Origin of the sequence: Staphylococcus lugdunensis, from assembly GCF_002901705.1 — a bacterium.
Classification (GTDB): domain Bacteria; phylum Bacillota; class Bacilli; order Staphylococcales; family Staphylococcaceae; genus Staphylococcus; species Staphylococcus lugdunensis.
Genome location: NZ_PPPV01000016.1, coordinates 834,874 through 877,505 on the forward strand (window position 1 = coordinate 834,874; position 42,632 = coordinate 877,505).

The window sequence follows — 42,632 nt, forward strand, 5'->3', positions numbered from 1 at the left end:
GAAATCCTCGAGATTCTTGGTTGGATACAAGCTTAATGTTTGATTAAATGTTTTCTTAATTTGAGCATTTCGACTATTTGTTTTTGTCAAGATGATACAACTTCCAATCAATATAATAAGTAGGATTAAACATATACCGAGCTTTAACTTCCTTGACTGTCGCATCTCTTCACATCCTTATATTTTTCTCAACATATGATATATTTATAAAATTTGATTTTATGATACTAATTTCTCTTTCATGTTAGCAATCAATTCATAAGCAATCAATTTAATTTGTTTTTGTATGATTTATTTATAATTATATTACACAAAAAGCGCATCATTTATGACACGCTTCTAATCAATATTCAGTTTTGATACACTATTTGTTTCTTCAGAATTACTTATTAATTTTCTGTTAATGTTGGATATTCAGTTTTGCTCATGATTCATCACGCTCAGTAGGTTTGAAATTAATACTATCTGTAAAAAAGATATTTTCTTCTTGATTTTCTACAAAAGTGAATTCTAGGTTTTTATGCCCTACAGATGACCCTTTCAAGTCGCCATCACCTTTCAACAGTAGTTTCGGTGCTTGTTTCGTTGGGATATTATATCGTTTTCTTAACTGTTGTACATTATAATCATCATTACTTAACTGATATTTGGCGGAATAACTCGGTACATTTGGATTGTATGAAATATCTCCACCTTTGTAATCATTCAAATCTTTAAATTTGCCATATTGTACAAAAAATTTAAAGTTTTCGATTTCTTTTTTTAACTTGTCGTCATGTATTGGCTTCGTTGGAATAATTTTATTATGTTCCATTTTCACTGGATATTTTTTATCTTTACTATGTGTATAGCCTTTACTGTCCTCTGTTATTTCTCTAACAATAAAATTACCTTTTGTTGTTCTAGTATTTCTATTTACATATAGAGTCATCCCTCTTGACTTCAAACTCTCATCTTTGTGTTGAATAGTCATTTCAGAACTAATAATCCACGTCCCCTTATCGCCTTTATCAAATTCTTGATCTCGAAAACCCTCTTTATCGTAAAAATCATCGAGATTCTTCGTAGGATATAGCTTTAATGTCTTATTAAAGCTTTGTTTGATTTGTGCCTCTCTGCTAAACTCTTTTTTACTACTTTCTGTTTTAGTGTTTTCTTTTTGGCTGCTTCCACATCCACTAATACAAAATATTAACAGTAAAAAAACGATACTCAGACTTAATCTCTTTAAATGTTTCATCCTTCCACCCCTTTTTTACATTAATTTCTCTTTTATAGTACCAAACAATATTTATGTAATCTATTTTAATTTTTATATAATGCGTATTTAACATAAAAGTGCACCTATAACAATACAAATGTAGTCTGAACTACTACGTTTTAAATAAATATGTTTTAATATTCAATTATTAAAAATACGAATACTATCAAACCTTACTGAGATTATCATAATTAATTTTTTAAAAAGCTTTTATTAAGATTTTATAAATTTTTTAATTAGGTAATTGTTTTTATGTAGGTAAATGTATTATGATATAGACTGTCTAGACAAGAAGATGTGAATGCTTAATTATGTTTATTAAAGAATGAATATGAAAGAAGGACTTAAATGAACAAACAACTATTGAATTTTCAAAAGTATTTTTATCTTAAATATTTAAAACAATCATCCTCAACACATCGGATGACATATTGGGTAAAATTGGATACCCGTATTGATTGTCATCAACTGATGTATGCATTATTAAATGTCGTACAACACCAACCTGTATTAAGATCACAATTCAATATTGATGATTCGGATGATTTATGTGTAAGCATTCGAGAATTTTTCCCGTTTATTGAATTAAAAGCTTTCGATGACTATTCCAAAAATATTGATATCGAAAGTTTCTTCCAACAAAAATTGAATTCATACTATTTAAATCAATTACCTCAATTTAACTTTACAATTTATCAATTTCTTGATGAAGCATACTTACTTTTAGATTTCCATTCTATGATTTTTAACGATAACCAATTACAAATATTTTTATCAGAATTAAATAAGGCTTACAAACATTCACTCAATCAGCATGCTGGAATATCTCAATTCTATATGACGGTACAAAAGATAAACGAAAAAGCATGCAATCCAAATGCACCAAAAGACTTTAATCAATTTAAAGTACTTCATGCAGATAATGAAAATTATGCCTATATGCCTGTAAAAAATGTCTCTGATAAAAAAGAGATGCGCTATGTACGTACACAACTCTCATCATTTGATATCCATCGATTAGCAGTTAGCACATATTTGGCACATCACTTTATGAGTCAATCAAATGAAGTGGCATTGAACATCCACTTCCCAGTAGCGAATAAACAATCAGAGTTGTTGATGGTACCGAATTCAAATGTGTCCCCAGTATGTTTATACATTGACCAACACGCATCCGTAGACAGTCTGTTAACAGCTTGGACATCCGCAATTCATTCATTACAAAACCATGGTGCGTCATTCATTACAGAAGCAAATGCTGACGTCATGGAATTAGAAAGTATGTTTCATGTAACACCAGTTGTTGCCGACTTTGAACTTCATCAAGTTTCACATGAGGTACATCGTTTGTACAACAATAAATCTTCATTAGCGAATATTGAAATCTATCCACTCGCAAATGGTGGTTTTGACTTAGTTTACGATGCAAATGCCTATGATGATTTAACGATTCAAACATTACGCCGTTTAATTACAACCATTTATATGCAATCTGTAAATCAACCAACTATGTTAGTACAAGAGATTCATTTAAATGATCAAACTGACTTACAATTATACGAAAGAATAAATAGTCATAGTATGACCCAACTGAATGGTAATGATGCTTATCAAACTGTAATGAGCCGCTTCGAATATCAAGTTAATCAACATCCTGATGCAATCGCCTTACAATTTGAACAGCAATCTATGACATACCGTCAGTTAAATCAACAAGCCAATTACATTGCACACTTATTGAGAACGACTTATGGCATTCAACCAAATGATACGGTCGCTTTAATTATGGAACGCAGTATGGAAATGATTGTAGCTATATTAGGTATTCTAAAATCTGGTGCTGGCTATCTGCCTATTGATCCAGACTATCCACAAGAAAGAACACACTATATCCTTAAAGATGCGATGCCTAAAGCGATAATCACATATCATATAACACTGCAGTCAGACTTACCTCTTATCAAAATGGAGGAAATCAATTGGGATGAATGCACGTATATTGATAATCTGCCACACATTAATACACCAGAAGACACTGCCTATGTCATCTATACTTCTGGAACAACCGGTAAACCTAAGGGAACTGTCATCGCACATAGAGGTATCGATCGCCTAGTTCACCAACCTAACTATGTTGAACTTAACGATGATACGGTGATTTTATTATCAGGAACGATTGCCTTTGATGCTGCAACCTTTGAAATTTACGGAGCTTTATTAAATGGTGGTCGCTTAATTATCACATCAAAAGATACTTTACTTGATTCTAAGCAATTGGGCCAAACCATTGCAGATAAACAGGTCAATACGATGTGGTTAACTTCATCACTTTTCAATCAAATTGCCAGTGAGCGTATCGAAGTGTTAGAATCTCTCAAATATTTACTTATCGGTGGAGAAGTGTTGAATGCTAAATGGGTAAACCTATTGAATTCACGTGCACGACACCCACAAATAATCAATGGTTATGGTCCAACTGAAAATACAACGTTTACGACCACTTATGCTATTCCACCAAAATTGCCTGCACGTATTCCAATTGGTAGTCCGATTAATGGAACGACTGTCTATGTCATCCAAGGTCAACGATTATGTGGTGTAGGTGTGCCTGGGGAATTATGTATTGGTGGTTCAGGTTTAGCAAAAGGTTATTTGAATCAACCTGAGCAAACGCAACAGAGCTTTGTTAAATCTCCATTAAATGGGGAAGCGATTTATAAAAGTGGTGACTTAGTTCGTCTACAAGAAGATGGTAATATCGACTACATTAGTCGTATCGATAAGCAAGTGAAAATTCGTGGTTTCAGAATCGAATTATCAGAAATTGAAAAAGCAATCGAAGCGATACGCGATATTAATAAAGCTGTCGTCGTTGTGCATGAACATGAGCAAGATCGTGATAAACAAATTGTGGCATATTATGAGGCTTCTCAACCACAATCAACAAGCACATTGAAGAAGTTATTAAGTCACACGCTACCTAATTATATGATTCCAGTTCATTTTATGAAAATAGACAAAATTCCTATTACAATCAATGGTAAGTTAGACACACGTGCTTTACCAGATATTGATATGATTGATGAATCCAATTATGTTGCGCCACGTAATGAACTTGAACGCGTCCTTTGCCGCATATTTGAAGAAATTTTACATGTTGATCGCGTAGGTATTAAAGACAATTTCTTTGAACTGGGTGGTCACTCATTGAGAGCGACATTAGTGGTTAATCGTATTGAAGAACAGCTTCAAAAGCGCCTTAAAGTTGGAGATATTATGAAGTCTCCTACTGTTAAAGCCCTTAGTCAACAGCTTAAAGAGACTCAAAATGAACACTATGAAGTGATTCCTAAAGCTTCAGAAGATACGCAATACGAATTAAGTGCTGTTCAAAAAAGTATGTATTTATTATGGAGTGTAAATCCAAAAGATACCGTATATAACATCCCATTTTTATGGCGCCTTACTTCAGAATTAAATGTCAATCAATTGCAACGTAGCTTGTCACAATTAATTCAGCGCCATGAAATATTACGTACTCAATACATCATTGATCATAATGAAGTTAAACAACGCATTGCGAAAGATGTTATTCCGGACTTTGAGGAAGTAACTACAGATTTAACGGATGAACAAGATATCATTCATGCCTATACGCATCCTTTCAACTTGGAAAAACCAAGCCAAATACGCATGAAATATATTCACTCTCCTGAACATCACTATTTATTTATTGATACGCATCACAGTATCAACGATGGCATGAGTAATACAATTTTATTAGCAGATTTGAATGCGCTATATCAAAATAAATCTTTACCTCAATTGTCATTACAATATAGAGACTATAGTGAGTGGATGGCACAACGTGATTTATCAACACAACGTCATTATTGGCTTGAACAATTTGAAGATGGTGTGCCTGTGTTAAATATGCCAACAGATTATCCTAGACCAAGCATTAAAACGACACATGGCCATATGATGACATTTCATTATGACCAAACATTCAAATCACAGCTCAAGTCTTACGTTGAACAACATCAAATTACTGATTTTATGTTCTTTGCGAGCGCAATTATGGTGCTACTTCATAAATATACACGACAAGACGACCTTGTTATTGGTAGCGTGATTAGCTCACGAACACATCGAGATACTGAGAATATGCTAGGAATGTTTGCCAACACACTCGTATATCGTGGACAACCGACAAATGACAAGCCTTGGGAACAATTTATTTCTGAAATGAAAGAGACAAGTTTAGCTGCTTATGAACAGCAAGAATATCCATTCGAAAGCCTAGTCAATGATTTAGTTGGCGACCGAGATCCTTCGCGTAACCCATTATTTGATGTGATGCTTGTGCTTCAAAATAATGAGACAAATCACGCTAACTTTGGTCATAGTCGCTTGACACTTATACCACCTCAATCCACGACAGCAAAGTTTGATCTATCCTTTATTATCGAGGAAGATTATAACGACTATACCGTGAACATTGAGTACAATACTGATTTATATAGTAAAGCAACCATTCAATTGATGGCACAACAACTTGAAAATATTTTCAAATATGTGATTACTACTTCAAATCCAAAAATTAAAGAGATACAAGAAGATCCACATATCTTAGATTGGATAAACACAAACGTTAATTGTTATACACGAGACGATACAACCCATGAAACGGTTCAACAGCGCTTTAACCGTGTTGTGAAGCAACATAGTGAAGATGTAGCACTTAGAATGAATGGCCAATCAATGACCTATCAAACATTAGATGCCTATGCTAATCAACTCGCATATGAATTAACGGTAAACGGCGTTCAATCTGGGGACCGTATCGCATTACTCACTGAACGCAGCTTTGAAATGATTATTAGCATGGTGGCTGCGATCAAGGTTGGTGCCTCATATGTTCCAATTGATGTGGCACATCCAGATAAACGTATCGATTATATGATTAAAGATGCCCAAGCATCTGCCGTTATCACATATGGCAAAGATATACACATGAATATACCAACCATTGCGCTTGAAACTTTAGAGCTGACAAATAATAACAAACGTCCATTTTCTGAGTATGCGGGCAGTCTAGAAGATGAAATATATTGTATCTATACGTCAGGAACCACAGGTATGCCTAAAGGTGTGTCCATTCAACAAAGCAATATACTTAATTTAGTAAACGCATGGACAGATCGACTTGAGCTCTCAGAACATGAAACAATTATTCAATATTCAAATTATGTCTTTGATGCATCTGCCATGGATATTTACTCTAGCTTATTAAATGGGCACACACTTGTTATTGCAAATAAAAATGAACGTACTAATACCGAGCTGTTAGAACAACTGATTACAAAGGAAGCAATAACGGTAGCATCCATACCACTTCAAGTATTAAATGTGATGCATCAATTTTACATTCCTAAAATTATTACTGGTGGCGCTACAAGTACACCTTCATTTGTACAGCACATTGCCAAACATTGCGATACGTATTACAACGCTTATGGTCCTTCTGAATCAACCGTTGTAACAACAACTTGGTCACACGCTAAAGGAGACCCAATACCATCAACCATACCAATCGGGCAGCCTTTAGCTAACATTCAAGTTTATATCGTTTCTGAGATGCAATTATGTGGCATCGGTATTGCAGGGGAATTATGTATTGCAGGAGACAGTCTAGCTGCAGGCTACCTTAATCAACCTGAACTGAACGCTCAAGCATTTATAGACAATCCTTTTGGTACAGGAAAACTATATAGAAGTGGTGATTTAGCACGATTTACTCCTGATGGCAACATTGAATTTTTAGGTCGTATCGATAAACAAGTTAAAGTCAATGGTTATAGAATCGAATTAGAAGAAATCGAAAATGTAATCAATGCGCTAGATGGTGTCGATGATAGTGTAGTAATCATTCGTCAACAAGGCGGCCATGATTTATTACACGCCTACTATGTGGGTAATCATGATATAGCATCGCATCTACTTAAACAATTAACTCAATACTTGCCAAAATACATGATTCCTAATACATTCACTGCCATTGATGAAATTCCATTAACAAGTAACGATAAAGTTGATGAATCTAAGCTACCAAATCCTGAAATGCATCACCATCAATTTGAGCCACCAAGAAATGACACCGAGCAAATTTTCGCCTCAATCATGGCAGAAATACTAGATATTTCTGAAATAGGCATAGATGATGACTTCTTTAAATTAGGAGGCAGTTCCTTAGATACTATGGTCCTTATTTCTAAACTTAAAAGGAAACATATTCATCTTACTATGCAAGATATTTATCAATATAAGACAATCCGTCATTTGTCAGCACACTTAGAACAACAAAGTGACGAATCGTGCGTTACTTTACCGGATCACTTACCTCAATTACAGTCATTAATCAAACAACGCTATCAAATGCGTTCAAAACCAATGATAGTAAGACATCTAGGTCATGTGTTATTAACAGGCGCAACAGGTTTCTTAGGCGCATATTTAATTAATGAATTAACCGGTTATACTGATAAAATTACTTGCGTAGTGAGAGGACAGAATAAGAAAGACGCACGTCAATTAGTAGAAGAAAACTTAAGTTGCTATTTTGATCCTGCACATGTTGCTGACTTAATGATACGTGTTGAAGTCGTATTAGGTGAATTCTCCAACTTAGATGTATTAAACATCACAAGTCATATTGACACCATTATTCATGCAGGTGCACGGACAGATCATTTTGGAGATGATGAGGCATTTATCAACGTAAATGTGAAAAGTACAGAAGATTTATTAACACTTGCTGAAACACATAAAGCGCGATTTATTTACATTTCAACAATTAGTGTAGGAACAGTATTTGACTCCCATGCCGAGGATTATACTTTTTCAGAACAAGATTTATATAAAGGTCAGCTATTCACATCTCCTTACACAAAAAGTAAATTCTATAGCGAAATCAAAGTGTTAGAAGCAATAGAAGCTGGTTTAGATGCTCAAATCATGCGATTAGGCAACTTAACAAGCGCATATACTGGAAAACTAAATATGAAAAATTTAACAACAAATCGTTTCTCAATCGTCATGAATGATTTATTAAAATTACCATTTATCGGTGACAGTTTTTCACAAACAGAAATTGAATTTTCATTTATTGATATCACTGCAAGAGATATCGTGACATTAGCAATCTCAAATGCCACACCTATCATCTATCACGTCTATTCACCACATGTACTCACAATGAAAAACGTGTTAGAAGAAACAAAAGATACCGACTTGCCACTGATCAATGATGAGGAATTTGATAAAGCCTTACATGAATTAAACATGCATGAAGTAATTGGATTAAATAGTCAAGCATCCAACCAAATAACTGGTGTCATCCAGTCATCAATGACTCAAAATTTGCTTAGAGATTTAGACGAAGTATGGCCTAAAGTTACACAACATTGGTTATATCAATGGCGGGAACTACTCAATGAAAAATTTGAATGTAAAGAATACCATAGATGAAATTATTTATTACCAAAATGAACCATACTTATAAAGACATTGCGCACTGGATGTCTCAAAGTCATCGACAATTGAAAAAGCCCGAACGTCTAACATATCGTTTTTCTAAGGATAAATGGATGCATCGTATAGGCGACTTATTGATACAATACAGCATCGAACACACCCATGGACTCATGCCAAGCCAATGGTCATATGATATCCAGCCTAATGGACACGTCAAAATTGCAAGCCCAATCGACATCTATGTGAATCTTTCATACAGTTTCCCTTATATTATCTGCGCAATAGACCATTTGCCTATAGGTGCAGATATTGAAGAAATAAAAGGCATGGATGATTTAATCATCGCCAAACAGTTTTCAACAAACGAATTCAATCAAATACAAACACTTGAAGACTTCTATACAATTTGGACCAAAAAAGAAAGTTATTCAAAAATGATAGGAGAAGGTCTAATACGAGGATTAGCATATTACGATGTGACAAAACCATTATACTATCAGCACCACACCATAAAGTTCAAACAACATCTTATAGACAACTGTATCATTCAACTCTGTCATATAAGTAGCAATCATCCATTCGAAATAGTAGATGTGCCTTTAAAACAATTATTTTAATGAAGGAGCGGGACAGAATTCACAATGAATTCGTAGTCCCGCTCTGGCAAGGTTGACTAGGATTGAAAAAACATGGCCTAAGCGTATTTTCAATCCAGTCAGCTACTGCCAATATATAGTTCAAATCCTAACAAATAATTAGGTTTCACATATTTAATTTATTTTTCTTCATTAAATACAAACAAATTCAATAATAATAAAAATAACGGTGGAAAAATAAAGAACAAAGAAAATACCCCAATGATAAATGGCAATGTAAAACATGCTAAAAAATACCAAAAATCATCAATAAAATTAATTTACTTTTTTTAATCGAAACAACTAGCAGCTTCTCCCATTTCTCCAGACACAACACCTATCGCAGATCCAGTTCCTACACTGACGGGTGTTGCACCAATAGCTCCGTAACCAACACCATTAGCAATTCCACCACCAAGTTCAGCACATTTTTCCCAGTTCGCTCTGAGTGCAGTGCCTTTGTTATTCTCAAGTAATTTAATGTCTCCAAATATATTATTATTCATTAAAAAATTACCCCGATATAAATCACATAAACAATATAATAAAATCATTCACTATCCATAATCTCGTGAATTTACTCATATCTAAGCAGTAGCTCAGTATATTCTTTCACTTGTTGATTAATCCAACTTTCTGTTTTAATAACCGCTTAGACACAGCCAGTTATCTGGTCTCCAAATGAATGTTTGTAATATCTAATGCTACAGTTTTCTTAATGATCCCTTTAACTTTGTTTTTAAAATATGCTTCTTTCCCACTTTTTTCATAATACATTCAATCACCTCAATCTGAGCGTATCAATTATTTTTCATTTTTGCTTATTTTGCCCAAGTATTCATAATTGTCTTTTTTGTGACATTCATATTATTGATATTTTCTTGATTTCTTTTTGATAACTTGAAGTTAAAGGAGGCGCTCATATTGAACAATATAGTGATTAAAGATGTAAATAAAACATATGACGGTAAAACGTATGCACTTAAAAATATTAACCTTGAAATCAATAATGGTATGTTTGGGATTTTAGGGAGAAATGGATCTGGTAAATCGACTTTAATGAATATGCTTTCAACCATTCTTCAACAAAGTAGTGGAACTATAGAAATTAATAATATTTCTTTAACTCAAACGAAACAAATTAGAAAAATGATTGGTTACTTACCTCAAGATTTTGATTTTTATCCGAATATGAAAGTAAAAGAAACATTGCATTACTTAGGAATTTTATCTGGAATTCCTAAAGCCAATTTAAAAATAAACGTTGCTGCATCATTAGAAAAAGTTAATCTTGTAGAACATCAAAATAAAAAAGTTAAAAGTTTATCAGGAGGCATGAAAAAAAGATTAGGTATCGCGCAAGCAATTATTCACAATCCACAGGTGCTTATAGTAGATGAACCTACAGCAGGACTTGATCCTGAAGAAAGGGTACGTTTGCGTCATTTATTATCCAATCTAGCTAAAGATAAAATTGTCATCATTTCCACTCATATAGTGAGTGATATTGAATCAACCTGTGAAAATATCGCTATCCTAGACAAAGGAGTAATCGCTTATAAAGGATCGATTAAGAATTTAATTGAGCTTAGTGACAATAAAGTTTATGAGATTACTATCTCCCCTTCAAAATTAAATCAACTGAAAAAAAATAATATTTTTATTACAAAAATACAAGAATATGAGCATCTACTAAAAGTCAGATTTGTATCAGAATCAAATCTTGAAGGAACTAGAAAAGTTAAACAAGACTTTGAAGATGCTTATATGTATTTTTTAAAAATGAATCAAGGAGGGTAAACGATGAATCTATTCTTGATAGAAATAAAGAAACTACTTTTTAGTAAAATTTTTATTTTTTATTGTATTCTCGTTATTTTTTTCGTATTTGTTAACTGTAACCAAGTGATTGATAAAAATATTAACTCTGATATTTATCAACCAAAATCTATGACTACTTACACTACAAATAATAAAGTAATCATGAAAAATGCGATAGATAACTTAAAAAAAGAGTTACACAGCAATAACTTCAAAGTGTATCAGTTTGGCTTCTTGAAACAAAAGAAATTAAATAAAGATAAATTAGATAAAATCAAAACCTCTATAAAAAACATGGAAAATTCTAAAGATTTTAAGAGATTCAAATACTACTCTAACAAGGTTTCTCATGAAATAGGATGGGGATCTAATTATTCCGAAAAAAATTTATATTTATTTGGGACTAAACAAATGAGTAAAGAAGATTTTTCAATGGAGAAGAAGATGATCAAAAACAAAGACATTTATTTCGGGGCATATAGCAGATATCTTTCTGATATTGCAGGAGTAATAATAGGAATACTCCCATTCTTTTTAGGTGCTCATATTTATCTTTTAGATAGAAAGAATCATGTATTTAAAACAATAAATTCTAGAAACATATCGTCATTTAAATTAATCCTAACACGCGTACTGGCATTAATCATATTGTCATTTTTACCAATACTATTATTCTCTGTTTATTTCCTAATTAGTTTGTCGGTTGTTCACCCTATTTCAATTAAGGCAATTTTTATATTTTATGAAATTTTATTTATGTGGACTACCCCCACTCTATTAGTAGCATCTATTTTAGGACTATTGATTACTATGATTTTTAATTCTTATTTAGGTTCCCTGATTCAAATAATCATTTGGTTTATTAATTTGAATATAGGTTCTAATTATGTTGAAGGTCATTATGGCGGTTTACTCATTCCTAGACATAATTCACTTTTCAATACTTCATTCTTTTATAATCATTTAAATGACATTCTTATTAATAGAATCAGCTATTGTTTCATAGCCATTCTTTTGCTCTTAATTAGTGTTTGGCTATTTGACTTAAAAAGAAAGGGGCTAACTAGAAGTGGGAAAATTACTCTTCTTAGAAATTAAAACTAACCTTTCAAAGCTTTATCTTGGTTGCGTGATATTTTTTATTTGTAGTTTATTTATGTTTGGTGTGGGCAATCTAACCCATGACAGAATAACACAATTCATTGAACTTATTTTTACACTTCTTGGGATTATTTTATTTACCACAATATATGCAATTGATAATACCCGTAATACGATTTTAATCATTAACTCAAAACGATATCATTATAGATTTTTATTGTTATTACGCCTGTTTTTAACAATTGTGTTCACTATATTGCTGATTTTAATAGGTTTAGTAACTTTTAAAATATGTAACTCTAATGTTGTATTTATACAAGATATATTCATAGCACTGACAAATACAATGTTCATTGGTTCGTTAAGTTTGTTCATAAGTATGATTAGTAAAAATGCCTTGATTGGTTATATGTTTGGCTTAGTTTATTTCTTATTATGTCTAGGGTTTAAGAATATGAGTTTTATGTATTTATTTTCTGAGACCTATGGCTTTCCGTTTTATTTCAAATTAATACAATTTTCAATTAGCATACTAGTTTCAATAATAACGATTTATATCACAAAAAAAGTAAAAATTTAATTGTTTTTAGATATGTGATTGTGTTTTATAGTACATTAATTATAGGTAATAATTTCTTTTAATAATCCGATATAAGGTGATAACTTATGTATAATATTATGATTGTAGATGATGAGGAAAATATTGTCTCTTTTATTCAAGAAAGTCTTAAATTAGAGGGGTTTAAGACCACTGTCGCATATAATGGGCGTGAAGCTTTGGAAAAAATAAATGAGCATATTCACTTAATTATATTAGATATTAAAATGCCCTATTCTGATGGCTTTGAAGTAGCTCAATCACTTAGTCAGAGTAATATTCCTATTATTTTTTTGACCGCTAAAGATAACCTTGATACAAGACTTAAGTGTTTTTCTTTAGGTGCCAAAGATTATATTGCCAAACCATTTTACATGGAAGAATTAATAGTAAGGATTGAAAATATTTTAACTCAAAATAATAGCTATTCCAAAAATAAAAATATTAAAAAAACTAAAGATCTCATTATTAATTATGATACCTTTAGCGTATATGCGGGAGACCATTTATTAGATATTACGAGAACAGAATTTGAAATCATAAAACTGCTATCTTTGAATTCTAATTTTTATTTTAGCAAAGATCAAATTTATGACTCTATTAATTTTAATAAAATAGGTAATACCCAGGTTGTCTCAGAACACATTCGAAAAATAAGGAAAAAGTTGCATCAATATAGTGACTTTGAATATATAGATACAAAGTGGGGAGTTGGGTATAAATGGCTAGAATAGAAAGTATCAAAACAAAATTACATCGTCTAAATATATCAGTTGTGATCATCAGTATAGTCGTTATTTTTGTCTTACAATTATTGCTTAATATACTTGAATTTTCAAATATAGGACAGTCTCTATATCATGATTTCTGGCATCAACCGCATTACCTTTTTACGATATCTAGTATTTGTATCAATTTATTTATTCCACTAATAGTTATTTATATGCTCACCCGTTTTTTTTATAAAAAGCATTTATCAAGAAACATTGATTATTTAAATCATATTATTAAAAGTTTAAAAAGCGACGATATCGATTTGAAAGTTACAACCACAAATATTAAAGAATTTAATGATGTGATTAACGAAGTACAGAACATTAATACGTTTCTTAAAAAAAGAATAGCGGATCAGTTAACGATTCAAAACAATTTCAAAAAGAAGCTAGAAATCTTTGAACACGACTTAAAAACACCTTTAACTGTCATGCAGGGTCACATTGAACTTTTAAAAAAGATAAATAATTCAGAACTGCCTAATCAAGAAATTAAATCCAAAATCAATAGTGAAACTAAAGTAATCTTGAACGCTCTTGAACGCATTAATAATCAAATAAAAATTCACATTAATAATGTAAAGTTATTACCTAATCATTCAGACAAAATTAATATTGAAAAGGTTATCTCAACTATCAATGAAAGCTATAATAATAAATATATTTTGAAAGATAAAACGATGGACATACAAGTAGACAATAAATTACTTCATAATCATATATTTTTAAATAATCAAATTCTATATCATGTGATAGATAACTTAATTAATAACGCTTTGAAATATGCTAACAAAGAAATTAGTATAAACTTCAAATGCCTAGATCAATGTTTATTGCAGTTCTCAGTTATTAATGACGGTAAACAATTTACTGAAGATGAACTAAAATTTGCTAAAGAATGGGGCGTTAAAGGTAAAGCATCAAATGGCTCAGGAATAGGCTTGTATTTTGCTAATGAAGTTATTAAACAATATAATAGTGAAATCATTCTAGAAAACATTGAAAATAAAGCTAAAGTTAGTTTTATCGTGGATATATCTAAAATGACGTGACAGAACAAGTTAGTTACAACGACGACGTATTTTATGCTGCTTTATGTTCATTTTTTAACGAAGGTCACTGAAAAATATTAGCTCAAAGGATATTTAACAAACCCTCAATTATATATTTTAGACTTATAACACGAAATCCCCTCACGCTTGAAAGTCATGAGGGGATTTTTTAAGTGTTTATACCTAAGAGACCGCTTATATCAATCCATTCTGGCAAGATGTCATTTTTTAGCGGAGAATCTTCCCTATTACTTTATTATTCTTGAATGATTTAATTTCTTCATTTGGCTACTGAACACTAATATATTAAACATCATATGAATAATAATATTGATAAAAATATCTCTAAAATACAAATAAATCATTGCTTGTATTGTAGCAAAAAAGATTTTTACTATGGAAGACTTTCCTTGATATAGAAAATGAGAGAACACAAAAGTTAGTACTGATAAGATAATGTACTGAATAAAATGATAATGATATATCAAGCTGAAATAATACAAGAAGTATCGGAAATTTAATTCTTCTAGTATTGGGTAAGCAAGTAACACACTTAAAATAAATTTGCTGTTTTTGTTATAAAAGTCGAACAAATTTTTGTTAAACAGTAATGATTTTTCTGTAATATAAACGATTACTGGTGTAATGATAATAACAGATACACATAAGTAAATATTTGTATTACTTAAAAATAAACACGTATCTATTAACAGTACGACAATAAGTACCAAAATGTACTTGTAAAATTCAGTTAGGTATTTAAAATACGCTACTTTTCTAATGAAAATAAGCAATATACCTGGAAAACAAGTTAAAAAAAACATTAAACCAATCAGACTATGCCAAAGGATGAGGAATATCATTTATTATTCCTCCTATTTCTTTATATCTTGGATGTAGATAAGGTGGATATGATGGTATGGCTATCGTCAATAATTCAGGTATAAATGTTCTAACGACAACTAAATTTTTATTATAAAATTCCACAGGTGTGATATCTAAATAACACGCATAATGACTTAAATGTTTTAATTCATTGATGATTTCGTGTAAATTATTGGCATTTTTAGTATTTTGGAAGGTGTTTTTTCTTTTCTGCATATTAAAATTCAAACCATATTTGGCATAATACATAACATTATCATCTAAATTATCAATAGGATGATTTTCAATATTTTCTGTGACATTTTTAAAATGTGTAGTATTATTCCAAACCTCAGTCATTGTATACTCTAACACGGTAACACATTCCAATAAGCTTCTATAGATACACTGCTCTAAGTTCATATCGCCTTGAACCCCAACGACATATTTAGGTAAGCTTAAATCTTTAGCTTTAGATTTAACCTCACAGACAACAACATGAATAGGTTTATCAAAGCTGATATCAGTAAAAGATACATCGAAATTATCAAGAAATTTGTGCACAATGCTCGGCCGTTTAAACCATTCATTTAGTTTTTCAGCAATATTTACAGAAATCGTCTTTCCTTCAATGCCTCCGTACCACCACAAATTATATGAATCTATTTGTAAAATCTCAATAATAGAGTTGGTTAAACTTTTCTCAAATGTTTCATGACTAGCTGTACCGGTTGAAACACCGCTATTCGTAAACTGTTTTTCATCTTTAAATATCGTTTTATTAAATAGAACAAGCATTTGTAAAGGTACTAAAACATCATGATCTGGATGATATAGAGATTTAAGTGGAATCCATTGAATGACGTCATCGTCATAAATATAATGTTTGGCGTCTTTTTCCTCAAAATATATATTAATTAATGCTAGAGGTAGTACTAAGCTATTTGTATTTTTTAGTTGTTCTGAAATTTGTGCATGTGACGCATATATGATTTTGCCTTTTAAATTTTGATACAACAGCGTAAAGGCATATCTTTCTGAACTTTCTCCTAAGAATGACGCTAGTGCTTCATTATAATAAATACCATAACCACTCAAATGATAATTCACTTTGAAATCTTCACTTAAGAAGTTTTTTTCAAAATTATTAAATTGAGCCGTGACATAATGATAATTCATAATTGGATATGAATTTAATCCTAAGAAAAAGCTGTTATCTTTCCATATTCCTGCTACATTTCCACCTAATAAGTTTTGTCTATACAGATTATAATTCAAATTATTTTTAAAGGTTATCATTCTCTAACACCCTTTTTAAAATATTTGCTGACTTCATATTTTGCTCTTTAAACAAAACATTATTTATCGTCGAACATGTAGAACAAGTAGACTGACGCTTATTGAAATTAAAGTTGTATTCATATGTGGGTAAATAAAAATGGAGTACATTCCCTATTAGCGTTGAATCCCCGTAGATTTCTATATTATTAATTTCATTTATCATTATACTTAATATATAACTGTATAATTTGAGATTGTACATGCCTTGATTTTGCGCATCCGGAACAAAATAATTTTCTATCGTACCAGGAAACTTAGAAATTAATTGTCGTTCTAAGCATTCATAACAACCCGTCTCTCCATGATGAATATTTGTGAAAAATACATTTTCATTATCATAAAAAGCAAGTGTATATGTCATATCCAACAAGTTTGTTAAAAAGTTAAACGCTTTAATAAAAGGTTGATTGGCATATGATAAAATAACAAAAACATTCATATCTGCAAACTTTGATTGCTGTTTTTTTACAACTTCATTTATAGATAAATTATTTTTTTGATTATTCAAGATTTCAATTTCATGTCTTTCTAGAACTTCATTAAACTCATATATTTCATCAACTTGATCGAGATGATCTTTAAAAAATGCTTTGGCTGCCTTGTCTGTAATAATACAAATTTTATTAAAAGTATCGATTTTTTGATGTATTAAATTCAATTGCGTTAGTTTATTAAAATCTTCTATAATATCGTCATTTTCATTTAATTCTATTTGATTTTCAGCTATTAACGTTTTGAAATTGTCTATAAAATTTTTGCTGCTTTCTTCTTTATCTATAGCTATTGAGTGTTGATGTAAATATCCCTTTTTTAATATATACTCACTATTGTTTTCTTCGACAAACAAATCTTTAGGTTTAATAAACGTTTTCATTACTTAACTATTCCTTCCCACATATATTCGTAAATAGTATATGTTCATTAACATGATCTAATTCAAGTAATTTTTCTATATTATTTTTCTTAAAGCCTGCTATTGGGCATCCTGTATAGCCTAATGACGTAATGACTAAATCAAAATTATGCGACATACAACCAATCTCTATCAAACTATTTAATAACGCTAATTCCCCGTATTTCAAAAAACTAGAATTAAAATTATAGCCAAAAAAGACTAAAAAACTACAATTTTCGATATCTATATTATTGCCTTCTAATAAATCATCTGTGTTTATGTCCTTTTGAGCCACAATTTTTAATAATGAGTGACTTATCGGTTGGTATAAATAAATGCCTTTATCATAATCTTCTACATTGTTGATATAAAGATATATATCAATCGGATATAACCCACCTGCCGATGCATAAAATCGCGTGCTTGTTTTTATATCCCCATATTCCACTTTTCTAGGCGCTATCCCAAAAGAAAATTTAAGTATTGTTGATAATTCTTTACTAGCCATTTCAAAAGATGTGAATTCCCTTGTACTTTTTCTGTGATTTAAAACATTATAAAAATATTCTTTTATTTTCTTATCACTTTTAGGAAGTGATCTTGTATCTTCATCGTTAATTTCATTCAACATTTGATGTTCATTAACTAAAGCTGCATAATTCGATTCATTATAAGCTAACATGCTTTTGAAATCGCTAAGTCTCTGATGATTTACATTTAATAAGTACTTTAAAGATTCTGATTCTTGATTCCCTAAAATAATTTGAGCAAAGTTATTTCGATTATCATTATTTGCAATATTATCGTCATTTAATTTAAATAACGAATGCTGATTAAACATTCCCTTTAACTGATAATTAATCATTGCTTTTTACCTCTTTTTTTAGTTGCTACAAGCAATTCAATAATGATTACTAATAATATGGACAGGGCCACACCTAAAAACATAATATTCGTTATAATTGGCTCTCCACTATCGCCATGATTGTGTATTTTGTATAAATTTAATCCTAATAAATTTACATCAAAATGCGCATAACCATTTTTATTGATAATAAAATAACCTATTGAAATTGAGATGGCTGTGATGATGGCAGATAAAACAATACCTGCTAAAATTTCAATAATCACTCGCATTTCTTGTCTCTTCAACATCATTATTCTCCTCATTTCTTAAACTTATAAATACATAAACTTAAAACACCCGTCACTACGATATACAATGAATTTAATTTTAAAAATGATACATCCCACATACGTTCATTTGTCCAAATTGAATAAAAATCATTTGTAGCATATTTGATTGGTATCCAATTTCCTATTTCCTTTAAAACATTGGGGAGTTCCCCATACTGTACAAAAACACCAATAATCATATAAGTAAGAAAAAGCAATATCATTCCAAAAGGTAATAAAACCTTACTCTTTCTTATTAACAAAGCTAAAAATGTTCCTATCATTAACAGAGCGATAATGTTATAAAAAATTTGTAAAAAGAAGGCTATAAAATATTGCGTGTTTGGTAGCGTTAATGAGAAAAATACTTTACCAATAATGATATTTAAAATAACACTAAATATCGCTAAGAAGCAGTATGAAATAATATTAGAAACGATTAAAATACTAATATTTACATCAAAATATTTTAATCGTTTCAGTGTGTCGTTCTCGATGCTTTCACTTAACCAAATTGGAAAGCTAATAAAAGTAATCGGTAGCAGTCCAATACTCGTACTAATTAAAAAATATTTATCTATAAAGTGTCTCCCATTTCCTATACTAAAATTTCCATAAGACATAATAATAACTAACATCATGATGATTGGAAAAATTAATGAAAAGAACACTGATATAGGAACTCTAAATTGCATTTTTATGCTTAACAAAATTTTATTTATCATATTTCCTCCAAAGTTGAGATTAAATATGTTGAGTATATATTTTGCATGTTGATTTTAAATTCCATTTTTCGTTCATTTAATATGTTAATAACGTCGTTCATTTGCTCTTTATTGTGGGTAACAATTTTGGCATTAAAATATACATCAGCATTTATTTTTTCAATATCATCTTTAACTAAATGATCTAACTCTTGATTCACTATTTCAATCAGCGCATAGTGATAAAATTTTGAGAAAAATTGATCTATACTCCCGTAATACAATAATTCTCCTTTATCTAATATGATTAATTTATTTGCCCAATTTTCAACCTCATCAAAGTAATGCGTAATTTTAATTACTGCTTTATTTTGGGTGATTTCTTTAGTTTTCTGTAATAAATTTTGTCTTTTTTCATAGTCTAATCCAGATGTTAATTCATCAAATATGTATAGCTTTTTTTGTTTATTTAAGACTAATCCTACAGTTAAGCGCTTTTGTTCTCCCAAGGATAAATCTTTAACAAATTTATTTATAAGATGTTCTAAAGAGAAAGCTTTTGTAAATGCTTTAAATTGTTCACTTCGTTTGCTGTAAGCTGTTGCTAAATAAATTAATTCATGTACTTTTATTAAATCCCCATACTTATTTTCCTGAAAAACAATCCCTATATCTTTAGAACTTATCTTTCTATCAATGACACCGCTATAATTTATCTCATTTAATAAACAATTAATTAAAGTCGTTTTTCCCGCGCCATTTTTCCCAATCAGTGCTATTTTATCTTCACTATAAATATTTATAGTACTATTATTAAGGTTTAGAATTTTTCTATTATTGATATCAACCTTTAAATCCTTAATAGTCATTAAACTTTCCATATACTCACCTTTAAAATTTGGAAAAGCTTGATCTATATAGACCAAGCTTCACCTTTGATTTATTGCTCTGCTGTTGAGGCACATGTACAAGAACATGAACAGCTACAAGAACATGAACAACTACAAGAGCAGCAACCTCCTGCATATTGCATCGCTTCAGAACTATTAATGTCTGAATATCCATTAATTGAATGGTTATTGATTTTCATTATTTTTCACCTCCTTCTCCCTAATAATAAATAATGTAAAATTACTATTTATTTAACTAAAAGTTAGCATCCGGTTTTTAAAAAGTCAATAAATTATAATTTTTAAAATATTAATTTTTTGTAAATTTTACAATTTTGTTAATATGCGATTTAATCAACCGTCAAAGTTGTGTTTATGTGTTCGATATGTATATAGAAAAAAGCGGGTCCGGGACATTAAGTTCTTAAACAATGTAAAAAAGACAATTTCTATTATAATTATTTGATAGAAATTGTCTTTTCTCTTATGTATTAGATAATATACAGCTCGTTATCATTTTAGGGGGATAAGATGTAGTCCCACGATGGTGTTTGAATTCATCGAATTCATTATCTGGGATTGTTTCAACAATTTCATTTACATATCGAGAAATATTATTTATAAGAATAAGTATTGAAGTTTCCATTGGTAGTGTATAGTGTAAGTTGATTCATGTTATAAGCTTTATACATAAGGCATCTCGTTTATTTAGTTTAGTGGTATTTATTAAATTATACGAAAGTGCCTTATTTTTAAAGCATTTAAAGGTAAAATTACATGTTAATACGCAGTATTTATGGCGAGACTCCTGAGGGCGCAGTGCCAGTCGAAGACAGGGGCCCCAACAAAGAGAAATGCGAAAAGCATTTCGCCAAGCAAAGCAAGTTGGGGTGGGGCCCCAACAGATAGGCTTTCGAAAAGAAAGCCATCGGACAAAGCAAGTTGGGGTGCTGAGACGGTACCCTAGGAAAGTGAAGCCATGCAATACGAAGTATTGTGAAAATAGAGAACAGCAGCAAGATATTTTCTAATTGAAAATAATCTTACTGCTGTTTTTCTGACATTTATGTCCCAAACCCCATGAACTAAATATTGGCAGTAGTTGACTGAATTGAAAATATGCAGACACCTCAATAATTTAATAACCATGCATGCTGTCACTCTGCTATATGTAGCAGATGATCTCCATTTTCAAATCGTTCCACAAAAATACTATCAAGCTTGTTTGAATTTATTTTATATTTGATGTTGAATTTTTAACATAAAAGTATTCTTAATTGTTATCATGAATTTTGTTTTTTTACATATATGTATAGTTTTTTATGTATTATGAATTATTAAACAAATAAAGCGCAATTCATTATACAATTAACTCAAGAAATAACGGGAGGTGAGTCAAATGTTTATCGTAAATTTAATTAAAAAAGTAATCGAATTCATCAAAAAATTATTTGGCAACAAATAATTAAAAGTAGCGATTTGATGTCAAAAGAGCTCAAAACCGCCCGTTCACTCGGGTGGTTTGTCGTGCGGCCTAAATCACCAGTTAATAATATGCGCTAACTATTTAACCAATTTTCAACTTTTTTCTCTTCATATCATCCTATCTACATGACATCCTTTATACCAAAACTTCGTCATTGATTATCCGCTTCTACTTATCAGTTAATTATGATCATATGAGAAATCCTTAAAGTATCACTTCACACTTATCCTCAAAAGTTAAATTACAATATCCCATCATTTATATTGCGCTAGAATTATGATGTGCACATACGTATTTTAGACTCCCCGTAGGCCTCCCTTTTAAAGCCTGTGCCTTTTCAAATTCCCTTTGTATAAGTTCATCATTTGTGGTAATATCATCATGCATAAAAATTCGAGATACTAATAAAGAAGAAGGTTTAATTATATTATGAAAGAAAACTTTTGGCGTGAATTGCCACGTCCATTTTTTATTTTGGCGCCTATGGAAGACGTGACAGATATCGTCTTTCGTCATGTAGTGAGTGAAGCAGCAAGACCGGATGTCTTCTTCACTGAATTTACAAATACTGAAAGCTATTGTCATCCTGAAGGAATCCACAGCGTACGCGGACGCTTAACATTTAGTGAAGATGAGCAGCCTATGGTCGCGCATATATGGGGTGACAAACCTGAGCAATTCCGAGAAATGAGTTTCGGTTTGGCTGAGATGGGCTTCAAAGGGATTGATTTGAATATGGGCTGTCCCGTAGCAAATGTTGCCAAAAAAGGTAAAGGATCTGGCTTGATTCTCCGTCCCGAAACCGCAGCCGAGATTATTCAAGCAACAAAAGCAGGCGGTTTACCAGTAAGCGTTAAAACACGCCTTGGCTATTATGATATTGATGAGTGGAAAGGCTGGTTAAAACACGTCTTCGAACAAGACATCGCAAACTTATCAATTCACCTCCGTACGCGTAAAGAGATGAGTAAAGTAGATGCACACTGGGAATTAATCGAAGCCATCAAGCATATGCGCGACGAAATTGCACCAAACACATTGTTAACAATTAACGGAGATATTCCAGATAGAAAAACTGGTATGGAACTCGCAACCAAATATGGTATTGATGGTGTCATGATTGGTAGAGGCATATTTCACAATCCCTTTGCCTTTGAAAAAGAACCACGTGAACACACGAGTGAAGAACTTTTAAGTCTATTTAGATTACACCTAACATTATTCGACAAACATTCTAGCGATGAAACACAACAATTCAAAAGTTTACGCAGATTCTTTAAAATTTACGTACGTGGCATTAAAGGCGCTAGCCAACTACGTCATCAACTCATGGACACACAAACCACAGACGAAGCCCGCGCATTACTTGATGCATTTGAAGCCCAAAGACACGATGAGGTAGAGTCTTAATATACAGCGGTATAAATAAGGTTAAGCTTTTTTATCCCTTTAAAATTTTATGATTTATCGCATGACTTAAGCTGAAACATAAATGTCTTGGGCAAGATGAAGAAGTTCATTTACGATAAAAATAAAGGTGCACGTTCTTTAAATTCAATTAGCGGACTTAATAGCTTAAAAATGGTTCTGTGACAAAGTTGAATGCGCCTTATTTCTTATCTTGTAAAGATTATATTTATCGAGAACAAACATGTCATGATGATCTAGATAGCCGTTGCAGTTGCAATGAGTATGCTGATATATGATAGAAATGATAAACATGCTAAATAGAATCACTGCTTGCTCGCAAAAAGCGACTACTTTAAGAAAGCAAAGTAGTCGCTTTTTCTTACTTTATAACTATTGATTATAACAGCATTAAAACATTTTAATTACATCTACATCCAGCTAGGTTTGTCACCGTCTGTATTCGGTTTATTTAATCCAATATTTTCTTTTAAATGACGTTTTGGATTTTGAGAAATTTTAACTGCTAAATCTGCAACACTTTTGCGAGAAACCTCTGTTCCTTTGAAAGGTTCATCTCTTTGTGTTACTTCATAATCTATTTCATCATAATTCGTTAACCAAGCCGGTCTGAATATTGTGTAGTCTAAATCTGAATTTTCAATGGCTTCAGTTGCTTCTCTAAAAGGTCCAAGATACGGGCCAATATTTTCATCATTCCACTCACCAAATTTTCCCGGAACTTCATGAAGCGTATTAAGCGCAGTGACAAAGATTAAACGTTTCGTACCATTATCAATCATTGATTCAATAATGGTCTTAGCTTGGTCTCCTAAAGTATCTCCGGTAGAACTAACAAACACAGTATCTACATTTTCTAAAGCATTTGAAACAACATTTTTATCTGTCGCATCACCTTCAATGACTGTCACTCTATTTGAATCATAGTCAGGTAATTTCGATTTGTTTCTTGCTAATAGCGTTAAATCAAAATCTGTGTTCTGCAAATATAAGTCAATGGCCTCTTGTGAAATTTGACCACTAGCACCAATAATTAAAATACGAGTCATTGTTATACCACCCTTTTAAATTTATAGTGTTTCTTTATAGAATGATTCAATTTTTGGTAGTACTTGATTGACATATTCTGGTATATCGTATAAATCGACGTGTGATGCACCTTCTATTTTATATAATTCGTTGTCATTTCCAGCTGCTTTTTCAACTGCTTCCTCACTGTACTCAAAAGTGTCCGCTTCTGTACCTGCAATTGCTAAAAATGGTTGTGTTAACAGTTCATCAATATACGTGAACGGCGCAAATGTTAATACTTCAGAAAAGCTTCTTAATAAGATTTTGTTTGGTGCATTTTTATGATAACCACGTTCAGTTAAATAGTAATCATGACCTTGCACCATTGTTGAATTTTCAGGCATAGCATCATCAATTTCTTCTGGCACATAACCTGTATATGCATAGTCAGCACCACTTGCTTCTTCTGTACGTTGATCAGCAACTTGAGTCATGAAGCTTAGTTGATCTTCTATGGATATCACATCGCCAGGCCCTTTACGGAATAATGCACCAATATCAACCATACTTACTGTTGCTAGTGTTTTGATACGACGTTCAGTTCTTGCTGCACTGACTGTATAACCCCCACCAGCACAAATACCAAGGGCACCAATTCTATCATTATCTACAAAGTCTAATGTTGTAAGATAATCAACTGAAGCTCTCACATCTTCTGTTCTCGCAAATGGATCTTCTAAATATTTAGGTGAACCTTCACTTTCACCTTGATGAGAAGCATCATAGACCACAGTCACATAACCAAATTCAGCAAGTTTCTCTGCGTACATACCCGCAGTTTGTTCTTTAACACCCCCACCTGGATGGCACACTGTAATTGCAGGATACGTTTTACTTTCATCAAATTGTTCAGGTGTATATAAATGAGCTGCTAGTAAGTTCGTTTTACTTTTGAAATTAACTGATTGCTTCATAACTTTATTCCTCCATTTTCTTATATATAAAATTAGTTCTCTGTAGATTTTTATTACCCTTGTGTGTATAATGCCATGGTAGAGTAATTAATTAAGTCTTTCAATTAATATATAGCCACATCTGTGTGTTACTACACAAATTGCTAATAATGGGTCTTAAGTAGGGGTGATTCACAATGAATATCAAGGATTTACGTGTCGTTAAAACAAGAGCAAGCATAAACAAAGCCTTTATTACACTTTTTTTCGAAAAAGATTTTGACACGATTTCAATTAAAGAAATTACAGAACATGCTCAAGTTGGGAGAAAAACATTTTATCTCCATTATATTGATAAATATGATTTACTAGACCAAGTCGTATCAGAAAAGCTTACGGAGCTCAAAGAAATTTGTGAAGCTAAAAAACGGCTCGGTCTACAAGAAGGTACACAATTATGGTTTGAGTTTTTCGAAAACAATAGGTCTTTTTTCATGAAACTTTTCAATATTAGTAACGCTTCAAGTTATAAGAAAAAACTTCTTCATTTTATTGAAGAAGAATTTAAGAAAAAAGTACCGACAACAGTCGCTACTGATAAAGGGCTAGATTATCATTTATATATTAACTTTATCAGTAACGGTATGATCGGCTTACTAGATAGCTATCTTAATAGCAGTGATAACACACAAGAACAAGAAAAAATACCTTTACACGTATCACGATTGTTATCTTTATATGATTTAGCCTAAAAGTAAAAAATAGGGAGCTATATGAGAAATCAATTTTGAACTTTGATCTCCGTATAGCTCCCATTTTAAATATTAAAATTTAACAATTTAATGCAAATATAAAAATGTTAATTCGCTGCATATGCAGAAACTGGATAATGCTCTGAATAGTCATTGTATCGGTAAGTCTTACCCCAAGATTTTACAGACCATTCTGGTGACTTCACTTTGTGTGTATGATTATGCCATGAACTTGGTTGTGCATGGTCTCGATCTAGTAAAATATAATCTAAATGTTGCGGCTCTAATTTAGGATAATTATAATTCGCAATGCCGTTAGTTTGTGTATCCCAACTATACGCGTTGCCCTCGTATTGTTTAGGCATTGAAACATTCAAGTTATCAGACATTTTCTGATATTCCGCTGAACCTTTAATGACATTTAAATCACCGCCAATATATACGGGTTCATCTTTTGGAATATTTTTATCTTTGATAAATTGTTTGATTTCTTCCATTTGACTCTGTCTAATCGTTTGATCTTTCCCTTTCATACATACTGGGTCTTCTGCTTGAAGGTGCGTTCCAATAATATGTTGGTATTTACCGTTTTTATTAATTTTAATGTATGCAAAGCCTTTATTGCCTACACTGTCAGCGCCACAACCATTTTTGTAAATATGTTGTTCTTGTTGTACGATTGGCCATTTACTCACGATACCAACGCCACCGCTCACTTTTTTCAATTTTCTATAAGATCCAGATGTCTTTTGCCAACCTTCTGTACCTTGACCAACAATTGGTGTTTGATAAGGATATTGTGATTTTAAATTTGTTAAAAGTCGATTTGATGCCTTGTGATCAAATAATTCATTTAAAATTACAACGTCTTGACCTTGGATATAATCCGCTTTTGAAATTAAATCAGCGCGCTGAGATTGCCCCCAATTAGGATATATTGCTGTAGGCAAGAAATAAACATTATGTGTTGTAATTTTAAGGCTGTCTTCAGTATTGCGTTCGCTAGCATATGTAATTGATGAAAATACTAATAATAAACTGCTCAATACGACCACCGTAGTTATGATACATTTACGTTGCCAATCCAAATACATCATTTATACACCTCATTTCATTTGATGCAATGATTATAACAAATGAAATAAAGTTATTTTTAAAAATTACTATAACTAAATAAAATTTTAATAAAAAATTAAAACCTAAATATTCTGTTTAATTCTATTGAAAGTATTACAGCGTTATCTAATTATATTCAAATTTGGTCTAGTCACGGGGCTGGTAGTATTTGTGATAAGTATTTAGATGCTGTTAACATCATCTTGTCATTTATTATAAAGCTGAAAACGATTGATTTACCGATGCTTTAATACTTGAATCACTCAGAAAGAAATTGAAAGCATAAGTTTTTAAAATATCATAAAGATTAATACTACTAATAAGAAAAAAGCTGTAAACTGAGCATCAAGACAAAAAAGCTAATTTTAAAAACGCTCTAAATAATAAAACATGAGACTAAGTAACATCCATTTACTTAATCCCATGCTTTAACATAAATTCTACTCACTAATTATTTGACATTTAATTACATATCCCTTTTTATCAACATAAAATCTTACATCTTTGTTTCCAATTTTATAAGTACATTCTTTTCCCCATGCTGATGAAGAATAATATTTTGGTTCCCCGTAATGTTTAATTAATTCTTTTTTACTAACAGATTTGCCATCTAGTGAGAAAAAAACACCATTAGCTTTATGATTAGAAACCCAATAATATGTTTGATCATATAAATTTTTATGATTTTTAACTGATGAATTTTTAGTAATCTTATAACCATTCATCTTGAAAGTGTCGAATTTTAAAGATTTTTTAAAATTCTTATCCAGTATAAACCGACTTTGATATGCTGTATAACCACTATAATTATAATAAGGTTTAACAGATTCTTGCGCATGTGCTTGAGTTACATTAAATAATTCGGGCGTTACGGAAAAGCCCAAAACAAGACTACTAGCTAAAATAAATTTAGAAACTTTTTTCATAAAAAACCCTCCTCATTAATTGTGTTACAGTTTTATTGTTACATTAATGTAACAATATTTCAAGAATATTACAAACAAAAATTTATCTTTTGCCAATTACAATGTAAAATGCGTAATATAATTAAAAAAGAGCGCTATATAAGTTATTTTAGATATCAAAAATTTGATAAAGATGTAATAGCAGTAGTTGATGGATATTAGTTTTATATTATTTACTAAAATTACCTCATAATAATAACTTTCTTCATCTGTTAAATTACCTACATAAAAAGCAGATGTCCTTTTTTAACTTTTATACCTAACTTATAACCATTCCCTTTCAATTTATATCCTCTTTTACTTTATAATTATTAATATAAACATATAATGACATATAACAATTTATGATTATGTTCCGTTGAGTGATATTGTTTATAATCCCAGTAGCTACCTTCATTTTTTAAGTCAATCAACTCAAATATCTTCTGTTTCAATGATTGATTTCTCATGCCAAAACAACTTCCAAATTTGTTACCTTTTATTATTTTTTCAAATGTATTATCTAACAATAGTATTGTCAAAAATATTAAAATATCATTTAAACTACAGTTATAAATAATGATTAATTATTAGTTTTACAATCTAAATCACTTATGATACTCTTCACAAAAACACAATAGCAATTCTCATAAGCTTCATATTTTCTAATACGTCCAAACCCCTTTACAAAGGTGCTAAAAAAACGTATCTATTAAGCATTTACTTTATTACAATTATTAATTACATTTACACATACTCTCTTCAGCTATATGACTTTTGAAAAAATAAACTGGCTTTTCGTGTGTCCATATGGCTGTAGTAGATCTATGAATGATTCTACTGAACTCATGTTTTCCAATCGAACTTTGAACACAAAGCAAGCGTCACCAGATACTCGATAACAAAAATCCACATTATCTTGTTCCGATATAAATTTTTTAAAATCTACGTATCTATTATTCTTGATAGTTATCTCAATCAAAATTTCAACGTCATATCCTAACTTCTCATAATCAATATTAATTGTGTAACTTTTTATTATGCCTAAATCTACCATCTTATTTATTCTTTCTCTTACAGCAGGTGCAGATAAATTCACCTGTTTACTTATTTCATTAATAGTCATTCTACTATTCTTTTCTAATATATTTAGTATTTTTTCATTTATTAAGTCATTCACTTATTTTACCTCATTTATTAAATAATTTAACAACATCTACCTTTGAATTGGTATTCATTATTTATTATAACATGTGTATTATTAATTAAAGGAGATGATAAAATGGCGTTAATAAATTATAGTAATATTGGTAAGACACCTTTTCAACAGTTATTAGGACACAATGAAAATATACTAAAATCTTGGAATGATTTAGCTAATCTTTTAAGTGATGATGGTGCTCTAAGTAAAGAACTTAAAGAAGAACTAAGAAGAATACTTGCTCAAGAAAATGGATGTCTATATTGTAAAGCAAAAGGTAGTCCTAGTAATGAATATCAAGATGAAAAATCATTACTGTGTACTGGTTTTGTTGAAGTTTATTTAAAAACAAAAGAAAACGTACCTGAATCTACAATTCAATTACTGAAGAATGTAATGACAAATAAAGAAATTATTGAATTAATTACATTTACTTTATTTACTACAGCACAACAACATTTAGGAGCAATTTTGAAATTATCAAGTGAAACTAACTGATTTATTAAATCTTTGTATTTTAGCATCATCTCACATCAAATGAAGAAAGTTATGACTTGATGTTAAAATATTAAATATATTTTTAGTTTTCAAAAACCGTTGCTAAAGGAGATATGGAAAGCCATAACTACTGGTGAATTAGTAATAATTCCCAATAAACTCTTACTAGAAACTAGCTAAAAAACCGCATCATTTATGATATGCTTCACCTCGCATAATTTTAAACGCACGGTAAACTTGTTCTATTAAAATCACGCGCATCATTTGGTGTGGGAAGGTCATTTTGCTGAATGAGAGTGCGTAGTTGCTACGTGTTAAGACGTCTTTATGTAATCCGTTTGATCCGCCAATAACAAAGGTGAAGTCGCTTTGGCCTTGGGTCATACGTTGTTGTAATTCTTGTGCTAAGCCTTCTGATGACAACATTTTCCCTGCAATTTCTAATGTAATGACTGTTGCTTGAGGCTTAATTTTAGCCAGGAGGCGTTGGCCTTCTTTGGCTTTTACTTGTTCTATTTCTTTGTTGCTCATATTTTCTGGTGCTTTTTCGTCTGGTACTTCTATCAGTTCTATTTTACTATAGGCACTCAAGCGTTTTTCGTATTCTGCAATAGCCTGCTTCCAATATTTTTCTTTTAATTTTCCTACTGCAAGTATTGTGATTTTCATATTAAACCTCCGTGATGAAGTAACTTATTCTAGTTATCCACAAGTTATTCACTTATCAACACTATACCCTCTTATTATACCAATAATGAATAAAAATAAGCCTTATTTTTGTGATTTATTTGGAAAAAAGCGTTAATAACTTGTGATTATGTGGATAACTCTGTGAATAATGTGTATATTTTTGTGTGTATTGTTCACAACACTGGATAACTTTGCGTGAATTTGGGGATAACTTGCTTACCGTCTTACATAGTTATACACATATATTATGTGTTAACTGACAGCGTTTCAATTATTCATTTCTTAGACTGCCCTTCTACTTAATTAATAACAAATAAAATGAACAGGATTAAGTCTGTCATGTTAAGACTTTATTATCCTGCTCATTAAAATAGCATTTGAAACTATAGTGTATAAATAGGTGTTGCTTGTGCTTTATCCGTATCACATAATAACACTTCTTTTTGTGTATCAATGTCATGTTCATTCAATACTTGACCGACACTCATACGTGCTAAATCTTTCATATTATTATCTTGAGATAAGTGCGATAAATAAATGCGCTTTGTGTTTCCTGTGATTACATCTGTCATTGCGTGTCCTGCATCTTCGTTAGACACATGCCCCATATCACTGAGGATACGTTGCTTTGTCTTCCATGGATATCGACACATGCGCAACATATCTACATCGTGGTTACTTTCAAACATAAAGACGTCACTACCATGTATCATGCCTTTCATGCGGTCTGAAATATATCCTGTATCCGTAATCATTGTAAATTTCTTATAATTATTATGAAAAATGTAAAATTGTGGATCAATCGCATCATGTGAAACGTTAAATGATTCAATATCAAAGCCTGCGATTGACTTCGTTTCATATGGATTGAATATAAATTTTTGTTCCATCGGTATTTTGTTATCTTTCTTTTCAATCATTTTCCATGTCTTTTCATTCGCATAAATTGGCAAATGATACTTACGTGCTAAGACTCCTAATCCTTTAATATGATCACTATGCTCATGTGTCACGAGTATACCGTTTAAATCGCTTATATTTCTGTCGATTTGGCTAAACAGATTTTCCATTTTCTTACCTGTTAAACCGACATCAACTAACAAGCTGCCTTTTTCACTTTCTACATAAGTAGCATTACCAGTACTGCCGCTAGCTAAGACGCTCATACGTATCACGTCACTCATCCTTCCTACTATCTGTCATGCTGTGTGTTATTATTTACACTCCCCTTAGAGGTCCTCCTATGTAAATCAACCATCCACACGTTATACATCAGTGACCGTTATTATCAATGATATGTTATCACGCTGTATCACAAGCACATCATCGTATTCCGTCCTCTAAAATATCTTTATATATTACTATACCAATTATAAGAACAATGTGCCAATACACAGATTTAAAATAGCGCGCATATTTTTATTTTAAGTTTCTGTATGTACGCTTATGCATCTAGAAAATATTTCATATGTTATCACCTTTTTATCGTTCATGCGCAATTCTTCTATCAATAGTTGAATCGTATATATTTTGTTTTCCTTATTGTGCTATATTTTATACTACCTTCACAGTTCCTTCTCTATACTGTAAGTCTTCCCTTATTTGATTATGCCGTTTGTCTTGTACTTCATAAAACTATAAATAAGCCTTGTGAGATATAGATGGAAAATTACTATATATTGAAAAATGTAAACTTTTATTTTATTATCTTAAACAATTGTTATTGCACTATTACTAATTACTTATGCACCATATTAAAAATAAAAGAGGGGCAATTATGAAAAAGCTTAGTGCCATTATTGTTATTTTATTACTTATTGTATTCACTTTCTTTCCTAAGCATAGTAAGCAATCTGATATTGAAAAGGGTATTTCTATTGATATTGCACGGACGCATTATACTAAAGATAGCATTAAGAAAATCATCGGCGAGCTTAGCCGTGTCAATGGGCGTTATCTACAATTACACCTTGCTGACAATGACAATTATAGTATTTACTCAAATGTCTTAGGTCAAACGTCTACCCATTCAAATCACTATTACCTCACAAAAGCAGAATTGCGTGAGCTTGTTCAATATGCCAATAAACACCATGTCCAGCTTATTCCTGAATTAGACTTCCCTGCACATTCAAAAGCCATGCTGACGTTACTCCATAAACATCATCCCTCCCAATATCGACAGGTTGTTTCTAGCTATGATAATACAATGCTTGATTTTCAACAAAATCAGGCAGCGCTTGATGTATCTCGTCAGTTAATCAATGAAGTTGCTGATATTTTCTATCAAACGCCATATAAAGACAATTTAAAAATGGTTATCGGTGGAGATGAGGTGCCTGGTGGAGGCGCACATCAACGTGATTTTGTTTCATACATGAATCAGCTTGCAGACACTGTCCAAGCAAAGCATTATACGCCTAAGATGTGGAATGATTCTTTGACACATGAAGGACTCAAAAATTTAAATCACAGCATTATTATTATGTATTGGCATCAACCATCCAAACAGTCACCATCGCCAACTGACTTTTTCACTAACCACTTTATGGTCGAAAATTTTAATCGTTCTGTTTACTACGTCTTTCCTAGAGCACAGCAAAGCACACATTCGTTAGCTAAGCAGAAAGCTGATATTGCCGACACACGTTTAACAGATTTTAATACAGCTAATATGCGTAAAGACCCGCATTTCAATAGTTATATTAATGGTGAATATCTCACATTTTGGGGAGAATTTGCTTCAGATTTAAAACAGATCAATTTAATCGAGTATGTATATAAGTTTATTCGCATTTATTTTAATTCCTAACTCCTTAAGGTTAATTTTTTTCAGCAAAAAAGATTTTCTTCACGATAATTGTTTTTGCTAGAAGAAAAGAAACACATATTGATTTTTCTTACAGATAAAATTTTTATTTGAATTTAGTGAGTTCATTTGTAGATTTTTTACAAAAAAATTATTTTTATATGTCTTTTTTATAAATTAAAAAAGTGTTGCAATACCTAAATTTTTACCTTATCATCATCAATGCACAATACATTTTTGATGGAGGGCGAAAATGAAATATTTAAATTTGTTAATTCTCTATCCACTTTTCATGTCAATGTTTTGGATAGTAGGAACGGTTATTTATATGCTCTTTTCAGAAATTTGGCTTAAAAGGAAGCCAAATAAAGACATCGGTGATCAAGGTATTTCCTTTTTAATTCCTTGTTTTAACGAGGAAGAGACGATTGAAGACACGATTTCGAATTTGTTATCGTTAGAGTTTCCAAATAAACAAATTATTGTGATTAATGATGGGAGCTCTGACAATTCTGCTGAAGTTATTTACAAGCTGCAAAAAACATTAGATTTCACTTTTGTTGATTTAGAAAAAACCAAGGGAAAGCAAACGCCTTAAATCAAGGTTTGAACTATGCACAATATGATCTAGTGATGGGCATTGATGCAGATACCTTAATTGATGATGACGCACCTTATTTCATGTTAGAACATTTTATCGATAATCCGAAATTGGCTGCGGTAACTGGCAATCCTCGTATTAGAAATAAGAAGTCTATTCTAGGTAAAATTCAAACAATTGAGTATGCTAGCATGGTTGGCAGTATTAAACGTGCCCAATCTTTAACTGGCAAGGTCAATACTATATCGGGAGTTTTCACACTATTCAGAAAGCGTGCGATTGAACAAGTAGGTAAGTGGGATATCGATATGATTACAGAAGACATTGCGATTTCTTGGAAATTTCATCTTGCCAACTTACACATTAAATATGAACCCCGCGCATTATGTCGAATGCTTGTTCCTGAGACGATACCTGGCTTATGGAAACAACGTCTTCGATGGGCACAAGGTGGGCAAGAAGTTCTGATTCGGGACTTCAAACAAGGTATCAAAACACTTAATCCAGCAACGTATATGCTGATATTTGAACAAATCTTTTCATTGCTTTGGGTTCATTGCGTTGTGATTCTTTTAATTATCGATATAATTAACGCTAATTTTTTAGATTATTATTTCTTAAATTATCAATTTTCTTTATTAATCCTGTCAGCGCTGCTTTTGACTTTTATCAATACTGTACAATTTGTTATTGCGCTATTCGTTGATAGTCGCTATGAAAAAATTAATCTTTTAACCATATTTTACTTAAGTTGGTATTCAACAATATATTGGCTGTTAAATGCTTTGGTCGCTATTTCTGCCTTTCCAAAAGCATTAAAACGTAAAAAAGGAGCGTTTGCGACATGGACAAGTCCAGACAGAGGAAAAAATTAGTAATCCATGCTTTTTGCCATGCATTACGTGAAATAATTACATTTATTATTAGTTTAATATTTTGGCTCTACTTTATGATTGCTTGCATTTTAGTTATTGGTTCACTCTTCACGTTTAATATTGACATCGTATTAATCATAAGAACGTTATTAAACGTTGAAGCAGTTACGATGAGTGACATCTTTTTTACCTTACTTAAATTTATCATCATTGACATTATTATCTTCTCACTTTGTTTAATTAGCAGAAAAATAATATATAAAAAAGAAGGTATTAATCATGGCAAAGTTTTTTAAATTATGTAGCATTTTAACGTTGTTAACAATCTTATGTATCTTTCAAACACATACCATTTCTAGTGCAAAAAGCAAAGAAAAAACGCTTAACGTCAAAGGTAATAGTGCATTAGCACTCAATTATCATCGTATCCGAGATGATAATTGGTTTAAAAACACCCTTTTTACCTTATCTAACAGTAAAGAAATTAAAAATTATAGTATTAGTAAAGAAGCGTTTGAGGCTGAAATTAAATGGCTTAAAGCTCATGGGGCACATTTTTTAACAGAAAAAGAATTTCAACATTATAAAGAAAAAGGTAAATTCCCACCTAAAAGTGTCTGGATTAGCTTTGATGACATGGAACAATCCGTCTATGATAATGCAAATCCAATTATTGAAAAATATAAAATACCTGTTACAGGATTTATAATTACTGGTCAAATTGGCAATGAAAATTTTCATAATTTAAATCTTAGTGATTTAAGTACTTTAAAAATATTAAATCATTCTAAATATTGGACCTTTAGTTCACATACGGATAATTTACATTCACTGACTAAAGACAGAAAAGCCATCATGACAAGTACACCTGATGCCAAGTTAAAAGATGATATTGTCAAAAGTAATCTTTTCATTCATAAACAGTTTCATAAAAATAATGATTCTATTGCTTATCCTTATGGTGAAGTAAGCAATCAAAATATAAAAGTACTTAAAAAAGAAGGTATTCGCTATGGCTATACACTCGAAGATAAAGCTGTTAAACCTAGTGAAAACAACTATCGTATTCCTCGTGTCTTAATGAATGAAGATGCGTTTAATAAATTAATTAAAAAATGGGATGGTTTTGCTGATGGCCGTTAAAAATAAAAAAAGGAAAGAACTTATTTATTTAAGAGCAATGTTGTGTATTATCATTATTATCACACATACATTAACACAATATATGCGAGGTATTGATGGCGATGATCTTAGACAATTAAAAGTCATCTATTATGCTCAAAATATTTTTATCTTTGGCACGCCTTGCTTTATTATCTTGTCACAACTGTTAACAACATTAAATTATGCTTCATTACGCATCACCTATTTAACGTCACGTTTTAAATACATTATTTTGCCTTATTTATGTGTCGGTTGTTTCTATTGTTACAGTGAATCGCGTAAATTAGGTGATCCATTCTGGCATCAGTTTTGGCAAAATGTTGTATTAGGTTATTGGTATGGCTATTTTATTCTAATTATTATTCAATATTTTATCTTAAGCTATCTTATCTACAAAATAACACCTAAAATTTTTAACAGTAAATTATTATTAATTGGCTCATTTTTTGTACAGTATTTCTTTCTATACTATTTACATCATAACCACCAATTTGAGACATTTGTACATAAAATTTATCCTTTAAGTGATAATACCTTTATTTTAGGATGGATATTTTTCTTCTTCTTAGATGGCTATATTGGTTATAACTATCATAAAATTATCGCATTTTTACATGATTTTCCTTTTATTATATTAACCTTAGCTGTTGGTTCGTATTTAATGTTTGTCTTTTTATTTGGAAAGCACGATTACTGGAATGTTACCAGCTATAGTGAATCGTTAATGTTATATCATATGAGTATGTTTTTACTATTATTGAGCTTATGTATTCATTATAAATACTTTATGTTTGGTGTTATTAATTTAATTAACTCATTCTCTTTCTTTATCTATCTCTTACATCCGATTGTATTAGAATATGTATATGAGTATACGTCTATTTTTATTAATACAAGTATTATTTTTATCATCTTTTCTGTTGTTGGAACGCTAGGTATTTGTATTGGCATTGGTATTATTTTACGTGAATTCTATATTTGCCGCTTTATTATTGGTAAGCAACCTTATAAGTTGGATATTGATTTTAAAGGAACATACTAATTTCTCGTTTCATCAATTACATGTTGCTACTGTCTGGGATGTAAATCCTTTAAAAAATTTAGCCAGTAAATGCGTTTTTGTAAATGCATTTACTGGCTTCTTTGTTTATCGTATTGTTGACTCGCTTTCTTAGGGGACAGCTTCAGGCCACCCCAACCTGCTATGCGTGTTTAATGATCGATGACTTTAGGGTTATCTGAAGTGGCTTCTACATAATATGTCTTCACGGTATCTTTATTTTTATGTTTGACTTTGATTTCCCAGTTAGGTTGTAGCAACTGCACATTTGTTTCTCTCACGACAGAATAATAACCAAGACGTGCATCAATAACTTCGTCATTTTCTTTTAAATAGCGATTAAAGTATAGTGTTTCAACTGCTTTACGTGGTGTTATGATTTGCTTTTTATCATTGTTATCACTTTTTGCAGGTTCGATTTTATCCATAATGGTTTGTTCATATGCTTTTGCTTTGCCACCATCGATTGAGAACTTTAATTCGGCTTTACTATTATTCATAATAGGATAATCTTGATACGTTTGTTCATACGTAACGCTATTATTATTTACCCCACCTAACTGATAGAGTTTTCCATTATAAATATGTTCCATTAAGTACTTTTTCAAATCACTAAAGTTACTATCGCTCACATTTACGGTTGAATCTATGTCACCTTTTAACATTTTGCCTGATTTTTCGGCTTTTAGTGAAGAATGTGCTTTAGCATAACTTGTGAAGTCTTTAGAACTTGCTGTAATCATCTGCATTTTAATTCCTTTAACATCTTTATCTAAAATGTCTTTAGAAATTTTAATCTCTTCTTGTTGAAAATTGACTTGATTCTCATTTTCGGAATCATTAATTTGAGATTGTGTAACTTTATTAATATAGATGACGATAAGCGAAATGTTCACTAGAATAAATACGAAAATAAACAGTGTCTTTGTTAGTTTCCAGTTCATTTATTCAAGCCTCCCATTCTCATAGGCATACCACTCGCCATCATATTCAATATACCATTTAGGCATAAATTCACTATTGCGCTGTATTTCAATATCATTTTGTTCTGGCTTGTCATTTTCTTTGTAACCTACTGTGATATTGGTTACTTTTTCAAAATCTACATTAGAATCATTAGCCAATGAGGAACGAACGCTTTCTACGCTTGGCAATTTACAGCTCTTACCTTCTAACGGAACGCTAGAGCGTAATAAGGCACGTTGGTAATCATAAATACCTTTATCTCCCCATGTGACTTGAATTTGATTTAGATGCTGTTTACTAAAGGTTGGGTGGCCATTTAAGAACATTTGATATGTCAGTTGGCCATTATGATTATCTGTGCTGAACAGACGATAATCGTCATTGACAAAGCCACCATGACTATTTACATAGTCAAAGGTACTTGGTATCGTTGTTTCCATATCGCTAGAGCTGGATTCGTCTTCTGAGAGATTACGATAATGATACTTTTCACTGTCGTTGTTGTAATTGGCAACTCCCGTATTGTTGTTATAGGTTGTTGCGCCGCCTCGACCGCTTCGTACAATGACAGAATCATCAAAAAGAATTGCATTCATCACCTCTACATTAATGGTATCGAATACCATGCGATATGACATCATTTCTTTGGGTTTCTTCGGTGCAAACACATGTGTTGCTTTATCAATCGTATTTTTATTAGTAATAATTTCTGAGTAATTGGTCATTCCTTTTTCAAGTTGATCCAACGATTTTATAAATGACTCTGCTTTAGCATCCGTTGTTAATTTGATAGCATCATGGCGATCTTTACTAATCGCATACAACACGAGACGGTCATATGGATCTTTATCAATTAATATACGATTGAAGTTAAAGTTTTTAGGAATTTTAGCGCTAATATCGAGTACCTGTCCTAAATAGACATTCAATGGAAGGTCATATGTAAAATCAAGCACTGCATAATGGTTAGTTAACTCGGGAATGGTTAAATTATAGTCGTGATGTAACTTTTCTACCTTTTTAACTTTGTGTTTTTTTAATGGCTCAACCATTTGTAATATATTGGCCTTTGAACCTTCGATACCTTTTACATCATCGCCCCTTTTACGGATAATTTGAAATGGCGAGATTACCGTTTCTTCTTTCGCCGACATTGGTTTTCCAATACTCTTTGAACTTACTTTTTTACTATCCGTGCTGTCTAAATGTGTTAAATCTGGAGTGAAATTCCAAATCATATAGGTTAATACCACACTCATAAGTACTAGTAGAATTAAAATAATTGATTTGATATTCTCTCTATTACTCATCCCAATCACCATCATCAATCACTTCACATGGAAGTGTAATAAAGATTGATGTACCTTGCCCTTCGACACTATTTGCCCAAATGCGACCATGATGTGCCTCAACAATTTCTTTAGAGATAGCTAAACCTAGTCCAGTACCACCCATTTTACGCGTACGTGCTTTATCGACACGGTAAAAGCGGTCAAAGATTTTTTCAACTTTATTAATTGGAATACCAATACCATTATCTTTAATACGAATGGTCATACGATTATATAAAGCATTTTGTTTCACGTGAAACTCAACACGTTTATCACCGCGAGAATATTTCATAGCATTTGTAATTACGTTATCGAATACCTGTGTCATCTTGTCTGGATCAATTTCCGCAAAGATGGTTTCATTAGGAATTTCTCGCACAAAGGTTGTATCTTTGGCCGACATTTCATGGCGATTAATAATTTTATTGATAAACATATTGAAGTCGACAATTTCTTTATTAATTTGATCGGACTCGTTGTCCATTTTAGATAATTGCAGTAAGTCATTAACTAAACGAATCATTCTTTCGGTTTCTTCACGTGTAACCGATAAGAATTGTGGTGCGAGTGCGCCATCTTTCCATGCGCCACTTTCTAACGCTTCAATATAGCTATTCATTGATGTTAATGGTGTCCGTAATTCATGTGAAACATTGGCAACAAACTCTCGGCGCTCACGTTCGACTTGTTGTTGCTCTGTAACGTCATGTAACACCGCAATATAACCAGTCACAAAGCCTGTTTCTTGCACAATTGTACTAAAGTTAACCCGGGCAATAATGCCTTCTTCTTCATTTATATCCAATAAGAAACTATCATTGTTCTCTTGAATTTCATCTAATGAAAATTCTTGTTCTAAATTTAACACGCTTAACATATAATAACCGATTAAATCTTCTTTAGCCATGCCAAGCATTTTAAGCGCCATATCGTTGATAATCCGAACACGGCCACGTCTATCCGTTGCGATAATACCATCGCTCATATGTGTGATGACGGAATCAAGACGACGCTTTTCACTTTCTGTATTCGCTTGGGCTTCTTGTACACGTTTAGATAAATTGTTAAACGCTAATGCTAATTCCCCGATTTCATCGTTTCCATAGATCTTCACGCGTTGTGTATAGTTACCTTTAGACATCTCAACCGTCTGATTACGCATATCGGTAATTGGTCGAGTAATGGTTCGCGCAATAAAGAAACCGAGTATCACCGTAATAAAGAGTGAAATCGCCGTACCTATAATAAATATTTGGTTAATATTGTTTAATTGATTGTACACATCATTGATATTTGCTTCGATATAAATATCGCCCACGGTATCTTTACCATTTTTCACGGGAAGATTATATACCCAGATTCGTTCCTTACCATTGCCATAGTCTTTTAGCACATTATGACTATTAGACTGTCCAAGTGAAATGGCCTTTTGAACGGAACTATCATTGACCTTTTGATTAATCATATTATGTGATGACAAACGTGCCGTTGCCATAATAATTTGATCTTTATCAATAAAGCGAATTTCTTCAATTTCTTGACGGTTGGCATACTCATTAAGTAAATTTTGAACTTCTTTCTGCATATTTACAGAATCGTCTTTATAACTACGCTCAATATTGACTTCTAATTGGGTTGCATATTGTTTAATATTCTTTCTAAAATTATCTGTCAGTTCCTTTTCTAAACTATTTGTAAAATACAAACCGATAATTTGCATTCCAATAATAATCAAAAGAACATATACAACAACCAATTTAGTGTGAAGGGATTGTAATTGTTTCAGCCACTTCATGCAAAGACTCCTCTAATCATGTTGTTGGAGGAAATATCCAACGCCTCTTCTAGTTACGATATATTCTGGATGTGATGGATCGTCTTCGATTTTTTCGCGTAAACGACGAATTGTTACGTCAACCGTACGTACATCTCCAAAATAGTCATAGCCCCAAACAGTTTGAAGCAAGTGCTCACGTGTCATCACTTGACCCATATGCTTAGATAAGTAATGGAACAACTCAAATTCACGATGTGTTAATTCAATATCTTCACCGCGTTTTTTAATAGAATATGCGTCTGGATAAATCACAATATCTTTAATTGTGATTTCGTTTGATGCATTATTCACTTCTTGGGCAGGTTGTGAATAATGACGACGTAAATTAGCTTTAACTCGAGCAATTAATTCACGTGTACTGAAAGGTTTTGTGACGTAATCGTCAGCACCTAATTCAAGGCCTAATACTTTATCAATTTCAGAGTCTTTTGCCGTTAGCATGATAATTGGCATTTCGAATTTTTTACGTACTTCACGGCAGACTTCCATGCCGTCTCGACCAGGTAACATGATATCTAATAACACAATGTCTGGTTCTTCCTCATAAATTAAATCAACGGCATCGTTACCATCATAGGCACAATAAACATCGTATCCTTCTTTTTTTAGATTAAATTCTAAAATATCAGCAATTGGTTTTTCATCATCAACTACAACAACTTTTCTTGCCATATCTAAAAACCTCATTTCTAAAATTGTAGTTCTTCACATCTGTTCTATTAAAAAGTTCTTTACTTATATAAAATAAATCTTCTGTGTAGAAATATCCAACAATCGTTCCTATCTACACAAGTATCTACTATATAATTTACCATTAATATACTGCGAATTCTATTTTCATAAGTAAAATTATAGAATAATATTTTTTATAAGTTTACCACTCTATGCCTAATTTACAAATAAGTTAGTCTATTCTATCTTTTGAATTTAGCCGATTTTTAAAAATCCAATTAAATATTACAAAATGATGTTATAACAATGGGTATTCATTGCGGGATTTCTTATCCATATCATTTAAAATATTAAGTTTTTATTGCAACATGCTATTGTAGTATTAACCATGCGTGACACAACTACTTTTATATAAAAGCATAAAAAAATGCCTACCCTATTGGGTAAGCAATACGGTCTCGACGGGAATCGAACCCGCGATCTCCTGCGTGACAGGCAGGCGTGTTAACCGCTACACTACGAGACCTAAATCAATGGTGACTCCTACGGGACTCGAACCCGTGTTACCGCCGTGAAAGGGCGGTGTCTTAA

Annotated in this window: 35 protein-coding genes, 1 tRNA gene and 3 pseudogenes; 15 read left to right on the top strand and 24 right to left on the bottom strand. The window is 31.5% G+C overall.

The window, feature by feature from the left end; all coding sequences use genetic code 11:
* Both CD041_RS12375 and CD041_RS10695 read right to left on the bottom strand, forming a co-directional pair.
* Positions 1-165 (bottom strand): annotated as a pseudogene (locus CD041_RS12375) (tandem-type lipoprotein); the annotation flags it as partial.
* 259 nt (positions 166-424) lie between these two features.
* A complete protein-coding gene (locus tag CD041_RS10695; protein WP_002460954.1) occupies positions 425-1,240 on the bottom strand; it encodes a tandem-type lipoprotein in 816 nt (271 codons plus the stop codon).
* Positions 1,241-1,609: 369 nt separating this feature from the next.
* Between CD041_RS10695 and ausA the strand changes: the two genes are divergently transcribed.
* Together ausA and ausB are read left to right on the top strand one after the other, a co-directional pair.
* A complete protein-coding gene (ausA, locus tag CD041_RS10700) occupies positions 1,610-8,791 on the top strand; it encodes an aureusimine non-ribosomal peptide synthetase AusA (RefSeq protein ID WP_070648056.1) in 7,182 nt (2,393 codons plus the stop codon).
* Entirely contained in the window at positions 8,788-9,414 is a 627-nt protein-coding gene (ausB, locus tag CD041_RS10705; protein ID WP_070648055.1) for an aureusimine biosynthesis 4'-phosphopantetheinyl transferase AusB, read from the top strand. The genes ausA and ausB overlap by 4 nt, the downstream gene beginning before the upstream one ends.
* Positions 9,415-9,722: 308 nt before the next feature.
* Here the strand turns inward: ausB and CD041_RS10710 are convergent, their stop codons facing one another.
* Positions 9,723-9,938 carry a hypothetical protein gene (locus tag CD041_RS10710; protein ID WP_070648054.1) on the bottom strand — a complete coding sequence of 72 codons (216 nt, stop codon included), beginning with the start codon at positions 9,936-9,938 and terminating at the stop codon, positions 9,723-9,725.
* 418 nt (positions 9,939-10,356) lie between these two features.
* Between CD041_RS10710 and CD041_RS10715 the strand changes: the two genes are divergently transcribed.
* The 4 genes from CD041_RS10715 (at position 10,357) to CD041_RS10735 (ending at position 14,777) form a co-directional block, all read left to right on the top strand.
* Positions 10,357-11,232: an ABC transporter ATP-binding protein gene (locus CD041_RS10715; protein ID WP_002479170.1), complete on the top strand. Its 876-nt coding sequence runs from the start codon at positions 10,357-10,359 to the stop codon at positions 11,230-11,232.
* A 3-nt stretch (positions 11,233-11,235) separates the two neighbouring features.
* A complete protein-coding gene (locus tag CD041_RS10720; protein ID WP_002460961.1) occupies positions 11,236-12,351 on the top strand; it encodes an ABC-2 family transporter permease in 1,116 nt (371 codons plus the stop codon).
* A 669-nt stretch (positions 12,352-13,020) separates the two neighbouring features.
* Positions 13,021-13,686, top strand: coding sequence for a response regulator transcription factor (locus CD041_RS10730; RefSeq protein ID WP_002460964.1), 666 nt, complete (start codon positions 13,021-13,023; stop codon positions 13,684-13,686).
* Positions 13,674-14,777 (top strand): sensor histidine kinase, encoded by a 1,104-nt coding sequence (locus CD041_RS10735; protein ID WP_070648052.1) that lies wholly within the window; start codon positions 13,674-13,676, stop codon positions 14,775-14,777. Before CD041_RS10730 ends, CD041_RS10735 begins: the two co-directional genes overlap by 13 nt.
* 248 nt (positions 14,778-15,025) lie before the next feature.
* Here the strand turns inward: CD041_RS10735 and CD041_RS10740 are convergent, their stop codons facing one another.
* The 9 genes and pseudogenes from CD041_RS10740 to CD041_RS12095 form a co-directional block, all read right to left on the bottom strand.
* A complete protein-coding gene (locus CD041_RS10740; protein ID WP_002460967.1) occupies positions 15,026-15,640 on the bottom strand; it encodes a CPBP family intramembrane glutamic endopeptidase in 615 nt (204 codons plus the stop codon).
* On the bottom strand, positions 15,615-16,940 hold the full coding sequence (locus CD041_RS10745) for a YcaO-like family protein (RefSeq protein WP_002460968.1): 1,326 nt from the start codon (positions 16,938-16,940) through the stop codon (positions 15,615-15,617). Before CD041_RS10745 ends, CD041_RS10740 begins: the two co-directional genes overlap by 26 nt.
* Positions 16,927-17,856 (bottom strand): hypothetical protein, encoded by a 930-nt coding sequence (locus tag CD041_RS10750; RefSeq protein WP_002460969.1) that lies wholly within the window; start codon positions 17,854-17,856, stop codon positions 16,927-16,929. Before CD041_RS10750 ends, CD041_RS10745 begins: the two co-directional genes overlap by 14 nt.
* 7 nt (positions 17,857-17,863) lie before the next feature.
* Entirely contained in the window at positions 17,864-18,742 is an 879-nt protein-coding gene (locus CD041_RS10755) for a SagB family peptide dehydrogenase (protein ID WP_062078363.1), read from the bottom strand.
* Positions 18,739-19,035 carry an LlsX family protein gene (locus CD041_RS10760; protein ID WP_225306502.1) on the bottom strand — a complete coding sequence of 99 codons (297 nt, stop codon included), beginning with the start codon at positions 19,033-19,035 and terminating at the stop codon, positions 18,739-18,741. The genes CD041_RS10755 and CD041_RS10760 overlap by 4 nt, the downstream gene beginning before the upstream one ends.
* An 8-nt stretch (positions 19,036-19,043) precedes the next feature.
* Positions 19,044-19,778 carry an ABC transporter permease gene (locus CD041_RS10765; RefSeq protein ID WP_080606652.1) on the bottom strand — a complete coding sequence of 245 codons (735 nt, stop codon included), beginning with the start codon at positions 19,776-19,778 and terminating at the stop codon, positions 19,044-19,046.
* Entirely contained in the window at positions 19,775-20,638 is an 864-nt protein-coding gene (locus CD041_RS10770) for an ATP-binding cassette domain-containing protein (protein WP_070648049.1), read from the bottom strand. Before CD041_RS10770 ends, CD041_RS10765 begins: the two co-directional genes overlap by 4 nt.
* Before the next feature lie 59 nt (positions 20,639-20,697).
* Positions 20,698-20,850, bottom strand: coding sequence for a stapholysin S (gene stsA, locus CD041_RS10775; RefSeq protein WP_103284522.1), 153 nt, complete (start codon positions 20,848-20,850; stop codon positions 20,698-20,700).
* 293 nt (positions 20,851-21,143) lie between these two features.
* Positions 21,144-21,339: pseudogene (locus CD041_RS12095) on the bottom strand (IS5/IS1182 family transposase); the annotation flags it as partial.
* A 707-nt stretch (positions 21,340-22,046) separates the two neighbouring features.
* On the opposite strand from CD041_RS12095, the gene CD041_RS12455 reads away from it, so the two are divergent.
* Positions 22,047-22,112, top strand: a complete 66-nt coding sequence (locus CD041_RS12455) for an epsilon family phenol-soluble modulin (protein ID WP_095658920.1) — start codon at positions 22,047-22,049, stop codon at positions 22,110-22,112.
* 450 nt (positions 22,113-22,562) lie between these two features.
* Entirely contained in the window at positions 22,563-23,543 is a 981-nt protein-coding gene (locus CD041_RS10790; protein ID WP_070648048.1) for a tRNA dihydrouridine synthase, read from the top strand.
* Between the two features lie 428 nt (positions 23,544-23,971).
* Here the strand turns inward: CD041_RS10790 and CD041_RS10795 are convergent, their stop codons facing one another.
* Together CD041_RS10795 and CD041_RS10800 are read right to left on the bottom strand one after the other, a co-directional pair.
* A complete protein-coding gene (locus CD041_RS10795; protein ID WP_070648047.1) occupies positions 23,972-24,610 on the bottom strand; it encodes an SDR family oxidoreductase in 639 nt (212 codons plus the stop codon).
* A 21-nt stretch (positions 24,611-24,631) separates the two neighbouring features.
* Positions 24,632-25,546 carry an alpha/beta hydrolase gene (locus CD041_RS10800; protein WP_070815456.1) on the bottom strand — a complete coding sequence of 305 codons (915 nt, stop codon included), beginning with the start codon at positions 25,544-25,546 and terminating at the stop codon, positions 24,632-24,634.
* A gap of 176 nt (positions 25,547-25,722) precedes the next feature.
* On the opposite strand from CD041_RS10800, the gene CD041_RS10805 reads away from it, so the two are divergent.
* The gene (locus tag CD041_RS10805; RefSeq protein ID WP_037544125.1) at positions 25,723-26,277 is read left to right on the top strand and encodes a TetR/AcrR family transcriptional regulator; all 555 of its coding nucleotides are present in this window, start codon (positions 25,723-25,725) and stop codon (positions 26,275-26,277) included.
* Positions 26,278-26,384: 107 nt separating this feature from the next.
* Here the strand turns inward: CD041_RS10805 and sph are convergent, their stop codons facing one another.
* The 3 genes from sph to CD041_RS10830 form a co-directional block, all read right to left on the bottom strand.
* Positions 26,385-27,365 carry a sphingomyelin phosphodiesterase gene (gene sph / locus CD041_RS10810; protein ID WP_176744561.1) on the bottom strand — a complete coding sequence of 327 codons (981 nt, stop codon included), beginning with the start codon at positions 27,363-27,365 and terminating at the stop codon, positions 26,385-26,387.
* 468 nt (positions 27,366-27,833) lie between these two features.
* Positions 27,834-28,319 carry an immunodominant staphylococcal antigen IsaB family protein gene (isaB, locus tag CD041_RS10815; protein WP_070648044.1) on the bottom strand — a complete coding sequence of 162 codons (486 nt, stop codon included), beginning with the start codon at positions 28,317-28,319 and terminating at the stop codon, positions 27,834-27,836.
* 784 nt (positions 28,320-29,103) lie between these two features.
* Positions 29,104-29,517, bottom strand: coding sequence for an Lrp/AsnC family transcriptional regulator (locus CD041_RS10830; protein WP_002479187.1), 414 nt, complete (start codon positions 29,515-29,517; stop codon positions 29,104-29,106).
* 102 nt (positions 29,518-29,619) lie between these two features.
* Between CD041_RS10830 and CD041_RS10835 the strand changes: the two genes are divergently transcribed.
* On the top strand, positions 29,620-30,036 hold the full coding sequence (locus tag CD041_RS10835; protein ID WP_002492050.1) for a carboxymuconolactone decarboxylase family protein: 417 nt from the start codon (positions 29,620-29,622) through the stop codon (positions 30,034-30,036).
* 189 nt (positions 30,037-30,225) lie between these two features.
* On the opposite strand, the gene rlmH is transcribed toward CD041_RS10835, so the two are convergent.
* Both rlmH and CD041_RS10845 read right to left on the bottom strand, forming a co-directional pair.
* Positions 30,226-30,705 (bottom strand): 23S rRNA (pseudouridine(1915)-N(3))-methyltransferase RlmH, encoded by a 480-nt coding sequence (rlmH, locus tag CD041_RS10840; RefSeq protein ID WP_070481705.1) that lies wholly within the window; start codon positions 30,703-30,705, stop codon positions 30,226-30,228.
* A gap of 404 nt (positions 30,706-31,109) precedes the next feature.
* Positions 31,110-31,910 carry an MBL fold metallo-hydrolase gene (locus tag CD041_RS10845; RefSeq protein WP_037540904.1) on the bottom strand — a complete coding sequence of 267 codons (801 nt, stop codon included), beginning with the start codon at positions 31,908-31,910 and terminating at the stop codon, positions 31,110-31,112.
* A 593-nt stretch (positions 31,911-32,503) separates the two neighbouring features.
* Between CD041_RS10845 and CD041_RS10850 the strand changes: the two genes are divergently transcribed.
* The 5 genes and pseudogenes from CD041_RS10850 (at position 32,504) to icaC (ending at position 37,217) form a co-directional block, all read left to right on the top strand.
* Positions 32,504-33,538, top strand: a complete 1,035-nt coding sequence (locus tag CD041_RS10850) for a family 20 glycosylhydrolase (protein ID WP_070648042.1) — start codon at positions 32,504-32,506, stop codon at positions 33,536-33,538.
* A gap of 250 nt (positions 33,539-33,788) precedes the next feature.
* Positions 33,789-35,011: pseudogene (gene icaA / locus CD041_RS10855) on the top strand (poly-beta-1,6 N-acetyl-D-glucosamine synthase IcaA).
* Complete coding sequence (gene icaD / locus CD041_RS10860) at positions 34,981-35,307, top strand: intracellular adhesion protein IcaD (protein ID WP_002461006.1); 327 nt, start codon at positions 34,981-34,983, stop codon at positions 35,305-35,307. Before icaA ends, icaD begins: the two are co-directional and overlap by 31 nt.
* Positions 35,291-36,154 (top strand): intercellular adhesin biosynthesis polysaccharide N-deacetylase, encoded by an 864-nt coding sequence (gene icaB, locus CD041_RS10865; RefSeq protein WP_070648041.1) that lies wholly within the window; start codon positions 35,291-35,293, stop codon positions 36,152-36,154. Before icaD ends, icaB begins: the two co-directional genes overlap by 17 nt.
* A complete protein-coding gene (gene icaC, locus CD041_RS10870; protein ID WP_070648040.1) occupies positions 36,144-37,217 on the top strand; it encodes a polysaccharide intercellular adhesin biosynthesis/export protein IcaC in 1,074 nt (357 codons plus the stop codon). Before icaB ends, icaC begins: the two co-directional genes overlap by 11 nt.
* Positions 37,218-37,387: 170 nt before the next feature.
* On the opposite strand, the gene CD041_RS10875 is transcribed toward icaC, so the two are convergent.
* The 5 genes from CD041_RS10875 to CD041_RS10895 form a co-directional block, all read right to left on the bottom strand.
* Positions 37,388-38,179: a two-component system regulatory protein YycI gene (locus CD041_RS10875; RefSeq protein ID WP_002461012.1), complete on the bottom strand. Its 792-nt coding sequence runs from the start codon at positions 38,177-38,179 to the stop codon at positions 37,388-37,390.
* A complete protein-coding gene (yycH, locus tag CD041_RS10880; protein ID WP_070648039.1) occupies positions 38,180-39,511 on the bottom strand; it encodes a two-component system activity regulator YycH in 1,332 nt (443 codons plus the stop codon).
* Positions 39,504-41,327, bottom strand: a complete 1,824-nt coding sequence (gene walK, locus CD041_RS10885; protein WP_002461016.1) for a cell wall metabolism sensor histidine kinase WalK — start codon at positions 41,325-41,327, stop codon at positions 39,504-39,506. Before walK ends, yycH begins: the two co-directional genes overlap by 8 nt.
* Positions 41,328-41,339: 12 nt before the next feature.
* Positions 41,340-42,041 carry a response regulator YycF gene (gene yycF / locus CD041_RS10890; RefSeq protein ID WP_002479194.1) on the bottom strand — a complete coding sequence of 234 codons (702 nt, stop codon included), beginning with the start codon at positions 42,039-42,041 and terminating at the stop codon, positions 41,340-41,342.
* Between the two features lie 453 nt (positions 42,042-42,494).
* A tRNA-Asp gene (locus tag CD041_RS10895) sits at positions 42,495-42,567 on the bottom strand.
* Positions 42,568-42,632: the final 65 nt, after the last annotated feature.

Excerpts from the sequence above, each read along its gene's own strand:
- CD041_RS10695 (WP_002460954.1), bottom strand. The coding sequence starts at position 1,240 with ATGAAACATTTAAAGAGATTAAGTCTGAGTATCGTTTTTTTACTGTTA.
- ausA (WP_070648056.1), top strand. The coding sequence starts at position 1,610 with ATGAACAAACAACTATTGAATTTTCAAAAGTATTTTTATCTTAAATAT.
- ausB (WP_070648055.1), top strand. The coding sequence starts at position 8,788 with ATGAAATTATTTATTACCAAAATGAACCATACTTATAAAGACATTGCG.
- CD041_RS10710 (WP_070648054.1), bottom strand. The coding sequence starts at position 9,938 with ATGAATAATAATATATTTGGAGACATTAAATTACTTGAGAATAACAAA.
- CD041_RS10720 (WP_002460961.1), top strand. The coding sequence starts at position 11,236 with ATGAATCTATTCTTGATAGAAATAAAGAAACTACTTTTTAGTAAAATT.
- CD041_RS10730 (WP_002460964.1), top strand. The coding sequence starts at position 13,021 with ATGTATAATATTATGATTGTAGATGATGAGGAAAATATTGTCTCTTTT.
- CD041_RS10735 (WP_070648052.1), top strand. The coding sequence starts at position 13,674 with ATGGCTAGAATAGAAAGTATCAAAACAAAATTACATCGTCTAAATATA.
- CD041_RS10740 (WP_002460967.1), bottom strand. The coding sequence starts at position 15,640 with ATGATATTCCTCATCCTTTGGCATAGTCTGATTGGTTTAATGTTTTTT.
- CD041_RS10745 (WP_002460968.1), bottom strand. The coding sequence starts at position 16,940 with ATGATAACCTTTAAAAATAATTTGAATTATAATCTGTATAGACAAAAC.
- CD041_RS10750 (WP_002460969.1), bottom strand. The coding sequence starts at position 17,856 with ATGAAAACGTTTATTAAACCTAAAGATTTGTTTGTCGAAGAAAACAAT.
- CD041_RS10755 (WP_062078363.1), bottom strand. The coding sequence starts at position 18,742 with ATGATTAATTATCAGTTAAAGGGAATGTTTAATCAGCATTCGTTATTT.
- CD041_RS10760 (WP_225306502.1), bottom strand. The coding sequence starts at position 19,035 with ATGATGTTGAAGAGACAAGAAATGCGAGTGATTATTGAAATTTTAGCA.
- CD041_RS10765 (WP_080606652.1), bottom strand. The coding sequence starts at position 19,778 with ATGATAAATAAAATTTTGTTAAGCATAAAAATGCAATTTAGAGTTCCT.
- CD041_RS10770 (WP_070648049.1), bottom strand. The coding sequence starts at position 20,638 with ATGGAAAGTTTAATGACTATTAAGGATTTAAAGGTTGATATCAATAAT.
- CD041_RS10790 (WP_070648048.1), top strand. The coding sequence starts at position 22,563 with ATGAAAGAAAACTTTTGGCGTGAATTGCCACGTCCATTTTTTATTTTG.
- CD041_RS10795 (WP_070648047.1), bottom strand. The coding sequence starts at position 24,610 with ATGACTCGTATTTTAATTATTGGTGCTAGTGGTCAAATTTCACAAGAG.
- CD041_RS10800 (WP_070815456.1), bottom strand. The coding sequence starts at position 25,546 with ATGAAGCAATCAGTTAATTTCAAAAGTAAAACGAACTTACTAGCAGCT.
- CD041_RS10805 (WP_037544125.1), top strand. The coding sequence starts at position 25,723 with ATGAATATCAAGGATTTACGTGTCGTTAAAACAAGAGCAAGCATAAAC.
- isaB (WP_070648044.1), bottom strand. The coding sequence starts at position 28,319 with ATGAAAAAAGTTTCTAAATTTATTTTAGCTAGTAGTCTTGTTTTGGGC.
- CD041_RS10835 (WP_002492050.1), top strand. The coding sequence starts at position 29,620 with ATGGCGTTAATAAATTATAGTAATATTGGTAAGACACCTTTTCAACAG.
- rlmH (WP_070481705.1), bottom strand. The coding sequence starts at position 30,705 with ATGAAAATCACAATACTTGCAGTAGGAAAATTAAAAGAAAAATATTGG.
- CD041_RS10845 (WP_037540904.1), bottom strand. The coding sequence starts at position 31,910 with ATGAGTGACGTGATACGTATGAGCGTCTTAGCTAGCGGCAGTACTGGT.
- CD041_RS10850 (WP_070648042.1), top strand. The coding sequence starts at position 32,504 with ATGAAAAAGCTTAGTGCCATTATTGTTATTTTATTACTTATTGTATTC.
- icaD (WP_002461006.1), top strand. The coding sequence starts at position 34,981 with ATGGACAAGTCCAGACAGAGGAAAAAATTAGTAATCCATGCTTTTTGC.
- icaB (WP_070648041.1), top strand. The coding sequence starts at position 35,291 with ATGGCAAAGTTTTTTAAATTATGTAGCATTTTAACGTTGTTAACAATC.
- icaC (WP_070648040.1), top strand. The coding sequence starts at position 36,144 with ATGGCCGTTAAAAATAAAAAAAGGAAAGAACTTATTTATTTAAGAGCA.
- CD041_RS10875 (WP_002461012.1), bottom strand. The coding sequence starts at position 38,179 with ATGAACTGGAAACTAACAAAGACACTGTTTATTTTCGTATTTATTCTA.
- yycH (WP_070648039.1), bottom strand. The coding sequence starts at position 39,511 with ATGAGTAATAGAGAGAATATCAAATCAATTATTTTAATTCTACTAGTA.
- walK (WP_002461016.1), bottom strand. The coding sequence starts at position 41,327 with ATGAAGTGGCTGAAACAATTACAATCCCTTCACACTAAATTGGTTGTT.
- yycF (WP_002479194.1), bottom strand. The coding sequence starts at position 42,041 with ATGGCAAGAAAAGTTGTTGTAGTTGATGATGAAAAACCAATTGCTGAT.